Genomic DNA, 57,671 nt, shown 5'->3' with positions numbered 1-57,671 from the left:
CCTTCCATCTCCTGTTCGGTGAGTTTTTTACCACGGGGAATGGCTGCTTTAGCCGCAAAAGCGATGGCCAGCTTCTCCCGGGCTTCCAGCTTCACCTTTTGGCCCAGCTCCTGGTATTGGTGCAGCATCGAAATAAGCACCTCTTCCTCATTCCCGATTTCAATATCGGCAGGAACGCCGTTGATCATCGCTGTATTTCCACTGAGCAGCTGTACGGAAAAACCCATCCGCTGAATAATGGAATGAAGCTCTTTCAGTAACGTATAGTCGGATGCAGAAAGCTCCAAAGTCTGTGCAAATAACAGCTGCTGCGTACTTGGAAGTGCTTCTTCGGTGGCATTGATCGCCTTTTCAAAAATGATACGTTTATGGGCCAAATGCTGATCAATAACCGTAAGCCCGGTTCGGGTTTGAGTGAGGATGTATGTGTTATGCAACTGCCAGAACCCTTTCTCCTGCGTTACCTTCTTTTGCTCTTCTTCGGCAGGTTCAAAGTTTTCAGCTTCGGAGTAGTTGGGTCGTTGTGGTGAACCGCCTCCATACAATTTCTTTCCAAATTCATCCCCTCTCCCTCCAATATTGGAAGAGCGATTATTGATTCGGGATGGAATTTGAAATCCGCCTCCGCTTTGCCCGGAGGACTGAGGCTTGTTAAAACTGAAACCTGAATCAAATCCTTTCGAAGGATCATCACTCAAAAAAGCATCCTGATCCTGCTGAATATTGGGCACCTGGAAATGTTTATTCAAGGCCCGGTTCACAACCGACCGTGCAAGCTGAATCACACTACGCTCATCTTCAAACTTCACCTCCATTTTTGAAGGATGCACGTTCACATCTACTTTGGAAGGATCAATATCAAAGAAAAGAGCATAAAACGGGTATTCATTATTTCGGGTCCATGCGTCATACAAACTCAATATCACATGGGTAAGGTACCGGTGCTGAAAAGGTCGGCCGTTCACAAATAAGAACTGCTCTCCCCGGCTTTTTTTGGCCAGCTTGGGATCGGATGCAAACCCGTGAATCTTCACGTAGCTGGTTTCTTCCCCGAACTCAATCAGGCTGGCTTTGTAGGAACTGCCAAAAATCTGGGTAACCCGGTCTTTCAAGTCCTGAACCGGTAAATCATAAATGATATCGCCATCGGCTTCCACATAAAAAGCTACATCGGTGTTAGCCAGGGCAGCATACTGAATGGTCCTCAGGATATGCCGAAGCTCTGTGACGTCTGTTTTCAAAAACTGTCGTCGGGCCGGTACATTAAAAAAGAGATTGCGAACGGCAATGGTAGTTCCGTTATCAATGGCGGTGGGTTTGATTTCTCTTTCCTCTCCGCCCCAAACTTCAATCTCCCAGCCGTTTTCATCACCGGCTCGCTTGGTCTTAACGGTTACCTGGGATACCGATGCGATAGAAGCCATCGCTTCACCCCGAAAACCCAATGTGCGGATTTTAAAAAGATCATCAACCGAATTGATCTTTGAAGTAGCGTGACGTTCAAAACAAAGCGGGAGATCCTCTTTACTCATTCCGCACCCGTTATCAGAAACCTGGATCAGGGTCCGTCCGGCATTTTGGATAAGAATTTTAACCTGATCACCGCCGGCATCAATGGCGTTGTCGAGAAGTTCTTTAACTACAGAAGCCGGGCGTTGAATTACCTCTCCGGCCGCAATTTTATTACTTATTTCTGGGGGAAGCTGATGTATAATGGAATCGCTAATCCGGGTATCGCTCAATGGTTGTCTGTACGTATTTTAAAGTGAAATTAAATAAACAATAAGGGCAAGGCATGCCGCGTAAAAAACGACGCGGGTAAATTGTGCCGGTCTTCGTCTTGTATGGGTCTCAAATTTGATCCGCTTTCGGCGCTTTTCTTTTTCATCCTTTTCGGGATCGTAATAGCGAAACGGGTAATCAAATTTTTTGGGTTTAGGCCGGAAGCCGAACATCGGTCTGATCATAACAACACCTCAATTTTATTGGCTTTGGATGGCTAACGCTGGAGGTTACCAAATCTTATCTAATATACAGAATTTGACAGGTGAATATCGAACATTCCATCAGGAATAATGAATCTGGCTAAAGTGCTTGCCGGGTACTTCATTATTGAATGTTCAAAATTGAATGTTCGATATTCTTTCGAATGTTCTTTTGCCTCTAAAATTTGTAAACTCCCTGCCCCTTAATTTTTCTTCGGAAACCATTTTTTCGATCTTCACATTTAATTATTGAACATTAACCATTTACTTAAAAATGAGCACTGATAAAGCCAAGATTTTTTATACGATAACGGATGAAGGACCTTTCTTAGCTACCCATTCTTTCCTCCCTATTATTGAATCATTCACCAAGGCCGCCGGAGTTAATGTAGAGACCAAAGACATTTCTCTTGCCGGACGTATTCTTGCCAACTTCCCCGATTATTTGAAAGAAGATCAGCAGGTTACAGATGCACTTGCTGAGCTGGGCGATCTGGCCAAGAAACCGGAAGCAAATATCATCAAGCTTCCAAATATCAGTGCTTCTATTCCACAGTTGGTTGCAGCCATTAAGGAATTGCAGAACAAAGGGTATGACCTTCCCGACTACCCGGAAGAGCCTCAAACCGAAGAAGAAAAGAAAATTCAAAAACGCTACGATGTTGTGAAAGGCAGCGCGGTTAATCCGGTTCTTCGTGAAGGTAACTCCGACCGCCGGGCCCCCAAACCGGTTAAAGAATATGCCCGAAATAACCCGCATTCCATGGGTGAATGGAGTTCTGATTCCAAATCACATGTAGCTACCATGGATGATCATGATTTTGCTCATTCTGAAAAATCGGTCACCGTACCTGATGCCGATGATGTCCGAATCGAGTTTGTGGATACCGATGGTAATGTTCAGGTATTAAAAGAAAGCACGCCCCTTCAGCCCGGTGAAGTAATTGATGCTGCGGCTATGAGCAAAAAAGCCTTGGTTAATTTTCTTGAAAATGAAGTTAAAGATGCCAAAGAAAAAGGCGTGCTCTTTTCGCTGCATATGAAAGCGACCATGATGAAGGTTTCAGACCCGATAATTTTTGGTCATGCCGTGAAAGTGTATTTCAAAGAAGTATTCGAGAAACATGGTGAAACGCTCAAAAAATTAGGGGTAGATCCCAACAATGGCTTTGGAGACCTGGAAGCAAAGATCAAGGAACTGCCGGAAGACAAGCAGGCGGAGATCAGGCAAGACATTCAAGAATGCTATGAAAATGGACCGGATCTGGCTATGGTGAATTCCCACAAAGGAATTACCAATCTTCATGTTCCCAGCGATGTAATTATTGATGCCTCCATGCCGGCTATGATCCGAACCTCCGGACAGATGTGGAATAAAAACGATGAAACTCAGGATACCAAAGCTGTGATCCCGGAAAGCAGTTATGCCGGTATTTACCAGGAAGTAATCGATTTTTGTAAAGAGCACGGCGCTTTCGATCCAACTACCATGGGAAGTGTTCCTAATGTAGGATTAATGGCTAAGAAAGCTGAGGAGTACGGCTCTCACGACAAAACCTTTGAGATTCCGGGGAGTGGCTCTGTGCGAGTAGTCAATAAAGCAGGAGAAACCGTTGTAGAACATCCGGTTGAAGAAGGCGACATCTGGAGAATGTGCCAGACTAAAGATGCTCCTATCAAAGACTGGGTTGGACTGGCTGCTCGCAGAGCGCGTGAAACCGGATCTCCCGCCGTATTCTGGCTGGATGAAAACCGCGAGCATGATGCTGAGCTTATTAAAAAAGTGAATGCATATCTTCCTGAATTTGATACCGAAGGATTAGAGATTCATATCATGTCGCCGGTTAAAGCCATGCGTTTTACTCTGGAGCGTATTAAAGAAGGTAAAGACACCATTTCTGTAACCGGAAATGTGCTGCGAGATTACCTCACCGACCTCTTCCCCATTCTGGAAGTAGGAACCAGCGCCAAGATGCTTTCCATCGTTCCTCTTATGAACGGCGGTGGCTTATTTGAAACCGGTGCCGGTGGTTCTGCTCCTAAACATATTCAGCAGTTCCTGGATGAAGGTCACCTCCGCTGGGATTCTTTGGGGGAATTCCTGGCATTGGCCGTTTCCCTCGAGCACCTCGGCAAGACATTCGATAACGACCGTGCTTTGGTACTCTCCGAAACACTGGACGAAGCAAATACCCAGTACCTTCAAAACGACAAGTCACCTTCCCGTAAGGTGAATGAGCACGATAACCGAGGCAGCCACTTTTACTTGGCTATGTATTGGGCCCGGGCTTTGGCTAACCAGAGCAAAGATGCTGAGCTCGCAGAGCGTTTTAAAGCTGTAGCCGATAAACTTGAAGAGAATGAAGCTAAGATCAATGAAGAATTGATCGCTGCCCAGGGAAGTCCCGAAGAAATTGAAGGATATTACTGGCCAAATCGTGAAATCGTGTACGATCGAATGCGGCCCAGCGAAACCCTGAATTCAATTATTGAATCTGTTTAATTTCAAGCAAACTAAAGTGAAGAGCCCGGTTCTGAAAGGAGTCGGGCTTTTTTGTTTCATACCCGGGCAATGGAATTATGCTTTTAACTCATTTAAGTTTTCATTGATTAAAAGCGCTACCAATTTTTTGTTTGTATCTGATTTTTTTTACTTAAAGAGAAATTTATAAACAGGGTTTACTTTAAGGTTCAAATAAAATAGACTTCAGTATGAAATTTAATCAGATACATAGCAGTCAAAATCGGGCACTTCTAATGGCTATTAGCACCGCTATGTCTGTCATTATTCCTACAGTTACGATTACCATTACAACCCCTTAGGGGGTGCTTATCTACATATCGCCAGCTGGCATTATGCCTTTCTCAAACAGCCTTAAGTCATTAATCTTATTTAAAATCGATTATGTTTGTATTGAAATTTGGTGGAACCTCTGTAGCCACTTCAGAAAACCTAAAGAAAGTCCGTAATATCGTTAGTGAGCAGTCTGAATCACAAAAAGTAGTTGTAGTTGTATCTGCCTTGGGTGGTATTACTAATCAGTTACAGGAATGTGCGTTGCTGGCTTCCGAAGGGAAGGAATCGTACAAAGAAGTTCTCCAAAGCATTGAAAAACGCCATATTGAACTTTGCAATGAACTTCTGTCTGTAAAAGAGCGAAATAATACGCTTACGCGTACTAAACTTCTTTTGAACGATCTTGAAGATATTTATCGGGGTGTATTTTTGATTCGCGAGCTCTCCCCTCGTTCATTAGACCATATTTTGAGTTACGGAGAAGTACTTTCTGCAGCAATTATTTCTGATTACTTCAGGTCAACCGGGTTAGACACTCTTCTACTCGATTCTAAGAATTTTATTAAAACTGATAATCGGTTTGGCAAAGCAACCGTAGATGCAAAAACCACCTATACTAAAATTCAAAAGGAATTTGAATCAGCTGCTCAAATATCTGTATGTCCCGGATTTGTAGCGTCATCAAAAAATGATGGATTAATTACAACTTTAGGCCGCGGAGGTTCCGACTATACTGCCGCATTGATAGCTGCAGCCCTTGAAGCCAAAGAAATTCAAATCTGGACAGATGTAAGCGGAATGATGACTTCAGATCCCCGGCTGGTGCCAAACGCCCATCCCATTGAACACCTTTCCTATGAAGAAGCAATGGAATTATCTCACTTCGGGGCTAAAGTGATTTACCCGCCAACGATTCAACCCGTATTAGATGCAGATATTCCGGTTCATATCAAGAATACATTTCAATCAGACAATCCCGGAACACTTATCTCTAAAGATGGCCCTGAAAATGGACAGGTTGTAAAAGGAACTTCCTGCATTCAGGAAATTGCACTTTGCACGCTTACAGGAAGTGGTATGATTGCTGTACCAAATATTTCCTACCGCTTGTTTGGATCACTAAGCCGGCAAGAGGTAAACGTCATAATGATTACGCAGGCTTCCTCTGAGCACTCCATTACGGTAGGCATAGCATTGGATGATATCGATAAAGCACGACAAGCCATCTCGGAAGAGTTCTCCTATGAAATTGAGACTCACAAAATCAATCCGCTCGAAGTAGAAACCGGTTTGTCGATTATTGCTCTTGTTGGTTCACGAATGAAAAAGCAAGTAGGTGTGAGTGCGAAACTATTTGATACGCTCAGTCATAACGGAGTGAATATCAGAGCAATTGCACAGGGTTCTACAGAGCTCAACATTACGGTGGTTATTGACAAAAAAGATCTCAAAAAATCTCTTAACAGTATCCATGAGAGCTTTTTCCTATCCGACCGGCGAAAACTTCACCTATTTATGATTGGTGTAGGAAATGTTGGACAGGTATTTATAGAACAGGTTAAAGCACAACAAGAATACCTGGCTAAAAAGCATAACCTTGATGTATATATTGCGGGATTAGCTAATTCCCGACAGATGTACTTTCATGAAGAAGGGATCGACCTTGAAAACTGGCAAGATTTGATGGAAAACAACCATCAGAAAATGGATACAGAGAAATTTGTGGAAAAAATGAAGGACCTGAATCTCAGAAACTCTGTTTGTATCGATTCTACTGCTTCAGAAGACATCGCCAAACTATATAAAGATGTCCTCGAGAGCAGTATTTCTATTGTTACACCAAATAAGATAGCCTGCTCGTCCTCTTTCAATAATTTTAAAGAACTCACAGACTCTGCTATTAAGTACAAATCGAAGTTTTTATACGAGACTAATGTCGGAGCCGGACTTCCTGTCATTTCAACTCTTAACGACCTAATCAAAAGCGGTGATGAGGTTCATAAGATTCAGGCCGTTCTTTCCGGTACCTTAAATTTCATATTTAATAATTATGACGGTACGCAAAAATTCAGTGAGGTTGTACAGGCAGCCAAAGAAGCCGGTTTTACCGAGCCTGACCCACGTATTGATTTAAGTGGTGTAGATGTCATGCGAAAAATTCTGATTCTGGCCCGAGTCAGCGGTTATAAACTGGAGCTTGATGATATCGTTAATAATGGATTTGTTCCGGAAGAGTGCATGAACACAGATTCATTAGATGAATTCTATACTAAGCTTGATGAACATGATGAGGTATTTAAGGAGATCTACAAAAAAGCAGATAAACAAAATAAACGTCTTAAATATGTAGCTACCTTCGTAGACGGGAAGTCACAAACCGGACTCGAGGCTTTTGAAGCTGATCATCCTTTTTATAATTTGGGTGGCAAAGATAACATTGTGCTTTTCCACACCAATCGATATAGTGACCAACCACTGGTTGTAAAAGGTGCCGGTGCCGGTGCCGCTGTTACAGCTTCCGGTATTTTTGCCGATATCATGAAAATTGCATCTGCCTGATATGGATTCTATAAAAGTGTTTGCACCCGCAACCGTAGCAAATGTAGCCTGTGGTTTCGATGTGATGGGTTTTGCCTTACAGCATATTGGCGATGAACTCATTATAAATAAAACAGACCAGCCCGGACTAAATATCTCCGAAATACACGGTTCTGATTCTTTATCAAAGAATTCTGAGGAAAATGTAGTTACTGTCTCAGCTCAGGCCTTGTTAGATGCTCTTGAAGAAAAGCCAAGCTTCGGATTTGAGTTCGAACTTACAAAAAAAGTAAAACCTGGTAGCGGACTCGGATCCAGCGCTTCAAGTTCAGCTGCTGCTGTTTTTGGAATAAATGAATTACTGGGGAATCCATTTACCAAAAAAGAACTCGTGCCGTTTGCTATGGAAGGTGAACGACTGGCTTCTGGTATTCCCCATGCTGATAATGTTGCCCCTTCACTGCTTGGCGGGTTTGTTTTGATTAGAAGTTATAGCCCCCTGGATGTCGTAGAGCTTCAATACCCTGAGGATTTGGTAGCAACTGTTGTTCACCCTCAAATCGAAATTAAAACAGCAGACGCCAAGAAAATGCTCAGAAAGCAAATTGAGCTGAAAGATGCCATCACTCAGTGGGGAAATATAGGCGGACTCGTAAGCGGTCTGGCCAGGGCAGATTACGAACTCATTAGCAGGTCTTTGCACGACGTGATAGCTGAACCGATCCGTGGCATGCTAATCCCCTCTTTTAAAGAAGCCAAGGAAGAGGCTATAAATGCCGGGGCGCTCGGGTGCAGCATTTCGGGATCTGGTCCTTCAGTATTTTCTTTAAGCCGAGGGGAAAGAACAGCCAGAAAAGTAGCTACAAAGTTTGAGACCCTTTTTAAAAGCATAGGGTTGGAAAGTTATGTTCATGTATCACCAATTAACACGAAAGGTTCTGAGGTGCTGACATGAAGTACTATAGTACAAATGGTAAATCTTCTTTAGCCTCTTTTAAAGAGGCGATACTCAAAGGACTTCCGGATGACAATGGTTTATATATGCCTCAGGAAATCCCTGAACTCACCTCCTCTTTTTTTAGGGATATTGATAACTATTCCCTTCCTGAAATTGGATACAAAGTTATTCAGCCTTTTGTTGATGGTGAAATACCAGATTCCATCCTCAAATCCATAATCGAAGAAACGCTTAACTTTGAAATTCCTTTGGTTAAAGTTTTTGATGATATTTATTCTCTTGAACTTTTTCATGGCCCAACCTTTGCTTTTAAGGATGTAGGAGCTCGATTCCTTGCAAGAAGTTTAAGTTATTTCAGTAAGAAATCGGAGCAAAAATTAACGGTTTTGGTCGCGACCTCGGGGGATACCGGCAGTGCCGTTGCTCAGGGATTTTATGGCGTCCCTAACATTGATGTGGTCATACTTTTTCCATCAGGGAAAATTAGTTATTTCCAGGAACAGCAAATGACTACTCTTGGAAAAAACATTACAGCACTGGAAGTAAATGGCACCTTCGACGATTGCCAAAGAATGGTCAAACAAGCCTTTCTCGATAAAGAATTAATTGAAGAGATGAATCTTACTTCGGCAAATTCTATAAATATTGCCCGATTGCTGCCTCAGAGTATATACTACTTTTACGGAGTGGCTCAGATTCCAAAAGATAAAAGACAACAACTGGTAGTTTCAGTTCCAAGTGGTAACTACGGAAATTTGTCTGCCGGTTTGATCGCCAGGCAGTTGGGGCTGCCGATACAGCATTTTTTGGCTTGTTCAAATGCAAATGATACAGTCCCAAAGTATTTGGAAACAGCAGAATACAAGGCCCAGTCAAGTGTTCAAACCATTTCGAATGCTATGGATGTAGGTGATCCCAGTAATTTTCAGCGAATGTTGAACTTATATTCCGGTTCTCATGAAAATATGAAAAGTGACATCACAGGTTATTCTTATTCAGATAGAGAAACCCGGGAAGCTATCCATCAAGTTTTTAATAAGACAAGCTATGTGCTTGATCCCCATGGAGCCGTAGGGTTTTTAGGATTAAAGGAATACCTGACAAATAAAGCCGGCAAAGGTATCTTTCTGGAAACGGCGCACCCCTACAAATTCAAGGAAATAGTTGAAAAGGAAATCAATATAGAATTACCTCCCGTCCTTTCCTTTGACGAACTTCAAAAAAAATCTTCTTCATTTTCATCTAAATTCGAAGCTTTGAAAGCTTTTTTATTAGAGAAATGAGTCAAACCCCGAATTTCTTCTTCATTTCCGGAACCAAATATTTAAGCAGAACAAGAATAAATATAAAGACGGCCAACGCGGCCCAAACGGCATACTCTTCATAGGCTTCATAAAAGAGGAGCAACTCGTTACCAGCAAAAACGGAAAGCCACACAAAAGTGGGCGTCCACAACAGTGCGGTTAATCCAAAATATAGAAGGAATGTCCAGAATCCCGTTTTTAAGATGCCGGCACTCAGGTACACGGGAAACCGGCTTCCGGGAATAAAACGACTCAATACTAAAATTACAGGGCCTTTCTTTTCAAACCAGGCTTCGGCACTGTACACATTTTCTTTTTTTACCATCCATTTAAATGGCGGGATATTGAAAATACCATTCCCCATTAACCGACCGGCAAAATACAGGGTGAAATCTCCAATAAAAATTCCGGCTGTTGCGGCTATGGCGGCCGGCCAGAAATCAATGATTCCCTGTGCAGCCATCAGTCCGGCTCCTATACATGCAAGATCTTCACTCATAAATGTAGCCAGAATGATCGCTAACATATACAGTACTAAAAGCTTATTCTTCGAGTCAGCCTCAACGTCATCCAGGTAAGGCACCAGCTTCTGAAGGCTGTCCTTTTTTAGCTTTAAGGTATCAGAAAGCTGCCCGGTGGTATCAGGAGCCTCCAAATTTTGGGAAACAGAGTCATTGGCTTGCTTTGGAGTGCCTGAGACCGGAATGGATGTACCCACTACTAAGATCAGAAATATGCAGAAATGAATAAGCTTCACGAACAGAGTTTCCTCATGGAATTAAGAGAATGCAATGGGTTTGAATTCCCTGTTTTGGTCAAGGAATTCCTTTTCAGAAATAACGGGTACGAATTGTTTCTCAATATCACTTTTCAATTGTTCAGCCAATACTTTTCGATCGTTGCCCGTAATCTTATCAGGACCAAAATTAACAACGGCTGTAAAGGATTTTAGTTTCAGCAGGTTGAAGAAATGTACGAAGAACGGGGTATCATCCCACCAACAAATGGTTTCGTAAGCCGGGGCTTCTTCCCGTTCGGTTTTGTAAGAAACAGCAACGGTTGAAACAGGAAATTGCCTGGACGCAGGGTATTCCAGCAAAGAAGATCGGAACGGTAATATTTCGTAACCCGGGCTGGTGGTCCCTTCCGGAAAGATAATAATGCCCTGATTGGTATTTATGTTTTTAGAGATGAGTTTGTTGACCCTGGTTACATCCCGTTTTCTGTTTCTGTCAATAAATAAAATACCGCATGTTCTGATAATGAAACCGATTAGCGGCCAGGTTTTAACATCACTCTTTGCTACAAAAAGGCATCTTAACTGCGAGAATAGCACGAAAATGTCAATGTAACTCAGATGGTTGGAAACCAACAAAAAAGGCGGTTCAGGAGCTTTGTTTTTACTCTCTATTCTTATCCCTATGATCCAACAGCAAACTTTGCCCCAGCTTCTAAGCAGATACCCTCTGCATTTTTCATAGTTCAACCCAACAACCGCAGCAAAAAGACACAGCATAATCAGGGAATAAAAAAACAAGGTTGAAACCAGAAAGCTGAATAATTTTATAATAGCCCGTAGAAAATTCATGGGCAGAAATTAACAATTTCTTTCAGAAAAACAGGGCTTTTTGTCATGCTGATTTTGGTTAGTGGATATAGATATCAGTTTGGGTAGAAATCTAAACTCTACATCATCTAAATTGGTTTATAGAAGGAAGCTGAATCATATACCATATTATTTAACTGCTTCCCTGACGTATGAAGAGCTGCTGGCTGGATTAGGATTATTTTCAATTGCGTGCCAGCTTGAGCTGCTTTGATATTTACTTAATTGATATATATTTGTACCATTAAATATGTTGTACTACAAAGAATATAAATCATCTGAAAAGAGAGACTGGGTTGTGTTTGTGCACGGCGCTGGCGGAAGCTCATCTATCTGGTTCAGTCAGCTAAGGGATTTCAAGAAGCATTTTAACGTGCTTATGGTTGATCTTCGCGGACATGGAAAGTCAAAAGATCTGCTTCAGAAGTATTATGAAGAGAACTATTCATTTGAGTTTATAAGTCAGGACATTCTGGATGTGCTGGACCACCTCAACATTGAAAAGGCTCACTTTATAGGGGTCTCATTGGGAACTATTATCATCCGTACTATTGCCGAGATTGCACCTGATCGGGTTAAATCTTCTATTCTTTGTGGGGCCATCACCCGGCTTAATGTGCGCTCCAGGATTCTTGTCTTTGTCGGGCACATGTTCAAGCGGTTCATCCCCTACATGTGGTTATATAAACTATTTGCCTGGATTATTATGCCGAAAAAACATCACGCTAAATCCAGAAACCTGTTTATCAGAGAAGCGAAGAAATTATATCAGAAGGAATTTTTGCGATGGTTTAAGCTTACCAATGAGGTAAATCCGCTCCTTCGTTACTTCAAAGAAAAAGAGGTTGAATCCCCAATGTTATACGTGATGGGCAGTGAAGATTATATGTTTCTCCCTCCTGTTAAACAAATCGTGGAGAAGCACAAGAATTCTACCCTTAAGGTAATCGAAAATTGCGGGCACGTCTGTAACGTGGAGCGACCCGGAGCTTTTAACCGGGTCTCCATTCAGTACCTGAAGGCTCACTCCTGATTATTTTTATTCGCTGCTGCCGTTAACCCGCTCAGCATTTGGGTTGTTTCCGTTTCTCAGAGTAAACAACCATGCTTCACTGTTAAAGCTGTCCCTGATTTCAAGCGTTCGTTCAACAGCCGTACTGAAATCGGCAAATCCTTCGTAAGCTACGTAGTTAAATCGGGTTTCGGGGTTAAACAAGATTTGCGTGTTATAGCCTTCTTGTTCAAGAGTAGATTTAAAATTCTGTGCATTACCCGGAACAAGGAATGAACCGCCAATCACAAAGTATTTTAAATTGGAGATCTCTTCCTGCATGGTTTCTACTTCCTGCTCATTCTGTTGGTACTCCAGATATTCATCCAAATTGAATGCCTTCGGTACTACCACCATTAATTCAGGCTTGTCAACAGGCATGCTTAAATCTTTGGCAAGTTCCTGTTGCTCATCCGTAAGTGCATCCTCTTTTTCGGCATCTACCGGTTGTTCCTCAACAGTCATGGTATCCGGTTGGGTATCTTCCATGTCAGTTTCCGCAAGGGTTGAATCGTCCATAGCCGGTTGTTCTTCCTGCGGAGTTTCAGCTATTTCTTCATCCACCGGCATGTCAAAGGTCTCGGTGGTAAACACGCGGTCTAAATCGGTTCGCATACCATCACGGGTATTGTTCAGCACTTCGCGTTTAGTAAGCTTGCGATCTGAAATTCGTTCTGAAACCGGTTTAATCAGCTCAGCCTGTACAATGATAATCAGTTCATTCTCGGAATAATCTTTTGAGTTATATCCAAATAAATACCGCAGACCAAAAAACCAACCCGGTAAGTCTTTGAGAATTGGAACACCTCTTCGCACCGAAGACTCTTCCGTACGATACAATCCGGCAACATAGGTTGCTTCCCCATTCAGCAGGATAGCAGATGTAGTGGCTTCCTGTTTGTTTACAATGGTGCTAACTACATCGGGCTGTACGGTAGAACGCTCTACTTCCAGAGACAGATATATAAAAGAGGTGTCGCCCTGATTGATAATTTCGGGGGTTACGGTAAGGATGGTTCCTGTACTGATAAAGTTATCCGTAACGTTACCGGCTATATCACGCTGTTTAATAGAGAAATCCTGCCCTACCTGGATATTTCCCTCTTCGCCGTCCACCACTTTAATAGATGGAGTGGCTAAAACCTTACCGAGGTTATCTGCCTCAAAAGCACTGAATAATGCTTGTACACTGATACCGGGACCGACTTCGCCTAAATTGACAAGGGCGTTAAAGGCATTCTGAGAAACACTGGCCGCATTGTAGGAGTTAACGGATACAAACTGATCATTAAATTCTGTAGCCGGGATGCCTTGATTACCGTCTGTACCTACAAAATCTCCCAAATTAGCAGGCACATCGCTTGTAAGCGTAGACCAGTCAATACCAATTTCCTGAAGTGCTCTTTTATTCCCTTCAAAAAAGGTAGCATTAATTCGCACTTCCTGCGTTCGGGTTGTAGCCGTTGGAGGCTGGCCCTGAGAAGCATTAGAACCTCCTCCTGAAGCCTGAGTTGTAGTTCCCGTAGTGGGAGGTGCCGGGACATTTATTTCGTAAAAGTCTTCGTATTCTTCCAGCTCAAGGTTATTAAACCGCATGATGTATTGAAGAGCATCTTTCCAGTGCATGGCTGGCAACGTAACTCCAATGGTTCCGCTGTAGGCAGAATTGTCAACAATAAACCTGTTTTCAAATTCCTGGGCAAAGGTATTAATTATCTCAATAGCCTCGTTGTAGGTCGTACTTTTGTCGAAAGCTACGATCTCTTCCGGATTGGTGTATTCTTTTAGAGGATCGACTACCTGAGCATGTACAAGCTGCGGTTGTAGTAAACTTACCAAGCCGAAAAGGACTAATGACAAAAAACCTTTTGTGTAGATTGTTGCTTTCATGGGTTTCATCGCTCTATCTCCAAGGTAACCAATTCCGTGATGCCACCTTTGTTTAGATTAAAAGTAGCGGATTTATTTTTAAGGTCTATAGATTCTAATTCACCAAGGTACACTTCATCCCCTTTTCTAAGTGAATTTATGTTTCCTCCCTGATCTACGAGAAAAATTCGTGATGCAGTAAGGCCTATTAATCTGCTTTGCTCCACATTAATGAGATTATCATCATTGGGTGGAATCACTTCCTGTATAAGTGGATAAAATGGGTTAAATGTTGAAACACGTTCATCCATTGTTAGCTGACTGGTCAGGGTCAAACCATCCTGGATGGGTATGCGCTCGTAGTAGCTTTCTAAAATAAATGTAAATGTAATGTCATTAAGTTCTTCGGGATTAGAGCTGGGCGGTGTGAGCGTAATCTCAGAGACTTTATTCAACAGCTGGCTGTTCTCAATCTTATTCACAAAATTCACGAAATTAGTGTAAGAACCGTATCCGTTTATTTCTGCATTTACAATACCATATTGATCCTGAGCTGTGGAATCAACGAAAACAAAATCAAAAAACACTTTAGATGACGTACTGCTGTTACTTATATAGTTCAGGTAATCGTAAATATCATCGGGATTGGGCGACTTAAAAAGTGATTTATCTGCATTCTCAATAATAGAAAGCGCCTGTTGGTATCTCTGATTTAAAGCCGGAAAGGCATCACTGGTAGACTTCTTACTGTTAAAATCCTTTTGCTTTTCCGTTACCGAAGTCTGAAGCTCTTGCAATTCAGACATCTGGAAAAACTTGATATATGAGAAAGCAGCACCCACAAACAGCGTAAGTGTTACTAACAGAATGATGGTATTTCGGACCGCGTATGACAATTGACTATTAGTTCCCTTCTATTAATTCTTCAATTCCCTGCACACTTTGTGGTGTGTAGATGCTTTCATCCTCAAAAAACTCAGAAACAACGTACGTAAAGCTGTACACATCCTGTTCCCGGATTTGATCTGAGGTTACATTCAATAAGGTTGCATCCTCAAATACATCCGCCAACTCTGCAATACGCTCCCTGTAAACTGCATATCCGCTTAATTCGATATCACCGTTAGGAAGAGTTGTAGCTGCAGTCAGCCACACAGAGTTTACATCATCTACCCCGCTGTTAATTCGATCGAGATTCTTACTCCAGCGCAAAGTTCCCTGGTTCAGCTCACTCAATAACACAAGCTTAGCTTGAATTTGTTCTAAGTCTGAACTTATCTGGTTATACCTCTGAACAGTGGGCTCAAGCGATTGTATTTGGGAATTTAATGTGCTCACTTCATTTCTCAGGCGATCTATTTCGGCCGCGTTTTGAGTATAGAAGTGGTTGGAGATAATGGGAGTCAACAAAATCAATAACAATAGTAAAAACCCATGCCACTGCAGCTTGAAAATCTTCTGCCGATCTCTCACATAGTTAGGTAAGAAAGAGATGCTTGGAAATTTATCTTTTTGAAAGCCGGAAGCCGACCATGCAGCGCCTATAGCGGTAGTAAAAGCAGGAATGGAGGAAGGATTGATATCTTCGGCGTCAAAGAAATCATCAGAGAATTCAAACTCTGAAACGTTTACATCCTGAAAACGCTCTTCAAAGAACTCAATGGCATCATCTCCAAGCGAATTATTACAGATGATAAGACGATCCAGATTTGGGACCTCTCCGGTATCAAGCTGGAAAAGGATCTTACTGAAGATGGTGTTAAGGAATTTTGGGTTCTTAATCCCTTCTGTAATAATCGGTGACACAATCCAAAGCTGAGAGCCTTTTAAAAACAGGATTCTGCTGGTTTTTTCACCGAACTGAACCACACCGGTAATACTGTTTACTTCGAGCTCATAATTAGCTCGGATAAGCCCCAATAGAAGTATTTCGTCCGGTAAGATCTCATTAATGAACAATTTTCCGCGATACATATCACGGGTTCGGTTCATTAATTTCAGTAAATCCGGCTCATCATCAATGGAGGTAAGGAGTAGCGCTCCGTCATCTCGTACCGAATACGAATAATAATCTTCGGCTTTGGATACCCCGTGAAGGGCTTCGAGACGATCATCCACGATAATCTGAAGATCTTTCCTTTTAGTCTCGGAAAAGTCGACATCCTTAAGGATTTGGAAAATAGTCTGTCCGGCGGGGATACTTAAACCCACATCCACCCTTTTGGTGTCTGTAGCGCTTAAAAGGTTATATAATAGCAGCTCATTGGATGCCGCCGCTTCGGTTTCGTCAACCATATCGGTATCAACGATCTCATCAGAACCTTCTAAATCATCGAGGTTATCAAAATCAAGGTCATCGAGGTCATCCTCAAAAGCATCTAAATCCAACTCTTCGGTTTGATCTTCGTCATCTTCTTCCAGACCAAAAATTACATCTTCATCATCCAGGCTGTCATCAATGCTGTCAAAAACGTCAACGGTTTCTTCTTCTTTGGCAGCTTTAGCTTTGCCCTTCAGGCTCTCAACTAAACGTACTTTATCCAGACTGACTAAAGAAACTTGTTTGCCGGTAATTTTAATACGGGCAACCTTCAGAAACTCTTCGTCAACAACAATTCCGGTATATGTCTTATTAGATAACATATTCAGCCTTAGTAATTAACTTCACTTAGCAGTTGAACCATTTTAGTTTTGTTGTTGGCGTGATTTAAAGCATTCTCTTTAGAAATAATGCCATCAGTGTACAATCTCTTAAGGTCTTGTTCCATCGTATTCATCCCCTTTTCACTGCCTTCCATTAACATCTGGTAGATTTCGCTGATGTTATTATTTCGGATAGCCGCCCTTACCGAAGCGTTTACCATAAGCACTTCTTTAGCTAAAACACGTTTACCATCGAGGCTGGGAACCAGTTTCTGGCTGACTACACACGTCAAAACATCAGCAAGTCTCACCCGAACCCGGTTTTGCTCTTCTGTTGGTACCTCACCAAGAATACGCTCAATACTTTCCATAGCAGATGAGGTGTGAAGGGTTCCGAAAGTTTTGTGACCGGAGTCAGTGATTTCCAGGGCAGTCATAATAGTTTCGGGATCGCGAAGCTCACCAATTACAATAATATCCGGATCCTGACGGAGAGCCTGCACCGCACCTTCCTTAAAAGATTCAACATCCCGGCCTACTTCTCTGTGTCGAACTACCGATTTGATAGGCGTGTGTATCAATTCAACAGGAGAAGCAATGATCACAATATGAGAATCAACCGTACGATTGTTGGCGTCTATAATGGTATCCAGTGTAGATGACTTACCGGAACCCGTAATACCAGTAATAAGCGTTAAACCGTACTTATAGTACTTTAAACTGAGTGCTTTGGCTACTTCTGTATGCACGTTCAGGTTCTTGAATGGCCTGATGGTGTTATCAATTTTCCGCATGTTCAGCGCAAGATGCTCCAGGTCAAAATACATATCGGCACGAAAGCGCTGCTGTTTGCCGTTGCCAAGCTCTATTGAGTAAGAAAAGTCAAGATTCTTGTCTTCTATTAGCTTTTTTCTCTGGGATGGAAGAATAGCGTTATGCAATAATACATTGGTTTCATCCAAAGATAAGCTTACAGGTACTTTTGCGGGCTTTTTGTCACCATAAATGCGGTACCAAACCCTGCCATCACACCCCGGCCCACCTAAATCGATATCAGAAGCATCGTTCTTCAACATCCTTTTCAGGTAGCCGTCTAATATATCGGAAAGACTCTCCCGGTGATCGTCCCCGAGGTTATCAACCACATTTCCCAATTGGACGTGGCGATCTATTCCCCTGGAAGTTCGGGGTAATTGATCAATAACCGGCTGAACCAGTTCTGATAGCTTTTCGGATTTTTTGGTTGCCGCCTCCATAATAAAGCCAAATCAATTTGTTGATGACAAATAACAGGATACCTGTAAAGGCCTATTGTTACGAAAAAAATTAAAAAAAACTAACAATCCAAGCTTATGTGCTTGCGATTTATCAATTTGCCGTACAATAATGTTTACAGTGTTACCAATTGGTATCGTTCAGTAACCTCTTCTTTAAGTTGAGTAATTGAACGTTCATGTTACTTATTTTACGCTGCTGTATTTCGATGATATTTTTTGTAAAGATATTAAACAGCTTTTCGGGTTTTTTCCTGAAAAAATTAAGGGCTTCGTATCGCTCGTATCTTAGCACTACACAATCGCCCTCAGCTGTAACCTTAGCCATTCTATTATTTTTACTGAATAAGAAGGTTTCCCCTAAAAAATTCCCTTCCCCCAACGTAGCTAACTGTATGTTATCCTTCCAGATACATACTTTTCCTTCGGCTACTAAATAGGCTGAGTTAACATATTCCGACTCGTTCAAAATAATTTCATCAGATAGAAACCTTTCTTCCTTCCCTAACTGAAGGAACTCCAGAACGTCCTCATAATGGAAGTTTTTCAGAAGCAACGGAGGTTCTTTCAAAAACTTCTTTATGTAATCGGTCATTAATTCATCGCCGGAATTTGACATCTCGGTACTCATACTAAACCCCTGTAATGGTTACTACTGGCATAACAGCAATATGCATTAAGTTAATATTTAATTTCAAGTTTTCCGCTTATTAATCTTCAATAGTTGCAGCCACAATTTCTTCGATCGTGGAAACACCTTCTTTCACACGCTCCCGGCCAGACCCACGCAATGTAAGCATCCCTTGCGACATTGCCAGCTCTTTGATAGCTCCTTCATCAATATCGCCACCGGCATCCAGTATCATTTGCTTTATCTCTTTTGAGAAATAAAGCGCCTCGTGAATACCAGCACGGCCTTTAAAGCCGGTTTGATTACATTTTTCGCATCCTACCGCTTTGTAGAAGGTAGATTCTTCAATTTCTTTATCTGTGAAACCAATGCCCTTGGCTGTCTCCGGATGTGGAGTGAATTGTTCCTTACAATTACTGCACAACCGCCTGATCAAACGCTGGGCAACTACCAGGTTTACGGCATTTGCAATCAAAAACGGCTCAACCCCCATCTTGAACAGACGGGAAATCGCACTAGGCGCATCATTGGTGTGAAGGGTTGAAAAGGTTAAGTGACCGGTATTTGCCAGTTTAATAGCAATTTCAGCGGTCTTTAAATCCCTCATCTCTCCTACAAGTACAATATCAGGGTCATGTCGGAGAATACCCCTGATCGACTGATCAAAGGTCATATGATTACTAATCTTTAGCTGCCTCGCTCCTTCAATAATATACTCCACAGGTTCCTCTACGGTAAGTACATTCTTTGTCGGATCAATTACATAATACAAGGCGGCTACCAACGTGGTTGATTTACCACTACCGGTTGGTCCCGTGATAATTACGATACCGGAAGGTTTCTGGATCGATTTTATGAAATTTTCTTTCGCTTGCTTCTGTAAACCCAGTTTATCCAGGTCACGGATTACATTTCGATCATCCAAAACCCGTATTACAATAGATTCAAACTTCCGGTCGTATTGCTTACCAACAATGGGCATAATGGAAACCCGGTACCGAATCCCAACGCCATCAATTTGCCGCTGAATAAATCCATCCTGAGAGGCATCCCGCTCAAAGCGATCAACATTACGGGTTTTATCTTTAATAACGGCTGAAATAGCTTCCGGCTTCACATTCTTCTGCTGGTACCAAAGCTGTAACTTACCATCCACACGGAACCGGATATCCGTGGTGGTTGGTGAACTCGGCACAATGTGCATATCACTCACTCCCTGGCGAACTGATTCTACCAACATCCCTTCCACCAAGGAATTGAGCATACTCTGATTGATCTCGGCATCAATCTCTTCTTCGTCAATTTCTTCCTGATTCTTATCTAAATCAGGTTCTTCATAATCAATTTCTTCGAGCAGGTCCAGGAACTCATTTTTTTGCTCGTAAACTTTTGACAGGATGTCTTCAATCGACTCGTATTTACAATAGACTAATTCCGTCTGCTTGAAATTAATCTTATTGAGTACGCTTTGAATGTTAGGATCAGATGGATCAGCCGCAGCAATTACAATGGAATTCTTGGTTTTCTGATACGGAAGTGCCTTATGGTGTACCAGTTCATCTACAATCTCTTTAGGGAGATCTTCCAGGTTTTCTTTGATATGATCAAGAACTTCTCCCGGAATTTCATCCACATCCTTCAAAACCTCACGGAATGCATAGATATTGGCAATTTCCTTCATGATCAGGTGCCTGTTCAGTCCCAGATCCTGTGAAAGAATTTGCCCCAGCCTTCGGTTACTCTCTTTGGGTTCTTCCGAGAGAATCGACAAGCCTTTTTGCAACTGCTCCTTAGTGATAATACCCTTGTTTACAAGGATATCCCCAATATGTCTGCGTATATTTATTTTTCCCATTTAAAACTCTTAGACACCTGAATTCGGCTGAATTACGGCTGATTCGGAAGAAACAACAGTAATAGCAATCAGCGCAACCATGATAAACATATTGATAAATAGGTTAATCATATCAATTACCGACTGCATCTTATAGGTGGTTTGAATTTCGTAGTACTCGGCCAGCTGTTTGGCATTTTCCCTTAAAGCACCCGATTCAGCACCCAGCCTGAATCTACTTAAAGCTGTATTTGTAAAAACACCGGTAGCCTCCATCGATTCGATAAGTCCGGCACCATCCTTCAACATTTTTCGTATCGCGACTTCTTTAATCTGCTTTTCCATGTATTTGTTCCTGCATGCTTCAGAAGCCACCTTAATAACTTCGATGTTTTGCCCTGAACCACTGTATAGAGTGTAAAATACTCGGGCAAAAATCTCAATACTTGTTTTGTGCAACAAATCACCCAAAACGGGCAAATGTATAATGTATTTATCTTTGAATAACTGCCCCTTTGGTGTACGGACAAAATAGATAAATCCTCCAATAGGTATAACGAACGATAGCACAATTAATACCCAGTTATCCCGGAGCCAGTAACTCATTTCGAGAGTAGCGGCCGTCATTGGAGGAAGTGCAATATCCATTTCCAGGAACATTTCGGCCGTTGCAGGGAAAATATAACCCACATAAAACAGCACCACCCCTATTACAGCCAATACCGTAACTGCAGGCATCATGAGGGCGCGGCGCATATTCTTCTTAAATTCAGCGTCCCGCTCCATGAACTTGGCTGTACTTTCAAATACAAGGGCCATATTACCTGATGTTGAGGCAACACTTAACATATAAGCTGCAAACTTGCCGAAAACGTCTTCATGCTTTCCATACACCTCAGAACCTTCTTTACCATCCTTCAGGTCTTTCTGGATGGTTTTAATCACCTCTTTCATCCGCTTGTTCTGGGTATCTTCGTACAGCAGGTTCAGAATCTCATCATAAGGGAGTTGCTGCTGCAGCAAATCAGAAGATAGCCGGATGAAGGTAACAACTTCCTGCTGGGGTACTCCGCCTTTAAAGTCAAAAAGCTTTTTATTGATGCTTTTAACTTTATAACCAAGCTTAACGAGCGCTTTTTCTAACTCTTCTTTACTGTAGGCTTCCTGCTCACCCGTAACCACCGGTTTGCCCGGTCGCTGTACTTTATACATAAACATCACTTTCTCGTCCACCGATTGAATCTTCAATCCGTTAGTCTTCGAAAGCCTGTCTACTTTAAGTTGAGCTTCTTTTTTATTGTCAGCTTCAAATTCAGTTTGAACTACTTTACCTTTTTGCGAAATCGCTTTTAGCCTGAATTGTCCCATAATGCTAAAAATTACCCTTCTCGGTTCTTAAGACGATGCGTCTGTTTTTAATATAATTTCAAAATTCCAGTATTTCTTAATTCTACTACGAAAACTATGCTCTACCGGGTTGCTACTAAATGATGATATATATCCTAATTTGTTACAATAAACTACTTTTTTTTTAGAAATAAGAATATTGTTCTTAAATGAATATTTGAATTTTTTAAAGTGATATTGTGATCATCGGCTCGCCACTCAAAAACATAAATGGAAGGTTTAAAAACAATGAGAAGACGTAAAAAATTATTTACTGTTTTTTATAAGTCTGCACTCTATCTTGGTCGAAAGAATTAAGAATGACGAAGAAGCAAGACGGCAATCCCTATCTTATTATTTTTGCCCTCTGGCTACTTGTATTTGCAGCAAGTAGTCAGGTCATGATCATTTCTCCCATCCTTCCCCGTATCAGTGAACAATTGGGAACTCCATTTGAAATATTAGGCAACCTCGTTACCGTTTATGCGGTAATGGTCGGTCTTTTTGCCATTATTATGGGGCCACTTTCCGACAAAATCGGACGCCGAAAAATCTTATTGATTGGAACCGGAGGCATCTCCTTCTTCTTATTTCTTCACGGATTGGTAGATTCATTTGTTGGACTCCTGATCGTTCGGGCTTTAGCCGGAATGGCCGGTGGAGTACTGAGCGGGGCTGCTGTTGCTTATGTTGGAGATTATTTTCCCTACGAAAAGAGAGGCTGGGCCAATGGCTGGATTATGAGCGGTATCGCTATGGGACAAATTTTGGGGATTCCCATCGGAACACTCCTCGCCGATTTTTTTGGCTTCCGGATTCCTTTTGTTCTCTTTGGTTGCATCATGGCTCTAACCTTCATTCTTATCCTGTTTAAAGTTCCACAACCTAATGTAGAACTATCAAAAGACAGAGTTACCTTTAAGGGGTCGATCTCAAAATATTACGAGTTACTCAAGCGGAGTGAAGTCCGGGCTGTTGCTTTTGCTTATGTGGTGATGTTTTTGAGTATCTCAGTGTACGTGGTTTACCTGCCCACCTGGCTGGAAAACTCTTTCGGAGTAGACGGCAAGGCTATTGCTACCCTTTTCTTTGTGGGGGGTGTGGCAAATGTGATTACCGGTCCTATTGCCGGTAAAATATCAGATCGCATCGGACGCAAGAAGATCATCATCATTTCCTGCCTGGGTCTTTCTGTGGTGATGGGTATTACCACCTATGTAGTATCTGAATTTTGGGTAGCCTACCTCATCTTTTTTGCTGCCATGGTTCTCATTGCGATGAGGATCAGCCCATTTCAGGCTTTGTCAACACAACTGATAAAATCCGACAACAGAGGGTCATTAATGAGTTTGTTGGTAGCCATCGGTCAGGTAGGATACGGGGTTGGCGGCTCTATAGCAGGCCCGTTTTATGTGCAACAGGGGTATGTAAGCAATACACTGATGGGCACTGCAATGATCCTTCTGATGGCCTATGTAGTGTGGAAATACGTGCCCGAACCTGAACTAAATCCCGAAAAAGCAGAACCGGCAAACGCTTAAGGTTTTGATTCCGTGTGGTTACGGGGCACCTTCCCTCCTCTTTCTCATTTATAACGTATTTCTAACTTGAAATGAATTTTATTGTAACTTAGTATCCCCTTAGTTCTCTATAAAAGAAAAAACTATGCGTAAAATATCTCTACTTCTTTGCACGGCTTTATTCGTAACCCTTCTGATCAACTCTTGTAAATCATCCGATGATGAAGGGGTCATCATTCAGGGACAGGTCACTCACGAACAAACACGTGAACCTGTTATGGATGCTTTGGTCCAGATTACTGATCCCGGGGAGTTTAGTAATACCTTTACCCGAACCGACAGTACAGGCCAATATTCTCTGGGGGCTCTGGAAATTTTAGAAATTACAGACCTTAGCATTACAGCTTCTGCACCAAATTTCACCGAAGTAAACAGAACTTTAAAAGTGACTCCAAAAGATCAAATCACCGGGTTTAATTTTGAATTACCCGCGGATCAAAGTGGAGATGGTGATGATGGTGACGATGATGGACCTTCCGGCCCCTCTGGTGGTGCTGCTGCAATTCAATTAGCAGAACTTAGCTCAGAAACGATTAATATTGCTGCTACAGGCGCAAATACAAGCAGTACCATTACCTTTGAAGTGCAGGATTCTTCCGGCAACAGTATAGATCTTGTTAACGCTATTGATGTAGAGTTTTCTATTGTTTCTGGTCCGGGCGGTGGAGAAGAAATCGCACCTTTAACGGTAACCACAGATGCCCAGGGTAAAGCCAGTGCTACTTTAAAAAGTGGTAATACCGCTGGAGTAGTTAAAGTACAGGCAAGAATTGAACGAACCGTTCAAAAGTTCTCCCCCTTAGCCAGTGTATCAAATAAAAACTTGAGCTCAAGTACAAATTCTCTTGATGATTTAAATAATACCACCCCTTCCATGGACAACAATAAGGTTGCCAGGAAGGTAATCAGTGAGCAAGTAGTCATTACTTCCGAACCCGTAGCAATTACTATTCATGGTGGATTTCCTGATGCAAATTATTTTTCAATTTCCACTTCCAGTTTAAACTATGAGTATGTACAGGGGCTTCAGGTACCGATCTCTGTGCTTGTTGGTGATGAATTCAGTAACCCCGTTACTCCCGGAACTGCGGTATATTTTAATGCCACAAATGGAGTTATTGCCGGATCAGCGGAAGGTCATACTGACGAGGAAGGTAAAGCCACAGTGAACCTGAATCCCGATGGAACAGGAAGTACAACTGTTACAGCTACAACGGTGGATAAAAATGATCAGGAGATTCAACAAAGCCTTGGTTTATTATTTTCAAGTTCTAAAGCAAATATAGTAGCTACTGATGAAATTTCTTTAAATCCCGGAGAGAGTACCAGCATTGACTATACTGTGACTGACAGAAATGGTAACCCTATGGCTGCGGGTACTTCTATTCAGGTATCAACAGAAGGTTCTATTACTCTAAGTGGAACAACTTCTACTACATTAGGTGATGAACTTAGTGGGGGTAACGGAATCACTTCTTTCAGTTTTAATGCCTCTGTTGGAGAAGATTTTAGCGGAACACAAAATATTTCAATAGATGTAACCTCACCATCCGGGGTAACAAGTACAGATAATATAGTAATCAGCTCTACAGGTGGAGTAGTTGCAGGTGACCCTGAAGCTCCGGCTTCAATGGAACTGGTCTCATTGGCGAACGAAACTATTAACATTGCTGAATCCGGTGGATTAACAAACACCGCTTTTACTTTTCAAGTACAAGATTCAGCCGGTCGATCTTTAAATTCTGAAAGTGCCGTAGATGTATCTTTCTCCATACTTTCTAACCCCGGGGGAGCAAGCATTACCCCAACAACTGCAAGAACAGATGCCCAAGGGCGTGTAACCTCTAACCTTAATGCTGGAAATACCGCCGGTGTGGTCCAAATTCAGGCGCAAGTGGATGGAACCAGCATTCTTTCAAAACCGGTAGCTGTAACTATCCATGGAGGTTTTCCAACAGCAAGCAACTTTTCTTTATCATCTTCAAACTTTAATTATGAGTTATCAGATGAGCTTAGAGTGCCTGTTAATGCATTATTAGGGGATGAGTTCAGTAACCCTGTTAAACCTGGGACTGCTGTTTATTTTGAGACGGATAACGGAGTAATTACCGGCTCTTCTGAAAATCATACCAATGATGATGGAGAGGCAAGTGTAAGTCTTAATCCCGCAGACTATGGAACAGGAACGGTAACAGCGACTACTGTTGATAAAGATAACACAGAAATACCGGCAACCATTGATTTCTTATTTACTACTTCGAAAGCTGACATAACCACTGATTTCAATGATACTGAGATTGTATTAGCTGCCGGTGATAATCAAACTGTTGATTTTACCGTTACCGATAAAAACGGAAACCCCATGGCTGCAGGTACCTCCGTCAATGTTACAAGCGAGACTAATGCATTATCCTTAAGCGGTAATACCTCCCAAACTATCGAAGATGCGCTAACGGGAGGTAACGGAATCACTGATTTTTCCTTTAATATTAATGCAAATCAAAGTTTTGATGGTAGTGCTAATGTAGTCATTAAAGTAACCTCTCCTACCGGTGTAATTACAAACAGAGCTTTAGTTGTAGCCACTACCGGTGGCGTTGTTGCAGGTGACCCCGAAGAACCTGCTTCGATGGAATTGATTAGCCTGAGTAATGAAACCATTAATATTGCAGAGTCAGGTGGAACAACGAATTCAACCTTTACTTTCCAAGTTCAGGATTCAGCAGGACGTGCATTAAATTCACAAAGTGCTGTTGACGTCCAATTCTCTATTTTATCTAACCCCGGTGGGGCGAGCATTACTCCTACAACTGTTACAACAGATGCTCAGGGAAGGGCCACTTCTAACCTAAATGCCGGAAATACGGCCGGTGTAGTACAAATTCAAGCGCAAGTGGTTGGCACGTCTATTATATCGAAGCCTGTTTCTGTAACCATTCATGGCGGATTTCCTGATGCCAATCATTTCACATTAGAACCTCTAACCGTAACTAACATAGAAGGTTTTGATAGAAATGGCGCTGCTATTACCTATAAGGTCAGAGCCGGTGATGAGTTCAGTAACCCTGTAAAACCCGGAACTGCGGTTTACTTTGAAACTACCGGAGGTGTCATTGATGGTTCGGGAAATGGGCATACTGATGAAACGGGCTATACCGAAGTCACTCTTTATGCCGGAAACCCTCGACCCGGCAACGGCCAGGGATTGGTAACTGCCAAAACTACCGATGCTGATGGAAATGAGATTTCTCAAACTTCCCCTTTCATCTTCTCAACCTCCAAAGCCAATATCACACCGGATATCACGGAGCTGGAATTAGGTCCTGATGAAAGTTTCGATATAGGTTATGAAGTTATCGACCTGAATGGTAATCCTATGCCGGCAGGTACTACAATAGAGGTTGTTACCGGTGGTAATGGTGGTGTTAATTTAACGGGAGTTACATCTTATACAATGCCCAATGAACTTACAGCAGGACAAGGTACAACCGAATTCAGCTTCACAGCTACCGCTGCAAGTAATTTCAGTAAATCTGAAACCATCTATATTACAGCTACTTCCCCATCCGGTACTGTTACTACAAACAGTGAGTTAACTATTTATGGAACAGGCGGTGGCGTTTCAGGAACACCAAGTGCTCCGGCTGCCATTGTTCTTGAAAACGTACAGAGAAATACTATTAACATTAAGGAAACCGGTGGTATTGTAAACTCATCTCTAACATTTCAGGTTCAGGATTCAGCGGGACGGCCATTAGATTTAGACGGCCCTGTTGATGTAGAGTTTGAAATCATTCAAGGTCCCGGTGGCGGTGAAGGTGTATTACCGGCTGTAGCAACCACTAACTCAACAGGCAGAGTAACAACTAACGTATTTAGTGGTAATACTGCCGGAGTTCTGCAAATTCAAGCAAGGATTGAACCTCCTTTTGCTCCATCAACTATTCGCTCAAATCCTGTTGCTATTACCATTCATGGTGGATTTCCTGACTTAGCGCACTTTAGTATTGCCCCTACTACCAAAAATATTGAAGGCTTCAATATTAATGGAACAACCACAACATTAGAAGTTATTGTAGGTGATAAGTTTAGCAATCCTGTAAAACCCGGAACCGCTGTTTACTTTGAAACTACAGGAGGTGTTATTGAAGGCTCAGCAGTAGATCATACCAATGAATTAGGAAGAGCTTCTGTAACGCTACAATCCGGTAATCCGAGAGGTCCGCTAAATGATGGTGACTTAACAGTTACTGCAAGAACAATAGATGAAAACAGCCAGTTTATTACTCAAACTGCCCCTCTTGTATTCTCTACTTCAGCAGCTAATATCAGTACACCGGATGCTATGCCTTTTGATACATTGGCTCCAGGTGGTGGTGCTACGTTTGATTATGTTGTACAAGACCTCAACGGCAACCCAATGCCTGCAGGTACCGAAATTCAAATTGATGGTGGCGATGGAATTGAAGTTACTGGTGATGCTAACTTTACGCTTGGCGACCATATTAATCCGGGGCCGGGTGCAACTCAATTCCAGTTCTCAATACGTGATACGGACGAAGACAGCAGTGCTCCCGCTGACATCACTCTACAGATAAGAGTAATTACTCCTTCTGGAAACGTAACTACCTTTAGTGGAATCTATGGCGTTAGAAGACTGGAGAATAATGGAGGAACTCCCGTTAACACTAATTAATCTTACTCTAACTTTTTAAATTCAAAAGTCCGCCTTACCCAAGGCGGACTTTTTTTGTTTTAAGCCTTTCTTACAATCGTTCTAACCGCTACCTTTGGAGCTCATCAATAATCAGGTACAGTTTTCGAATATGGACGCAAAGAATACTTTTGAATACAACAGTGTGAACTATAAAGAGTTTCTAAAAAAATTCAGAGACCTCGGCGATTCTGAGCATACACTGATTGTTTATGCAGGACCTTTTACCACCAATCGCGAAGCTGCTCTTGATGAACTTAAAAGAGAAATTATAGGTGAAGCAGTAATCATTGATTTGGCTGAAATCGTAACACCTTATGAAGAAGAAAGTTATACCAACATCGGTAACTGTATTTCTTCTATTGATGAAAAAGCGCCTCTTGTCATCTTTAAGAATGCAGAACAGCTTAATGGCGTCTATACCGGATTCACCGGATCTGCTGTCAAGTATGCTTCCCCACAGGAAAAATATTTTCTCAGAAAGGTACATAAGATTAAAGCACCTGTAGTTCTTGAATTCAAAGAGTTTGATCAACTGGATCGTATGGTAGTCAGAAAAGCAGACTCGGTTGTTCTTTTCAAAGCTCCCTCCTCTTTAATTGAGAAATTAGCCTGGAAGGTGCAAAACGTGCATGTGCACGGATCCCACTTTCTTTCCCCTCGTCCACATTAGTCTATGTCCGAAATACAGCCAGAAACTTCCCCAAATTCAATATGGGTTGACATAAAAGCCTCTCTGGCTGGAACCGAGCTCGACTTTACTAAAGGGAATATTAGCAGAGCTATATTAATTCTGTCCATCCCCATGGTGCTGGAGATGATGATGGAATCCATTTTCGCCGTTGTCGATATTTTCTTTGTCTCCAAGCTTGGCGCAGATGCTGTCGCAGCCGTTGGCATCACCGAATCTGTTCTCACCCTTGTGTATGCCATCGCCATTGGCTTCAGCATGGCTACCACCGCTATCATATCCCGCCGAATTGGTGAAAAGAATAAAGATGATGCTGCAAAATCAGCCGTTCAGGCTATTTTTGTTTGCCTGATTATTTCTGCTCCCATTTCCTTAACAGGGATATTCTATGCTGAAGAAATTTTGCAGCTCATGGGAGCGAATGAGAATATAGCCACCCACCTTTCATCCTACACAGCCATTATGTTAGGTGGAAACTTGGTGATTATGTTCCTGTTTGTGATCAACTCTATTTTCCGTGGAGCCGGTGATGCCGCCATAGCAATGAGAGTGCTTTGGATTGCCAATGGAATCAATATTGTATTAGACCCACTGCTAATTTTTGGGTATGGCCCTTTTCCGGAACTGGGAATAGCCGGTGCTGCTGTAGCAACAACCATAGGACGAGGAATAGGTGTATGTTACCAGTTCTATCGCCTCTTTGATGGCAAAGGACGAATTATCATCCTAAGAAGGCATATCTCCATCCAAACAGAAATCCTTAAAAGGATGATTCGCGTTTCAATTGGCGGTATAGGGCAGTTCTTGATTGCCACCGCCAGTTGGGTTGGCCTGGTGCGAATCATTGCTGAATTTGGAAGTATTGCTTTGGCCGGATATACCATTGCCATTCGTATACTAATATTTTCTATCCTGCCTTCCTGGGGCATGAGTAACGCAGCAGCAACCCTTGTGGGACAAAATCTGGGAGCGAATCAACCCGAAAGAGCAGAGAAATCAACCTGGATATCGGCTATCATCAATATGATATTTTTGAGCTTGGTCGGGGTTTGCTTCCTGATATTTTCCGAAAACCTGGTGAGCATTTTCACTGATGATGCCGCCATTATTGCCGTTGGTTCAAAATGCCTGCGTATTATGAGTTATGGATATCTGGCGTATGCTTTCGGGATGGTGATTATTCAGGCCTTTAACGGTGCCGGTGATACCAAAACTCCCACGCTCATCAACCTTATTTGCTTCTGGCTTATCGAAATCCCGCTTGCTTACTTCCTCGCTATAACGCTTGAATGGAACGAAGAAGGCGTTTTTTACTCTATAGTAGTTGCGGAATCACTATTGGGCGTAATAGGCTTTATATTGTTCCGACGCGGAAATTGGAAAAAAACCAAAGTATAGAATGAAAGTTAGTGTAAAAATGGAAACGGCCGGACGAAGAGGAAAGCAGGTTTCCGTTATTCGAGGAATCACGCATAACCCTCAGGTAATCGAAGATTTAGAGAAGAAATTAAAAACCCAGCTGGGCACCGGTGGTACTATAAAGGGCAAGACCATTGAAATCCAGGGAGATCATGTCGATCGAATCAAAAAAATCCTGGAAAAAGAAGGCTACGAGGTGAGATAGGTTTTAGTGGCAAGGTGTTAGGTGTTAGGCTCATTCCTAACACCTAAAGCCTATCGCCTAAAACCTATTACCCCCTTACAATTTTACTTTGCTCTCCTGGCGTGGATCCAGATCGTATAGAGAAGAAGCTGTGGCCTGAATGGTCTTATACCACTCGTTCCCGAATTTATCATTGATGGTGTAGAAGTCTGCAAAATCCGGCTTACGGATGGTCATTTTCCACTCCTGAGTCTTAGACTTAAAAGTCGGGTCTACATGAAGAAGCTCGTGGTAGAGCATCATCTCCTTCGTTTCATTATCGAGCATATCCCACAACTCCCCGGATATTTCTATCAGGTAGTCATTGCCGGAATAATGTTTTACTTCGCGGCTGGCTTTCATGCACTTGGCCGCCCGCTGTTTGGAAAGATTCGGGTAAACAAGAAAATAGCCGATTTCAGCGGGGCCAAATTCGAGTTTATGCTTTTCAATAACTTTCTTGGCAATGGCCTCCACTTCCGGAGATTCCATCAATTGCTTGGTTGAATGAATAGTCGCTTCAGCTTGTAAAAAATCGTTCTCTGGCATGAATAGTTTAAATATCTAAAATTAATGTTATGATTTAGGAATCATGACGGATGTAGCTACAATAGAATACTCTTTTTGAGGGCCTTTGATAGCCTCCGCATCTTCTCCTGCATCTTCAGCATAGTGCTTAGCCTGTTCTTCAGAAAGCTCTTTGACGGTAAAAGTGCCTACTAACGTAACGGTTTTGCCCTGAGAATCTGTAGGAATGAAAAATCCATAATCCTTAAAGGTGATCCGCGCAGAGTAACCGTCCTGATTAGCCACAAAAAAGCAGCCTTTCTTTTGGCAAACTTTAGCAACTTCTGTTTCTATCGTTACTTCCTTTCCCGATAGTTCTTTTTCAGATTCAATTAGCGAAACAAGCGATGTTGCCTCATTCCATTGTTCTATTTCCGAACCAAATACTTCATATGTTTCTGTTTCCTGAACCGGCTCAGAAAGTCGGATTACCTCTGCATCCTGGGCAAGCAGCGAAGTGGACAGTAACATCAAAATTACAGGTGCAAATATCTTTTTCATTTTCACTTTCTTTGGTTTTTAAGGAGCCCAAACATACAAAGTTTAGCACCAATATTGCACACGGAACATCTATTTAATTCAAGTCTTTCTGTTCTGTTTCACAATAATAAATCTTTCGACCGCCGGTCTCCACAACCTGTATTTCCTTGCCGCATTTATAGCATGGTTTTCCTGCTCTTCCATACGCATAGTGCCGGTATTGCTTTCGGGAAGCTCCCTCCTCTTTCAGCGCCTTCACCAAATCATCGGGGGTTGTGAGTCCGCCGGTTTTGTAGGATCTGCGCGAAAGTTCCAGTGAATGTTTTGCCAATGCTTCTATTTGATCTTCACTACAATCTCTGGCTCTAAATTGCGGATCAACGCGTGAACAAAATAAGATTTCGCTTCTCAAATAATTTCCAAGACCGCTTAAGAAACCCTGATCTAATAGCAACGTTGATAGTTTACGGTTCTTAAACGAACTGCTTTGGTACCGCTGCAATACTTCATCATACGTAGTTTCAGGGTGCACCACATCCGGACCAAGTTTCTTTATATAGGGATGGGCCTCCACTTCTTCATCCTCAATCATTTCAATTTCGGAGGCAGAGTATAAAAAGGCCGATGAATCAGCAGTATGAATCGCTACTCTCAGCGACCGGTTGGTATCGGGCTCACTCCCATCTTTCCCAATCATCCACTTTCCATATAGCTGATTGTGAGAATATAGATTCAGGTTGTTCTCAAAAGAAGTAACAATGGCTTTTCCTCTTGGGGTGATGGAATCTACTCTTAAGCCCTGCAGCTTTGGCTCAAATGGTTTAAGCTCTTCAAAAGCAAAAAACACCTCTTCGATTTCCTTACCTGCAATGGCTTCACTGATTTTATCTGCTGCTCTCCAAATTTCCGGTCCTTCTGGCATGATTTCGTTTTTAGTCGTTAGTCGTTAGTCGTTAGTCGTTAGTCGTTAGTCGTTGGTCGTTGGTCCTTAGTACTGGTGGTTGTCACGTAAAAAGTTTGGTTAATGACTTGGAAGTCCATACAATCCACAGCAAAAAACCGTTCATGAAATCTTTTTTGGCCATTACATCAGGATTTGCCGGATTCCTCTTTTTTGAAGGGTTTGCCCGGCTTATCATCACCTTTTATCATCGCATAGATTTCCAATTTTATGGTATTTCCCACTTGCCATCCACCGTTTGGATTGTAGTGATTTTGCTTTCTGTGATTACAAGTACCTGGCTTGTTTCTATGCTTGTCCTCACGGTAATCAATAAAAACACCCTTCGTAATGCTCTGATTTTTGGCGTTATTTTGATTGGGTGGAGAGCCATGGAATTTTATAATTCTTATCAATCCGAACCATTATGGTATTTTGGAATTGTTATACTACTGCATGTATTAGGTATATTCTTAGCCTATCAATTATATACAAAACAGAATGAGATTACCGATCCTTCTTAGCGTTCTTTTACTGACAAACAGTTGCTCCAAAAAAGCTGACGTACAACTTCAGGAAATACCGTCTGTAGCCGGAGATAACAGCTCCCTTCCCTCTTTATACACTGATAATACCGGCACCGTTTTTATGAGCTGGGTTGAAGAAAAAGAACAACTTGCTGAGTTAAAATACGCCACATTAGTGAACAGTACCTGGTCTGAGGCTTCTGTTATTTCAGCTGATTCTACCTGGTTTCTAAACTGGGCAGATTATCCTTCCATTATTGGAAAAGATGGACAACCGATGGCAGCTCACTGGCTTAATAAAAAACCCGGTGGAACGTATGCCTACGATGTTAACATCTCTGCTTACAATAGTGAATGGACGGATAAAATCATCCCTCACCAGGATGAAACTGCAACCGAGCACGGTTTCCTGAGCATGCTTCCTGCTTCTGATTCCACCTTCATGGCGGTATGGTTAGATGGCCGCAAAACTGCCGGACGAGATCATCATGAATATGCAGATCTCAGCAAGGCCATGACCCTACGTGGAGCCATTATTGACAGAAAGGGTCAAATCATAGAGAAATTCCTCATTGATGATTCTGTATGTGATTGTTGCAACACCTCCTTAGCTAAAACGGAGAGCGGGTTTATTGTGAACTACCGTAACCGAACGGAAGATGAAGTTCGTGATATTTACTCCTCTGTTTTCAGGGATGGAAGCTGGAGCGAACCCAAGGTTGTGTACAAAGATAATTGGGAAATAGCCGCTTGTCCCGTTAACGGGCCCGCTATCGATGCTCAAAATAGAATCGTTGCCACAAGTTGGTTCACAGGTGCAAATGGACAGGCAAAAGTACAACTCGGCATTTCCAATGATTATGGAATAACTTATGATGCCGTGATTTCCGTTGATGACCAGGACGCTATAGGAAGAACGGATATCTTAATGAATGATGACAAAATCTGGGTTAGCTGGCTTTCTTCAGTTGATGATTCCGGACAGCTAAACCTCGCCTCTTATTCCCTGAACGGAGAACCATTGAAACAATATTCCATTCCAAATATCTCAGGAAAAAGAAGTACAGGATTTCCACAGATAACTACATCAGATCGTGGTATTCTTATAGCTTTTACCGATGTTTCTGAAGAACAAAAAAGAATCCGAATGTTTGAATTGAAATAACCATCGTTACCCATTCTATGAATCTGAAAGCTACCATACTTCCTGTCGTTATTCTACTGATGCTTACCGGTTGTGAACCATCAAAATCTCCCACTCCCAATGCAGATAATAGTTTCCAGACCATCTTAACCGACAGCACACTCAACCAATGGAGTGGAAAGGATGGATATTGGCGGTTTGAGGAGGGAGTCTTAATTGGTGAGATCACCCCTGATAATATCCTGATTGAGAATACTTTTTTTATTTGGGAAGGTAACACCGGTCATGACTTTGAGCTAAAGGTGGACTTCAGGATTTCACAAAAAGGAAACAGTGGAATTAACTACCGAAGCGAACCCATGGAAGGAAAAGAATTTATGCTTCGTGGTTATCAGGCTGACTTTGATGGTTCACATAAATATACCGGGAACGTGCATGAAGAAAGAGGCCGAGCTACCTTAGCAAAGCGTGGAGAAATTGTGCTCCTAATGAACAGTACTTCTTCTGAAATTTTAGCAAGAACCGGAGCGCAGGAATCATTGATATCAAAAATTGATACCACTGAAAACGCCTGGAACCAATATCATATCATAGCCCGGGGGAATTCCATTATTCATCTAATAAACGGTCAGATTATGACTATCCTGATGGATGATGGAGCATCAAAGTCTGTCGGCAACAAGTTAGGGTTTCAGCTTCACCTGGGACCTCCAATGAAAGTTGAGTTCCGGGATATCCAATTGAAGAAATTATAAGCACTATTAGTACTTTAGCTAAGTAAATCATCAAGAATTTTACCCTTTTATTAACTCTGCATGCATATCATTAACCAACGAAATCGCAGTTTTTACCTCACGATCATTTCAACCGCACTTTTATTTGTTACAGGCTGCACTTCATCCTCAGATCAGCAAACTGAACAGGCTCAGCCGGAGGTAAACCAACAAGACCTGGCCAGTTCTGATATTCAAACATTACCCGGCTTCGAAGCACAGCTGCTGTATGAAGTTCCAAGAGGCAGCTATGGCACCTGGATTGCCCTCACCGTTGATAGCCAGGGCCGTTTGATAGCTTCCGATCAAAGTAATAAAGGTATGTACCGGGTTACCATAAATGAGACGGAGGGGAATCCTGAGGTTGAAATTGAAGAGGTTACCATTCCCCTGTCGGGGGTAAATGGCTTTGCCTGGAAGAATCAGGACTTGTACGCCAATGTTGGCGGCAAAGGTATATTCAAAATGAGTAATGAACGTGGTGATGATCAGTTTGATGTGCTGGAATTTCTTGGTGGACCGGCCAAACTGGCTGAGCATGGAAACCACAGCGTTATTAATACCGCTACAGATAATGACTTATACGTGATCAACGGGAATTACACGCCGGAGCCCGAATTAAGCTCCAGCCGTTTGCAGAAATGGGATGAGGATTTATTGCTTCCGCGGATGTGGGATATCAGAGGAAATGCCCGCGGTATTTATGCGCCCGGTGGCTACATAGCTAAAATTAACCCTGATGCTTCTCAATGGGAAATGTTCAGTATCGGATATAGGAATCCTTATGATGCAGCCGTAAACCCCCACGGCGAGTTGTTCACGTTTGATTCCGATATGGAATGGGATTTAGGCATGCCATGGTACCGCCCAACGAGGCTTATTCACGTTACAAGTGGCAGTGACTATGGCTGGCGAAGCGGCAGCGGGAAATGGAAAGAGTATTATGAAGATAGCCTTCCCCCCACATTAAATACCGGTCGAGGTTCTCCCACCGGAATTTTGTTTGGTACAGGGGCAAAATTTCCGGCTAAATACCAGCATGCTTTGTTTGCACTCGATTGGTTGTACGGAACTATATACGCCTTCCACCTCACTCCTGATGGTGCCACTTATCAAGCCGAGGCAGAGGAATTTCTATCCGGTAATGCACTTCCTTTAACCGATGCCGTTATTGGTAAAGATGGAGCATTGTATTTCATCATTGGCGGAAGGTCGAATGACACCAAATTATACCGGTTAGTTTATACCGGTGATGAAGCAACGGACCCTGCTCCCTACCCTGATAATACCGAGGCTAAACAAGCTCGCCAGATTCGTAAAAATCTGGAACAATTTCATGGTAAAACAAACCCTAAAGCTATTCAGGAAGCGTGGCCTCACCTTGATTCTGATGATCAGTTTATACGCTATGCAGCGCGTGTTGCGGTAGAATCTCAACCCGTGAATTTATGGGCTAACAAAGCTCTGAATGAAGATAAGCCCCGGGCTAAGATAAATGGGTTGATTGCCTTGGCAAGATCTAACTCTCAAATATACAGAGAAGACGCCATCAACTCGTTGATGGAAACAAACCTCGACTCCTTCAGCCCAGACCAGAAATTAGGATACTTACGGGCATTGTCGTTGGTTTTCATGCGTCTTGGAGACCCGGGTGAAACACAAAAAGAGTTAATAACGGATAAACTGCAGCAACATCTGCCCTCTGAAGATACCCGACTCAATACAGAGCTAATACGTTTGCTGGTTTACCTGGAAGACTCAAGAGTGATTGATAAAGCCCTGGCTTTAATACAGAACCCAAAGCCCCGAGATTCCAAACCCAACTGGTTAGGCGTTGTTGATCATCCGGACGGCACCATTGAGAAAATGCAGCAGAATCCTCCGCCGGTACGGGAAATCGAATATCTGTTTATGCTTCGAAACCTTAAAAACGGGTGGACCACTGAGCAGCGAAGGGAATATTTCACCTACATCAATGAAGCTTCCGGAAAAATGGGTGGTTCAAGCTATACCGGATATTTAAGGAAGATCAGAGATGATGCATTGAGCAACGCCTCGGAAGAAGAGCACGATGCCGTAGCAGATATTACGGGCGTAAGTTTAATAACAGAACCTGATTTTGAAGTACAACCTCCAAAAGGCCCCGGGCGGGACTGGACGGTAAACGAAGCTATCGTAGCTGTATCCGATCACCTCACCGATCGGAACTTCGAGAATGGCAGGAATGCTTTTTTTGCCACCAGTTGTGCCTCCTGTCACCGATTTAACGGCTATGGCGGAAATATTGGACCGGATTTAAGCACCATAGGCCTTAGATCGTCTGTTTCTGTTTTACTGGAAGATATTATCAACCCAAATTCACTTATTTCAGATCAATATAGCAGCTCAGAAGTGAAGCTGAAGAGCGGAGAATTGATCCTTGGACTGGTTGTGGAAGAAACAGATACTCTTAAAATATATCCGAGAGACCCGGACCAATCGGCAATTTCGGTGAGTAAGAATCAGGTTCAATCTATCGAACCATCGAGCATTTCTCAGATGCCGGCAAATTTACTGAACCCGTTAAATGAAGATGAGCTAAGGGATTTAATTGCTTACCTGAGGTCAGGAGGTAATCCTGACAGTAAATTGTTTAAGAAATGATGGAGTAATTAAGGGATTATCTCTGAATCCAAACAGTAGAATCCGCATAAACGATAACCTCTAATACCATATCGGTATTTGCGGGTCTTCCTACTAATCTAAAAGAGGTATAGGTTCTATCAGATATGGTATAAGTACCATGTCCATTTACGCTTTCAAGGTAAAGGTCTTTAAGGGTTACTTCTTCAAAAGAGTTTTGGCCACCTCCCTGTATCGCAGGGCGTTCATAATATGCAACAGATCTTCCTATCGCTTCATACATACCTTGTAGCGTAGCAGACCTGTTAGGGTTAAGCTCTCCCTTCGAGAATGTATTGTAGGCTACAGAAACAGTTATCGCTACAAGTACAGTAACTAATATGACAAGCAGTAGTTCTCTTTTTCCCATTTTGACCTCCGAATAAAATAAGAGTGGAGTAAAAAAAATGGCTCCCTTTCAGGAGCCATTTTAAACTTTATGATATAGATACGAATCTATTAGTCATTTTCAACCCAAGTAATACCACCTGGTCCAATATCAGCTTGAAGCGGTCCGTTTCCGGTAGCAGAGCTAACAGAAGAAGTAACCGGTCCATCAATACGGCTTGCAGGATATGCGGTAATTTGGAAAGTAGTGTCAGTAGCTCCAGGTGCAGAGAAAGTATATACACCGTTAGCGTTAACTGCTGTTAAACCGCCGTTAGCGATTTCGTCAGCTGGGAAAGCAACTGTATTGAAGGTAATACCTTCCCAGTCACCGCCACCGCCGCCAAGCATTTCAGGCTTCATAAAGTAGCCCTGAGCTGAGGAAGCGAATGTTGCAATATCCTGACGAACTGCGTCAAGGTTAGCTGAATCAGCAGCTGATCCGAATGTGTTAATAGCCACAACCGTCGCAATACCTACGATGATTGTTACGAGAATTACAAGAAGTAATTGTTGTTGACCCATGATGATCTCCTATTGTAGTGTTGTTTTGTGTTTGTTAAACTGTTTTCAATTTATCTGATACAAATTTTAGTAATAACTGCATCAAAGTAAATTAGAAATTATTTAGTGTTGTTTGGTTTTTTCTTGATCACAAGAGTGATCTCTTTTTCAATTGTTACAAAACTTAATTAAAAAATTTTAATATTCGCAGAAAAAGTTATCGTATTGGATCTTTTTCTGCAATGCCTAATCGGACACGAATCAATCTACGAAATAAAAATCAGGTTGGATGTAGATTAAGGAAGTTTTAATACTTTTGATACCCGATTTTTTATCTCGCAACTCTTCCAGCCTTAAACCCCTTTGCCTGAATAAGGATCATTGCCTTAACCCTGGAGGGTTATTAGAACATTCGATCATTCAGGCACCACTAAGTTTGAGGCCGGAAGTGAGTCATGGAAATAATTACATCGGAGCCACCTCTCCTCCCTGGGGCATCATAGTAATTTCTTCGACAACGCTTCTCATGCTCAATTCTGAAAGAGATACAATGAGCCTTCCAACGTCTTCAGGGGCAATAAGCTTTTTGGGATCGATATCTACTTCATGCCAGGATGTTGAGTATGTTTGACCAAGATTAATGGCCGTAACAGCTACATTTGTGCCCGTCAATTCTTTTCTGAGAGAGCGTGTGTAGCCCAATAAGGCATGTTTGGACATAGAGTATGCCCCACTGTCTTTTAAACCCTTCAAAGCTCCCACAGAGCTTATATTTACAATTAATCCCCTTTCCTTGTTCTTCAGTTCAGGAAGTACAGCTTTTGTGAGGTTAAATGCACCGGCTGCATTTACTTGAAACTGGGATACAAACTCTTCATAGGATGTATCCTCCAATTTTTTAAACAAGAAAGAACCGGCATTGTTAATCAAAATGCCCGGATTGAGCTTCCCAAAATCGATCTCCCCTATCTTGTCCTCATTAGTGATATCCAGGGAAAGAGTTTCAACCTTGGAAGCTCCTTCCGATATACATTCCTCTTTGGCTTCGGCTAATTCTTGTTCATTCCGGGCAATTAAGACAAGGGAGTGATTTGTTTTTCGGGCAAACACCCTGGCAATAGAAAGGCCGATCCCTTTACTGCCCCCTGTTATTATTACCGATTGGTTGCTGAATGACATGGTACTGTTATGGTACTTTTAAAAATTTATGCGTCTGAAGACTGATACCCCATTCCGGATTTTCCTTCACATAGTCCACAATCAGATCTATGGATTTTGGAGTTTCCCACTCAGGCTGGAGCAGCAACCTTGTTCCTGCCGGGCATTTTTCAGCGTTCTCTTCTGCCCACTTGAGATCTTTATTGGTAAGTACAACCACTTTTAACTCATCCACATAGGCAAATACTTCTTCAGTGGGTTTTTTGAAGCGTTTGGGAGACAGGGTGATCCAATCCAACTGCCCGGATAAGGGGGATGAGCCACTGGTTTCAATATGAACCTGCAATCCGGCCGACTTCAACCCAAGGGTAAGCGGTAATAAATCATGCAAAAGAGGTTCTCCTCCGGTAATCACAACAAATGGCGCTCCGCTTTCTTTAGCGGCATCTACCAACTCACCAACCGTTAACTTAGGGTGTCCTTCCTCTTCCCAGCTATCTTTAACGTCACACCACCAGCAATTCACATCACAACCTGCCGTACGAATAAAGTATGACGCTCGGCCCGTGTGGGCTCCTTCTCCCTGAATGGTATAAAAATGTTCCATCACCGGATATTCCACTTCCAGGAAGTCTTTATCATCAGTTAGCAACTTGGTATGATTTTCGGTTTTAAACATCTTTATCGGTGTATTCTACCCAGCTTGTTTCTGTTTCCCAAACCGTAACTGTTAACTCAATTTCTCCGGGAATCCGGCTTTTGGTTTCTTTGTGGATGAATTCAGCAATCCGCTCTGCCGTCGTATTTTCGGGCATCAGTTCATTTAAAAAACCATGATCAAACCCACCCTTTTCTGAGTCTTTGGCTGCCCACTTCAGTTCTTTGAAGTCGCATACCATATCCGGGGTTTCCAAATATTGGGAAGGATTCAGCTTATTGGATTTAGCCGTCATCTTCACTTTGTAAGAATGCCCATGCATTCTACCGCACTTCCCATCATATCCTTCAATAAAATGGGCAGCATCAAATTTAAATTCTGTATGTAGCGTCCAGGTTGGCATTATATAGTCTGTAATTTTGATATCATTAATTAGAGATATCATTCAATAAAAAAAGCCACGTTGTGGCGTGGCTCAAAATTACGGGTTTTTCAGTAAAATTACTTGGTTCGCTTTATGGTACATCCAAGCGAGCGGGTTTCCTTTGTACTGATTTCATTTCCGCTTATAAGCTGATTAATAGCATCTGCGGCGTACGTTGCCTCCACTGCATTGGCATCATCAGCATTATCATCTATAGCCCCATGATATACCAGCGTTAAATTCTCATCAAAAAGAAAGACCTCAGGTGTGCGTGTTGCCCCAAAGGCATCGGCAATCACGTGATTCTCATCCAGTGCATACGGAAATTCATAATCCTGCTTCTGAGCGCGTTTTTTCATGTCTTCCATCGATTCTCCCCGGTTTCGGATACGCTCGTTTGGGTTCAGAGCGATCATCCCAATATCGTTAGCCTCAGCAAGTTCGGCCAGTCCATTATACCGGTCTTCCCATTTAGCTACCCATGGACAGGTATTACAAGAAAACACCACAAGAAGCCCCTTATCTCCGGCTACACCGGCCAATGTCAGTGTTCTTCCCGAAGTATCTTCCACTTCCTGATTTATCTGAGGGGCTTTATCACCAATTTCGAGGCTATTGGTTGATTGAGTTTGAGCAAAGGCGGTTAAAACCAACACGGCCGAAAATCCCGCAACAAATTTCATCAATTTTTTCATGGCTTAGTCCTCATTTATGACATTAAGTAGTTCTGATTCAAAAGTCTCCAGTTCAGCTTTTCCTTCCCAAGAAGCCGTTACTTTTCCCTGTTTATTATACACAATGGTAAAAGGAAGTGCACCCGTCCAATCGTTAGAAATCGTTGTTATGAATTCATTGTCTTTGCCGACTTTAAAATAGGTTTCAAAATCCACGCCTTGTTCCTTCAGGAATTTTTCAGCCTCATCGCGGGCTTCCCTGAAATCGCCGGATACGAAAATCAGTTTAAAATCTCCCTCATATTTCTCATTAAGCTCCATCAGGTAGGGAAATTCTTCGATGCAGGGAGCACACCACGTTGCCCAGAAATTCATCAAAACCGGCATCTCACCTTTGTACTCCTCCACCTTTGCCATAATCTGATCAGCCGTAGCATCTACAAGAATCTCATCACCTGAAAAACACAGGCTCACCAGTAACAGGGTAATACTGCTTGTTACAGTCTTCATGCTTTCTCAGATAATTCCATGGGATTCCAAAAGTGGCGTTCGATATCAACGGTGTAATCTTCTTTAAACTGAACGCCCTCCTGTTGCAGTCGCTCTTTCATGGTATCGCCTTCAAAATGAGCACGACCGGTAAGCTGACCCAATCTGTTTAATACCCGATGTGCCGGTAATTCATACCCCAAATCATAGCTCCGGTAGTTATTCATTGCATAACCAACCATCCTTGCTCCGGACTCAACCCCAAGATATCGGGCAATCGCTCCGTAAGAAGTCACTTTGCCCTGAGGTATCCGGGCTACCACTTCATACACACGTTCGTAAAAGTCAGAGGCTTTATCCGAGCTCACGACAATAACTTTCTTATTTCTTCCAGGGAATCTGTTTCACCGTTTTTCCGCACGGCAATTTTAACGGCTTCAATTCCCAGTGTTTTATATAAAGAAAGCAGTTCGGGGGCATTTTTCAAACTCTCCACGTGCTGTTTTACCGTTTTTAAATCCCCTCGCGCAATGGGGCCGGTTAAAGCTTCGGTTACCCCCAGCTCTTTTACATTCCGAAGGGTGTTTTCCATCAGCGGGGTAATGGCTTTCAGGGCCGTATCTTCCGGTACGCCTCCCAATGCAGAAATCTTTGTTACCAGTTCAGCCAACACTACCAGGTAATTAGAAGCAACCACGGCCGAAGCATGAAGCAACGGCTTTGCTTTCGGTTCAACCTCAAAAACATGAGCATTCAGGCTATCTGCCAGATCCTCAAGCCAACGAATAGCCGCCCCATCCCCTTCAACATCAAACCACGTGTTTTCGAAAGAGGATGTTTTTGGGGTGATGGCTTTCATGGGGTGAAATGAAGCGATGGAAGCCCCTTTCTTACTAAAAGGTGATAATATCTTAGAGGCATGTACGCCTGAGCAGTGAACCACACTTTTGTCTTCCAAATCAGTACATCGTTCAGATAACTGTGTAGCCACGCTGTCAATCGCATCATCAGAAACAGTCAGAAAAGTTAGTTCCCCGAGTTTATTTTCATTATTTGGAAGCCCCTTGCTGAAATAGGTATCCGGAAAATTCCTTATTAATTCCGGGTCTATTTCTGAACGGTTAAAAACCGATATAACCTCATAACCTGATTTCGTCAGCACATTCAGTAATGCTGTTCCCACGCTTCCCAGTCCAATTATGGTAATGCGGGGTTTCTTCATGATCAGGCCATTTGAGGTTCGGTACGCTTGGCATATCCACAGATGTTAGTGGCAGATTCGATATGATCCAGAAACTCAACATCATAACCCCAGGAGCGGGCCACCAGGATTCCACTCATAAATGCACGGGCTCCTTTCACGGTCTTCTCATTACTGTTCAGGTAATGCATCAAGCCTGATTCTTTGTTGTTAACGACCAATGAACGCAGTTTTTCAAGCTCTTCAGGGCTCGAGGCCGGGACATCACAACAATAAACGATAAGGGCGTTTCGGTTGAGCAGCAGTTCATCCAGGGTATAAGCGAGTTCACGGATGATCGCCGGATCATAATCGCCAATTTGTAAGCTGACCACTTCGAAATCCGAGAAGCAAGACTGCAAAATCGGAAGCTGGGTGTACAGGCTCATTTCTTTGCTGTAGCCTTCATCTGCGATAAAAAAGTCGTCCTCTTCATCACAAAATTCATTTCTCAGAAAATCATTAACAGGCACTTCCCCAAACCGGGTTTCAAACACTTTGTTGGAAGGCATGGCCAATTTTTTTTGCAAATGCCCGGTATAAGATTCGATGACAACCACCGTATCGAAGGTTTGATTAACGACGGTTTTATAGGTAGTGCAAAGTTCCCCGAAGTTATGCGCACCGATGTTATTTGGGACAAAAAGCATCCGAACATGCTCGGCATTGGTGTTTAAGTGCTTCGCATTTTTAACGTGTTCCTGGATCTGATGCTGCGTAAGGCTCTGTACATCCATAATTGTGTGCTGATGATATTTCGTTTGTATAAACAAAAAAGCCCGGAGATACCTTCCCTCTTATAGGAAGAAACGATATTTCCGAGCTTTTAGTCAAATATGTTTGCTTTGATAAGCTAATGCTATCTGATGATTTGTTACCCTGAAACTACAAATTTCAAATAATTTATCATTGTTAAATCTTACAGAAAAGCGGTTTTTTTGATTCTTTAATATAGTGAGGTCGTTCAGGTTGGTTCTCAACCCGGTACCCAGGCATTTAACAGCAGCTTCTTTTACGGTCCATAATTTCACCGGTTCTTCAGAGGCCAATGCATCCTGCTCTTCATCGTTCAATATTCTTTTTACTACTGCCGGATTAATTTCCCGATCTGCAAGTTCAACATCCAGGCCAATATTTTTTGAGAGCGAAAGAGCACAGTACACTTTTTGAGGTGAATGTGAAAAGCTCACATAGATAAGCTCATTGTGATGTTGAGCATACGGCTTCCCCATTTCTTCTTTTACCAGGTCAACTTCGTCCGGTGCAATGTTTAAACTATGAAGCAAATATCTGAACAGGTGACGAGCCGCCAGATATTCAGCTTTCCTGTTCGCACTCGCAAACCCCTGATACTCTTCCAACTCTTCCTTATTAAGGATGTTTGTGGAATCCGAAGCGCTAATTTCAGCTTCCCCGAGCAGTACATCATCCGGCCAAAAATCGATGTGTTTCGTCTCTAATCTTTTCATGAAGCAAGTATAAGAATTTTTAGATGAAGGAGACGATATTCAGGCGAGCATTGATGAGCAAAAAAATGGCGGAGAGGGAGGGATTTCCCGCAGGACTGTTTCCGTTTTCTAAATCCGGGTTAAAAGCGGGACAGGCTTCTCATCCCTCTTCTTTATTAAAATAACGCTGGGTGAATGGCTAGCAGTTTGTATAGTACTTAATGCGGAGAGGGAGGGATTCGAACCCTCGGTACCCCGGAAGGGGCACACTCGCTTTCCAGGCGAGCCCGTTCGACCGCTCTGGCACCTCTCCGTTTGAAAATAGATGAAAAGCCTTATCGAAGGGCGCCTAAGATAGAAGTATTTATACCCTATATCAACGTATTTAGAAGCCAATATTAAAACTATTTTCAACATAGGTTTTAACAGGCCTTCCATCGTCTTTAGCCGGCGTAAAACGCCACTTGGCTGCCGCCTGCAGTACGGCTTCCATTATCCCATACCCTATTTGGTTTACCACTTCATAATTTCCTTCTCTATCATACACTCGAATTTCCGAGATATAATAGTCTTCCACCTGCCCTTTTGTGCCTACCAAAAAAGTAACCTTAACACGGGCTTTGATATTCGCTCTCTGGGCTGCATCCGGAACGGTAGGTTCTACTATCCGAACCAAACCGGCCGGCTGTTCGGGGCTGCCCACAAACTCCCCTTCACCCTGAGCTTCAGAAAACCCCTCCTCCCCGTCCGCTTCATATTTTGAGAGCAGATCTTCAAAGTCAGGAAAATCAATTTCTTCCTCTATCACTTCATCGTTGGGAACAGGAACAGGAACGCGGGGTCTTGGAGGGGCAGCCGGTGCTGAAGTCTGTTTAGTGATGATCGAATTCTCCACGTAAATGACTTCATCTGTGAAGGTGTCTACATATTCTTTAGGCGGACCTTCCGGGATGGGCCAAAACTTTAACAGACAAATAATCAGTAATTCCGCACATATCAGCGATAACATGAAACGGTGTTCATGCTCAAGCTCACCATAATAGATGTCGCGAAATTTGTCGATCAAGTGGGTTTGAGTTCTGTTAACTGTTGTTGCATAAGCAATCTGGTGTGGTCTTTTAGTTCCCTCATATCTTCAAAATCAGAAGGATCAAGGGCATCCAGCACTTTGAGCTTAAACCGAACATTTGGTTTTAAATTCTTTGAACCGGATGGCATAGCCTCAAAACCACCATCAATTACCATGGGCTGTAACTTAAAATCATATTCTTTGGCAAGAAGAAACGGCCCATTCTTGAACGGTTTAAGTTCCCCATCCATTGTGCGGGTTCCTTCCGGAAATATCATCACCGGTATCAGGTCTTTCAGTGGCTCAACCAAATTATCAAGTTTCTTAAGGGCGGTTTTGCTGGAACGGTTTATCGTGAGGTGTCCCGTAAGCCAAACCAGCCAGCCCATAACCGGAATATAGGTGAGGCTTTTTTTGGAAACCCATTTCATTTTCCAGGGCAAATGATAGATAAAGGCCATATCCAGAAAGCTCTGGTGGTTGGAAACAAAAATAGTAGGCTCGGACCGATTGTATTTTTCGGTTCCCTCAAACTCCATTTTCCAGGCCGGACTGGCTTTCATCATGCATCTGGCCATTAACGAAAGCGTGAAGTTCGGGGCCTTCCTGTATTTATCGAATGGAAATGTGAGGATAAAAACGGCCAGAATGATGATAAAGAAAACAAGGAACAGCAGCGTAAAATAACTGAATACCCAAATGCTAAATAGCCGTCTCATCATTCTTCACTGATACCTAAAAGTGCTTTTCTAACAAATCCGTCGTTTTGTTTTAGCAACTTTTTGGCATCCTCTGCATTTAGATTCCCCAATGCCATCAGCAAGGCTGTTTTTACATGCCCATCTGCATCATTCAAAAGCGCTTCAGCGGTTTCATAATCAACTTCCGAGAAAATCATTAAGATGCGTTTGGCGCGCTCTTCCAATTTCTTGTTGGAAAGCATAAGGTCAACCATCACGTTCTCATAAATTTTCCCCTGCCTGATCATCGCCCCGGTTGTAATCATATTAAGCACCATCTTTTGAGCCGTTCCGCTTTTCATGCGGGTGCTTCCCATAATCACTTCAGGACCAACCGGTACGTCAATCAGGTAATCTACCTCCAGATCAATTTGTTCGGCCGGCACTGTGGTTACCAAGATGGTTTTACATCCGCGTTTGGCTGCTTCTTTAATGGCTCCGTGTACATAGGGAGTACGGCCACTTGCCGCAAGGCCACAAATTACATCAGGCGGTGCAACTTTGGCTTCTTCAACCGCTTCAGCACCGATTTCCTCTGAATCTTCCGCCCCTTCCTGGGCTACAAACATAGCGGCTTCTCCCCCGGCTATAAACCCTTCGACCTGCTCAGGAGGTGTGCCAAAAGTAGGCGGACATTCAGCTGCATCAAGAACCCCCAGCCTTCCGCTGGTACCGGCCCCGAAGTAAAGTAAACGGCCTCCCATCTGGAATGCATCGCTAACCAACTCTATGACATCAGCAATTACATCCAGCTTCTTTTCTACCTGAAGGGCCACTTTCTGGTCTTCAGCATTTATCAATCGGGCAATTTCGCCGGCTGAAGCCAAGTCAATTTCAAGTGTTGACGAATTTCTCTTCTCTGTAGCTAAGTTTTCGAGTTTCTTGAATAGCTTCTTCTTCTCTTCTGTAGAATTCAATGTCTTAGTTTCCTTTTCTGTTTTTCCACCAAAGGGCCGACTCTCCCGTTCCGTTCTCCAACAAAGCTTCGCTCTCCGGTTGTGATTGTTTTTTGAATTTCAATAATGATGCGGCAAGGGCTACATCCTTATCAGGTTGATCTTCCTGCATGTTTTCCGGCTTAAAGTGATCCTGCACAAAATGCGTATCATATTTTGCCTCAATAAAGGCCGGATGCTTAAGGGTAAATTCACAGAACGGAATGGTGGTTCTGCATCCTGCAATCTCGTATTCGTCCAGCGCACGGAGCATTCGTTTCCTTGCAATTTCCCTGTTCGGTCCATGCACACTCAACTTGGAAATCATAGGGTCATAGTTAATGGTAATTTGCTGCCCCTCTTCCACTCCGGCATCCACGCGAATGCCTGAGCCGGTAGGTACCCGGTGTTTCTTTAGAAGGCCGGTACTTGGCAGGAAGTTTTCGGTGGGATCTTCCGCGTAAATCCTGCACTCAATAGCATGCCCGTTTATAGCTAAATCTTCCTGTTTGATCGGAAGCTCTTTTCCTTCAGCTACCAATATTTGAAGGGCAACTAAATCTACTCCTGTAATCATTTCCGTAACCGGATGCTCTACCTGAAGGCGCGTATTCATTTCAAGAAAGTAGAAATTGAGGTGCTTATCTACCAGGAATTCAATGGTTCCGGCTCCCACATAATCCACGGCTTTGGCGGCGCCAATGGCAGCTTCGGCCATATCAGCCCTAAGTTCATCAGTCAATAGCGCACATGGAGCTTCTTCTATTACCTTTTGGTGACGACGCTGAACCGAGCATTCTCGATCGTACACATGGAGCACGTTTCCGTGAGTGTCGGCCATAATCTGGAACTCAACATGACGAGGTTCCTCGAGATATTTCTCTATGTAGATACGGTCGTCACCAAAAGCATTTCGGGCTTCTGATTTTGCAGCTTTGATACTCGCTTCAAACTCTTCTTTCTTATGAACGATGCGCATCCCTTTTCCACCACCACCGGCGGCAGCTTTAACCAGGATCGGGTAGCCGATGTCGTCGGCTACGCTTCGGGCTTCCTCAATGTCTTTCAATTCACTTTTAAGTCCCGGAGGCGTAGGAATTCCGGCTTGGGTAACCAATTCCCGGGCTTCGGTTTTGTCGCCCATCAGGCGGATAGCTTTGGGCTCAGGACCTATAAAAATGATATTTTCTTTTTTACAGCGTTCGGCAAAACCCGCGTTTTCACTCAAAAACCCATACCCGGGGTGCACTGCATCGGCACCGGTCTGCTTCACAGCGTCAATAATCTTATCAATCACCAGGTAACTTTCTGAAGAAGCAGCTTCCCCGATAAATACCGCTTCATCTGCGTGAAGCACATGTGGCGAATGAGCATCGGGGCGAGAATAAACCGCCACCGTTTGGATTCCAAGTTCTTTACAGGTGTGAATTACCCGTAGTGCAATTTCTCCACGATTAGCTATCAGTACTTTTTTTATATCCGCCATAAAATCCTGTTTACTTTTTGTCTAATGATAGGACTTTACGGAAAGATTCTCCAAGCAAAAAGCAGATTTTAACCGGCCGTATTCAAATCAATAAAAGCCTTGGGTAAAATGGAGAGTTTTTCGGTGTAATTGAGGTAGGCGCGATGATCAAACACATTGTAATCGTTCTGCTCAATTTTGTCGAGGATGCGGCCATAGTTGTGACGGGCGAGATATACCGGCAACCGGCTGTCGCTTGAGAGCAGAGCAATTCCTTTGTCGGCCTTAGCATAGTATTCCCGGGCCCGATTAATCTGAAATTCCATCAGGCTTTTGAATTTTTCATCGAGCGTATAAGAGAAGAGTTCATCTTCCTTTATCCCAAATTCGTCAAGCTCATTTTGCGGAATATATATGCGGCCGCGACGTAAGTCTTCCCCAATATCACGTAAAATATTGGTCAGCTGCATGGCAATACCGAGATCAACTGCATAATCCAAAGCCTTATCGTCCACATAACCGAAAACTTCGCTGGTCATCAATCCAACTACCGATGCCACCTTGTAGGAGTAATCATATACTTCCTCAAAATCCTTGAATCGGCTTTTTACTAAATCTGTCTTCACCCCGTCCATCAGCAGAAAAGGGAGATCCATTGAAATTTGATATTTCTTGAGGGTATCAGAAAAGGCAGTGAGTATAGGATCATCTACAATCCTCCCGTCATACACATCGATCAGGCGCTGCTTAAACATCTCCAGCTTTTCATCTACCTGATCTACTGTAATCTTTTGGTCGTGAATTAAATCTTCTGCTTCGTCAACCAAATCATCGAGATACCGGCATAAGCCATAGATGGCAAAAATTCCCCGCTGCTTCTCATTTGGCAGAAAGCGTGTGGCCATATAAAAAGTCTTGGCATGCTTTTTTGTAATACCCCGGCAATGGGAATAGGCCCCCTTCAACTGATCGTCCTGCAGATCTTCAATCACAGATTTGTGGAATGAAGTTCGCTCGTACAGCGGGCGTATTACATAATATGGTATGCGGAAGATATTGGTAATCATAATAATTTCTTTCTCTTCTGCTAAAGCTTTTATTAGTCTGAAAAAGTTCCCGCCGTAATTAAATATTTATCTCTTCCCTGTTATGACATTTTGAAAAGAAGATGTTTATACTTCAGACTTCTATTTGTTTATATTGGGTTAATTCTATTCTATTATCTTTTAAGCTATACGAGTATATACTGCTAAATAATTGAGATGCAATGAATAAAAAAGTGACAATTTATGAGGTTGCCAAACGTGCGGAGGTCGCGATATCTACCGTTTCGAGGGTACTTAATGGTTCGGAGAATGTATCGAAAGTAACGAAAGAGAAAGTTGAGAAAGCCATTGATGACCTCAATTTTCGCCCTCAGGTTAATGCCCGGAAGCTTGCCAGTAAAGAACCGCAGATGCTTGCCATTGCCGTTCCTTCGTTTACAACACCATATTTTAACGAGGTTTTGAAAGGTGTTAAAGATGAGATCAAGAAAATGGACCTTGATATCATTATGTATAATACCGGTTCTAAAGATCCCGAAGAAGCCGTTCAAAACTTTTTTGACCGGGGTACCGCTGATGCCGTAATTCTTTTATCTATTGATGTGAGCGATAAGGTACATAAGCTTATTCAAGCTACCCGAACACCGGCTGTATTGGTGAATGCCTCCCATCCCTCCTACGATTATTTCATGCTAAACGACTATAAGGGTGGATACCTGGCCGGAGAACATCTGGTGAAGCAAGGCTTTGAAGAATTGGGCATGATTACCAGCGTGGTTGAGTCGAGAGCATCCTTACAACGTATTCAAGGTTTTAAAGACGCTCTGAAAAACTATAAGATGAAGATTGATCAATCCCTGTTCAAGAGCGGAGATTCAACCAAGCATGGCGGATTTACGGAAGAGTCCGGTTTCGAGGCCATCTACAAATTTGATAAACAGGGGAAGTTTCCGGACGCTATTTTCTGTTCGAATGATACACAAGCCGTGGGTGCTATTTATGCCCTATCAAAACTTGGGATGAAAGTTCCGGATGACGTCGCTATCATGGGGTACGACAACATCAAACTAAGTAAATACCTTGAACTGACGACCATTGACCAAAAAATGTATACCATTGGTGTTCAGGCGACCAAGCGGTTGGCAGAGATCATCAAGAAGCCGGGTGATGAGTTATATCAAACTACTATAAATCCGGTGCTTGTTAAGCGAGGTTCAACAGAAAATAAAAAGGCAAAATAAGTTGAGTTCTGATTTTACTACCCGGGAAGCCCTGGACCATTGCATCACCCAAACAGAAGTACCCGAACTTCCCGAGCCATATAAAGGCAAAGTTCGTGAAGTGTATCCTTTAGGAAATGAACGCCTTGGAATAGTGGTTACCGACCGAATTTCGGCTTTCGATTACATCATGAAACAGGCTATTCCTTTTAAAGGACAGATTCTAAACCAACTTGCGGCTTTTTCTTTTGAGAAGGTAAAGGATATTGTAGCCACTCATATCATTGACGTTCCACACCCTAATGTGACCATCGCCAAAAAATGCGAAACGGTTCCCATAGAAGTGGTCGTCCGCGGATATTTGACCGGACATGCATGGAGAGTATATAAATCCGGCGAGCGAACCCTTTGCGGAGTAAAAATGCCCGACGGACTGAAAGAGCACGACAAATTCCCTGCCCCCATCCTAACTCCGGCCACCAAAGCGCAGGAAGGCCATGATGAGGATATTTCCGAAGATGAAATCCTTTCCCGCAGAATTGTTGAACCAGATCTTTGGAATGAAATAAAGGAAGCAGCATTCCGACTGTTTGAGCGCGGAACCCAGGTAGCAGCCGAACAAGGGCTTATTCTTGTGGACACCAAATATGAATTCGGCCTTTATAACGGCGAACTGACATTGATTGACGAGGTGCATACCACCGATTCCTCCCGGTATTTTTATAAAGACGGGTATGAGGAACGTCAGGCTAAAGGCGAGCCTCAGAAACAGCTGTCTAAAGAGTTTTTACGTGAATGGTTGATGGAACATAATTTCCAGGGATTGGATGGACAAACCCTCCCCGATCTCCCTGATGAATTCCGCATGGAAGTTTATCATCGGTATGCCGAGCTGTTCGAAATGCTGACGGGTAGCAAATTTGAACCTCTACTGGAAAAAAACTTCAACCGCACTTTAGCTGAGATTCTGAAATGAAGCTACCTGTAAACCTTGCTGATAAGTTCAAGCTCTTTGATGAGTATTGGACACCCAAGATTGTCGGAGAGCTGAATGATCAGTATATCAAACTGGCCAAGCTGAAAGGCGAATTTGTATGGCACAGCCATGACCATGAAGACGAGTTATTCTATATAGTTAAGGGGCAGCTCAAGCTTAAATTCAGAGGGAATAAAGAAGTCATTCTCAAAGAAGGTGAAATGCACATTGTGCCGGCCGGGGTTGAACACTTTCCTGTTGCCGAACAAGAATGCTGGGTGATGTTGATGGAACCTAAATCAACTTTGCACACAGGCTCAACCAAAGCAGAAGGTTCCGTAGCTGTAGATGATCAAGAGTGGATTTAAACTATCTGATCGGCCATGGATGAGCAAATACATTTCCGCAGAATTCGGCCACGTATCCGCGTACAAACCACAATGAGTTCAGAGGACATCCATCGGCGAATCAGGACTTTATTGAATTCCGATAATGCTGCCTGCGAAGGGCAAACGACCAAAGATTTTGCCACTATTTATCCCCCTCAGAAAGAACAGCATTTTTGGTCACCACAGCTCACCATCACCGTGGAAGAAAACGAAGACGGTAATTTGGTGAGGGGATTATACGGCCCAAAACCATCGGTATGGACCATGTTTGTTTTCTTTTACTCGGCCATCGGCTTTGCCACTATGATTATTCTGATGGTGGGCCTTTCATTGTGGAGTTTGGGAAATCCGGCTACCATTCTGTGGCTGGTTCCGGTTTTACTTCTGTTGTTTTTAAGCTTGTACCTGGTTGCTTATTTCGGGCAAAAGCTGGGACACAAACAGATGGGTAACATTCATCGTTTTATTGAGGAATGTCTTGCCCAAAAAATTGAAGCAGATTAGTATTAGAACAACTCCTTAGCCACCTCATACACCGAGGTTGATTTCCCCTTGGAATATTTTAGCGCTAGGGTTGAAACCCATGCTTGTGTACTGGAATACATCGAAGCTATAATCACTATAACCCTCAGGAATTGGTTCTGATCCATAAGAAAAGAATAAAAGAAATCTGTAAAATCCCACGATCCCTGAATCTGTACTCAAAACAACTCCTTAGCCACCTCATACACCGAGATTGATTTCCCCATAGAGTAGTAATGAAGACTGGGAACACCAAACGCCATCAATTCCTTGGACTGCTGAATGGTCCACTCAATCCCAACCTGAACCACCTCTTCTTTAGTCTTACACTCTTCAATGGCTTTGGAAAGCTCCATGGGTAAATCCACATGAAATAGCTGAGGTAAAATGGTGAGCTGCTTTTTGGAAGTTATGGGCTTTAGCCCCGGAATAATTGGTAAGGTGATACCGGCTTCCCTGCATTTTTGCACAAAGTCGAAATAGCATTTGTTATCGAAGAACATTTGGGTAACAATGTAATCTCCACCGATATCCTGTTTGAGCTTCAGGTATTTTAAATCTGTTTGCATGTTTGGAGCCGCAAAATGCTTTTCAGGATAGCCGGCCACCCCGATGCAGAAATCCGAGGGCTTGGCATTTTCCAGCTCTTCATCCAGGTAAACCCCGTTGTTCAAATCCACTACCTGCTCTATCAATTCTGATGCATAGGCATGTCCGCCCGGCTCCGGTTTGAACTCCCGTTCGGGCTTGCGTGTATCACCCTGAATGAGCAGCACATTATCAATCCCCAGAAAATTCAGGTCGATGAGTGCATTCTCGGTGTCTTCTTTAGTAAAACCGCCACAGATGATATGCGGCACGGCATCAACCTTATAATGATTTTGAATGGCAGCACAAATCCCTACGGTACCCGGACGTTTACGCACCGTTTTCCGCTCCAGAAGCCCGTTTTCGCGCTTTTTATACACGAACTCCTCCCTATGATAGGTTACATCCACAAAAGGTGGGTTAAACTCCATCAACGGATCCATATGATCAAATAAGGACCGGATATTTTGCCCCTTAAGCGGTGGTAAAACTTCAAATGAGAACAGCGTATCACCGTTCGCTTTTTCAATGTGTTCAGTTACTTTCATTCTTTCGTAGGCTCGTAGTCTAAAATTGGAGAAAGCCACTTTTCGACTTCCTCTTTCGTAGATGATTTTCGTTCTGCGTAGTCAATAACCTGGTCTTCACCAATGTTTCCCACACGGAAATACCGGGAATCAGGATGTGAAAAGTAAATCCCGCTTACCGATGATGCCGGGTACATAGCAAATGATTCGGTGAGTTTGATTTCTGCATTCTTTTCTACCTGCAGCAAGTCAAATAAAATGCGTTTCTCGGTATGATCGGGACAGGCCGGATATCCCGGTGCCGGGCGAATTCCGGAATAAGCTTCAGCTATCAATTCGTCATTGCTGAAATTTTCCTCGTCCGAATATCCCCAAAATTCTTTCCGAACTCTTTCGTGCATACGTTCGGCAAAGGCTTCAGCGAGGCGGTCAGCCACGGCTTTCACCAATATCACATTATAATCGTCATTCACTTTTTTGTATTCCTCGATGATGGCTTCAATACCCAGCCCGGCCGTAACGGCAAAGAATCCGATGTAGTCAGGAATTCCTGTTTGTTCCGGTGCGATAAAATCCGACAGACAAGAATTTGATTGCCCCGTTCTCTTCTTGCTTTGCTGCCTTAAAAAGTGGAATACGCTTTTCTGCTCCGATCGATTCTCATCTTCATACAGCTTTATATCATCTCCGTAACTATTTGCAGGATAGAAGCCTATAACAGCTTTTGCTTGTAATAAATCTTCTTCCACAATACGATCGATGAGTACTTGAGCATCATCAAAAAGAGACTGTGCCTGCTCTCCTACTTCCTCATCTTCCAGAATATCCGGGTATTTTCCGGTGAGCATCCACGTTCGAAAAAAGGGAGACCAGTCAATATAATTTCTTAACTCTGAAATCGGGTAATCCTCAAATGTCTTAGTACCCAAGAATGAGGGTTTTGGAGGCTTATGGCCTTCCCAGTCAATTTCTACCTTATTGGTTTTTGCTTCTTCATAGCTGAGCAGTTCTTTTCGGTTTTGCCGGCTTTCATGCTGCTTCCGAAGCTCCTCATACTCTTTCTTCACCTCCAACCGAACGCCATTCCTTCTTTTTTTACTGATCACATCACCCGCAATCGAAACCGCCCTTGAAGCATCCAGCACATGAATAATGGAGCCATCATACTCAGGATCAATTTTCACGGCGGTATGAAGCCGGGAGGTTGTTGCTCCGCCAATGAGCAACGGCAGATCCATCTTTCTTTTCTTCATCTCCCGGGCTACATGGATCATTTCATCCAGGGAAGGCGTAATTAGTCCACTTAATCCAATAGCATCCACATTGTGCTTCTCGGCTTCATCCAGAATCTTATCAGCCGGAACCATCACCCCAAGGTCCACCACATTGTAGTTATTACAAGCCAAAACCACACTTACGATATTCTTACCAATGTCATGCACATCTCCCTTAACCGTGGCTAAAAGAACCTTGGGTTGCTCACTGGTATCTTTGTTTTTGGCTTTTTCTTCTTCCAGGTATGGCGTCAGATAGGCAACGGCCTGTTTCATCACGCGGGCACTTTTCACAACCTGCGGGAGAAACATCTTACCGGAACCAAACAGATCGCCTACTACATTCATACCATCCATAAGCGGACCTTCGATTACTTCCAACGGACTCCCATATTTCACACGAGCTTCCTCTGCATCCTCTTCCACATACTCATTAATCCCTTTAACCAGTGAATGACTCAATCGCTCTTCAACCGGCTTATTTCGCCATTCATCGCTTGTTTTCTTTTGGGTTGAAGTAGATTCACCTTTGTACTCCCCGGCAATATCAAGCAAACGTTCGGTGGCATCCTCCCTTCTGTCAAATAGGACGTCTTCCACTCGTTCAAGCAGATCCTTCGGAATGTCATCGTACACTTCAAGCTGAGTGGGATTCACAATCCCCATATCCATGCCGTGCTGTATCCCGTGATACAGAAAAGCGGAGTGAATAGCTTCACGAACCCAGTTATTCCCACGGAAAGAGAACGATACATTGCTGACCCCGCCTATTACATGAGCTCCGGGCAGGTTTTCACGAATCCACTTGGCAGCCATAAAAAAGTCGATGGCATTCCGGCGATGCTCCTCCATTCCTGTTGCAACCGGGAAGATATTCGGATCCAGAATAATGTCCGATTGATCAAACCCTACTTCTTCAGTCAGTAGTTTATATGCACGACCACAAATCTCCTTACGTCTGGGCAAGGTATCGGCCTGACCTTCTTCATCAAAAGCCATACAAATTACAGCCGCTCCAAATCGACGAATAATTTTTGCCCTGCGAATAAACTCCTCCTCGCCATCCTTAAGGCTGATAGAATTTACGACACCTTTCCCCTGTAGGCATTTGAGTCCGGCCAGGATAACTTCCCACTTTGAGGAATCCACCATAATCGGAATTCGGGCAATGTCGGGATCGGAGGCAATCAAATTCAGGAAGTGCGTCATTTCCTCGGCGCTATCGAGCATCCCTTCATCCATATTGACGTCCAGGATCTGTGCCCCGCCCTGCACCTGATCAAGGGCTACCTTCAGCGCATTATCATATTCTTTATTTTTTATGTAATTAAGAAAAGTCCTTGAACCCGTTACATTTGTGCGTTCCCCAATATTAACAAAATTGGAATCTTCTGTTATAATTAAAGGTTCGAGTCCGCTTAACTTTAGAGGTAATGATTGCATAATTAATCGCAGAGCGCGCTGAGTTGCGCAAAGATTAAAGGATTAACGGAAAGTTTACTAACTGATTGGTGCGTTGGGAGTATATTTCTGCCTGAATTCTCCATGTTTAATTGATATCCTTTGCGAACTTTGCACCTTTGCTATTAGCAATTCGAGGTTCATAATTCCGGGCCAGTTCTGCCATCTTTGAAATATGTGCTGGAGTAGTTCCACAACAACCCCCGAGGATATTCACCAAGTTATCTTCCAAATATTTCTCCACTTCCTGCCCCATCAGTTCCGGCCCCTGATCATATTCCCCGAACTCATTCGGAAGCCCCGCATTCGGGTAGGCACTAACATAAAAATCTGATTTTTCAGCCAAATTTTGGAGGTAAGGCTGTAGTTGCTTTGCCCCCAGGGCGCAATTGAATCCAACACTGAGAATTGGAGCGTGTGAAACAGAGATTAAGAACGCTTCTACCGTCTGTCCTGAAAGCGTTCGTCCCGAAGCATCGGTAATAGTTCCTGAAACCATGATGGGTAACTTATCTCCCCGCTCATCAAACAATTCCTGTATCGCAAAGAGAGCTGCTTTGGCATTCAGTGTGTCGAAAATAGTTTCTATAAGCAGTAAATCCGCTCCGCCATCCATCAGTCCTTTGGCTTGTTCTTTATAAGCCTCCGCCAGTTCATCGAAAGTAACAGCGCGATAGCCGGGATCGGTGACTTCAGGCGAAATAGAAGCCGTTTTATTGGTTGGTCCCATCGAACCGGCAACAAATCGTGGTTTATCCGGGTTCTGCCTGGAGAATTTGTCCGTGGCTTTCTTCGCGATTTCAGCCGACTTCCGGTTCAGTTCATACACGATGTGCTCCAGGTTGTAATCAGCCTGAGCGATGGTGGTTCCGCTGAAAGTGT

Annotated in this window: 50 protein-coding genes and 1 tRNA gene (2 of these 51 running past the window's edge); 18 read left to right on the top strand and 33 right to left on the bottom strand. The window is 43.0% G+C overall.

All coding sequences use genetic code 11. The features are described from left to right. Nucleotides 1-1,742 carry the 5' portion of a DNA mismatch repair endonuclease MutL gene (gene mutL, locus NM125_RS13980; RefSeq protein WP_255135587.1) on the bottom strand. The gene continues 106 nt to the left of window position 1, outside the view, so 1,742 of the gene's 1,848 nt are visible here — the first part of the coding sequence; it begins with the start codon at nucleotides 1,740-1,742; its stop codon lies off the left edge, out of view. 517 nt (nucleotides 1,743-2,259) lie between these two features. On the opposite strand from mutL, the gene NM125_RS13975 reads away from it, so the two are divergent. The 4 genes from NM125_RS13975 to thrC all read left to right on the top strand — a co-directional run bounded on the left by NM125_RS13975 (nucleotide 2,260) and on the right by thrC (nucleotide 9,561). Then, nucleotides 2,260-4,488, top strand: a complete 2,229-nt coding sequence (locus NM125_RS13975; RefSeq protein WP_255135586.1) for an NADP-dependent isocitrate dehydrogenase — start codon at nucleotides 2,260-2,262, stop codon at nucleotides 4,486-4,488. A gap of 402 nt (nucleotides 4,489-4,890) precedes the next feature. Further along, nucleotides 4,891-7,341 carry a bifunctional aspartate kinase/homoserine dehydrogenase I gene (thrA, locus tag NM125_RS13970; protein ID WP_255135585.1) on the top strand — a complete coding sequence of 817 codons (2,451 nt, stop codon included), beginning with the start codon at nucleotides 4,891-4,893 and terminating at the stop codon, nucleotides 7,339-7,341. Between the two features lies 1 nt (nucleotide 7,342). After that, nucleotides 7,343-8,275, top strand: coding sequence for a homoserine kinase (locus NM125_RS13965; RefSeq protein ID WP_255135584.1), 933 nt, complete (start codon nucleotides 7,343-7,345; stop codon nucleotides 8,273-8,275). Continuing rightward, nucleotides 8,272-9,561 (top strand): threonine synthase, encoded by a 1,290-nt coding sequence (gene thrC, locus NM125_RS13960; protein WP_255135583.1) that lies wholly within the window; start codon nucleotides 8,272-8,274, stop codon nucleotides 9,559-9,561. Before NM125_RS13965 ends, thrC begins: the two co-directional genes overlap by 4 nt. Nucleotide 9,562: 1 nt before the next feature. Here the strand turns inward: thrC and NM125_RS16010 are convergent, their stop codons facing one another. After that, on the bottom strand, nucleotides 9,563-10,339 hold the full coding sequence (locus NM125_RS16010) for a DedA family protein (RefSeq protein ID WP_255135582.1): 777 nt from the start codon (nucleotides 10,337-10,339) through the stop codon (nucleotides 9,563-9,565). Nucleotides 10,340-10,360: 21 nt separating this feature from the next. Beyond that, complete coding sequence (locus tag NM125_RS13950; protein ID WP_255135581.1) at nucleotides 10,361-11,170, bottom strand: lysophospholipid acyltransferase family protein; 810 nt, start codon at nucleotides 11,168-11,170, stop codon at nucleotides 10,361-10,363. 268 nt (nucleotides 11,171-11,438) lie between these two features. Here NM125_RS13950 and NM125_RS13945 point away from each other — a divergent pair, with 268 nt between their 5' ends. Further along, nucleotides 11,439-12,221 (top strand): alpha/beta fold hydrolase, encoded by a 783-nt coding sequence (locus tag NM125_RS13945; RefSeq protein WP_255135580.1) that lies wholly within the window; start codon nucleotides 11,439-11,441, stop codon nucleotides 12,219-12,221. Nucleotides 12,222-12,227: 6 nt separating this feature from the next. Here NM125_RS13945 and NM125_RS13940 read toward each other — a convergent pair whose 3' ends face one another. From NM125_RS13940 to NM125_RS13910, 7 genes are all read right to left on the bottom strand, one after another. Then, on the bottom strand, nucleotides 12,228-14,099 hold the full coding sequence (locus NM125_RS13940; RefSeq protein ID WP_255135579.1) for a type II secretion system protein GspD: 1,872 nt from the start codon (nucleotides 14,097-14,099) through the stop codon (nucleotides 12,228-12,230). A 35-nt stretch (nucleotides 14,100-14,134) separates the two neighbouring features. Continuing rightward, nucleotides 14,135-15,004, bottom strand: a complete 870-nt coding sequence (locus tag NM125_RS13935; protein WP_255135578.1) for a type 4a pilus biogenesis protein PilO — start codon at nucleotides 15,002-15,004, stop codon at nucleotides 14,135-14,137. Nucleotides 15,005-15,011: 7 nt separating this feature from the next. After that, nucleotides 15,012-16,751, bottom strand: coding sequence for a PilN domain-containing protein (locus tag NM125_RS13930; protein WP_255135576.1), 1,740 nt, complete (start codon nucleotides 16,749-16,751; stop codon nucleotides 15,012-15,014). An 8-nt stretch (nucleotides 16,752-16,759) separates the two neighbouring features. Continuing rightward, complete coding sequence (locus NM125_RS13925; protein WP_255135575.1) at nucleotides 16,760-18,007, bottom strand: type IV pilus twitching motility protein PilT; 1,248 nt, start codon at nucleotides 18,005-18,007, stop codon at nucleotides 16,760-16,762. A gap of 142 nt (nucleotides 18,008-18,149) precedes the next feature. Next, on the bottom strand, nucleotides 18,150-18,656 hold the full coding sequence (locus NM125_RS13920; RefSeq protein WP_255135574.1) for a Crp/Fnr family transcriptional regulator: 507 nt from the start codon (nucleotides 18,654-18,656) through the stop codon (nucleotides 18,150-18,152). A 79-nt stretch (nucleotides 18,657-18,735) separates the two neighbouring features. Next, the gene (locus tag NM125_RS13915; RefSeq protein ID WP_255135573.1) at nucleotides 18,736-20,511 is read right to left on the bottom strand and encodes a GspE/PulE family protein; all 1,776 of its coding nucleotides are present in this window, start codon (nucleotides 20,509-20,511) and stop codon (nucleotides 18,736-18,738) included. Nucleotides 20,512-20,520: 9 nt separating this feature from the next. Next, on the bottom strand, nucleotides 20,521-21,858 hold the full coding sequence (locus tag NM125_RS13910) for a type II secretion system F family protein (protein WP_255135572.1): 1,338 nt from the start codon (nucleotides 21,856-21,858) through the stop codon (nucleotides 20,521-20,523). Between the two features lie 338 nt (nucleotides 21,859-22,196). Between NM125_RS13910 and NM125_RS13905 the strand changes: the two genes are divergently transcribed. The 5 genes from NM125_RS13905 (at nucleotide 22,197) to NM125_RS13885 (ending at nucleotide 30,485) form a co-directional block, all read left to right on the top strand. Next, entirely contained in the window at nucleotides 22,197-23,417 is a 1,221-nt protein-coding gene (locus NM125_RS13905; protein WP_255135571.1) for an MFS transporter, read from the top strand. A 124-nt stretch (nucleotides 23,418-23,541) separates the two neighbouring features. Continuing rightward, entirely contained in the window at nucleotides 23,542-28,152 is a 4,611-nt protein-coding gene (locus tag NM125_RS13900) for an invasin domain 3-containing protein (RefSeq protein WP_255135570.1), read from the top strand. 130 nt (nucleotides 28,153-28,282) lie between these two features. Next, the gene (locus tag NM125_RS13895; protein WP_255135569.1) at nucleotides 28,283-28,843 is read left to right on the top strand and encodes a hypothetical protein; all 561 of its coding nucleotides are present in this window, start codon (nucleotides 28,283-28,285) and stop codon (nucleotides 28,841-28,843) included. Between the two features lie 3 nt (nucleotides 28,844-28,846). Then, complete coding sequence (locus NM125_RS13890; RefSeq protein WP_255135568.1) at nucleotides 28,847-30,259, top strand: MATE family efflux transporter; 1,413 nt, start codon at nucleotides 28,847-28,849, stop codon at nucleotides 30,257-30,259. A 1-nt stretch (nucleotide 30,260) separates the two neighbouring features. Beyond that, nucleotides 30,261-30,485, top strand: coding sequence for a translation initiation factor (locus NM125_RS13885; RefSeq protein ID WP_255135567.1), 225 nt, complete (start codon nucleotides 30,261-30,263; stop codon nucleotides 30,483-30,485). A gap of 75 nt (nucleotides 30,486-30,560) precedes the next feature. On the opposite strand, the gene NM125_RS13880 is transcribed toward NM125_RS13885, so the two are convergent. The 3 genes from NM125_RS13880 to nei form a co-directional block, all read right to left on the bottom strand. Further along, complete coding sequence (locus NM125_RS13880; protein WP_255135566.1) at nucleotides 30,561-31,052, bottom strand: putative metallopeptidase; 492 nt, start codon at nucleotides 31,050-31,052, stop codon at nucleotides 30,561-30,563. Nucleotides 31,053-31,079: 27 nt separating this feature from the next. Next, on the bottom strand, nucleotides 31,080-31,571 hold the full coding sequence (locus NM125_RS13875; RefSeq protein ID WP_255135565.1) for a DUF4920 domain-containing protein: 492 nt from the start codon (nucleotides 31,569-31,571) through the stop codon (nucleotides 31,080-31,082). A 73-nt stretch (nucleotides 31,572-31,644) separates the two neighbouring features. After that, entirely contained in the window at nucleotides 31,645-32,472 is an 828-nt protein-coding gene (gene nei / locus NM125_RS13870) for an endonuclease VIII (RefSeq protein WP_255135564.1), read from the bottom strand. Between the two features lie 143 nt (nucleotides 32,473-32,615). Between nei and NM125_RS13865 the strand changes: the two genes are divergently transcribed. Genes NM125_RS13865 through NM125_RS13850 form a run of 4 tightly spaced genes read left to right on the top strand, consistent with a single transcriptional unit; the run spans nucleotide 32,616 to nucleotide 37,577 of the window. Next, nucleotides 32,616-33,014: a hypothetical protein gene (locus NM125_RS13865; RefSeq protein WP_255135563.1), complete on the top strand. Its 399-nt coding sequence runs from the start codon at nucleotides 32,616-32,618 to the stop codon at nucleotides 33,012-33,014. Further along, nucleotides 32,992-34,182 (top strand): hypothetical protein, encoded by a 1,191-nt coding sequence (locus tag NM125_RS13860; protein ID WP_255135562.1) that lies wholly within the window; start codon nucleotides 32,992-32,994, stop codon nucleotides 34,180-34,182. Before NM125_RS13865 ends, NM125_RS13860 begins: the two co-directional genes overlap by 23 nt. Nucleotides 34,183-34,199: 17 nt before the next feature. After that, nucleotides 34,200-34,916 carry a 3-keto-disaccharide hydrolase gene (locus NM125_RS13855; RefSeq protein ID WP_255135561.1) on the top strand — a complete coding sequence of 239 codons (717 nt, stop codon included), beginning with the start codon at nucleotides 34,200-34,202 and terminating at the stop codon, nucleotides 34,914-34,916. Nucleotides 34,917-34,976: 60 nt separating this feature from the next. Next, complete coding sequence (locus tag NM125_RS13850) at nucleotides 34,977-37,577, top strand: c-type cytochrome (RefSeq protein ID WP_255135560.1); 2,601 nt, start codon at nucleotides 34,977-34,979, stop codon at nucleotides 37,575-37,577. A 16-nt stretch (nucleotides 37,578-37,593) separates the two neighbouring features. On the opposite strand, the gene NM125_RS13845 is transcribed toward NM125_RS13850, so the two are convergent. The 17 genes from NM125_RS13845 to NM125_RS13765 form a co-directional block, all read right to left on the bottom strand. Beyond that, nucleotides 37,594-37,965: a hypothetical protein gene (locus NM125_RS13845; protein ID WP_255135559.1), complete on the bottom strand. Its 372-nt coding sequence runs from the start codon at nucleotides 37,963-37,965 to the stop codon at nucleotides 37,594-37,596. 89 nt (nucleotides 37,966-38,054) lie between these two features. Then, on the bottom strand, nucleotides 38,055-38,507 hold the full coding sequence (locus NM125_RS13840; RefSeq protein ID WP_255135558.1) for a hypothetical protein: 453 nt from the start codon (nucleotides 38,505-38,507) through the stop codon (nucleotides 38,055-38,057). A gap of 444 nt (nucleotides 38,508-38,951) precedes the next feature. Beyond that, complete coding sequence (locus NM125_RS13835) at nucleotides 38,952-39,665, bottom strand: SDR family NAD(P)-dependent oxidoreductase (RefSeq protein WP_255135557.1); 714 nt, start codon at nucleotides 39,663-39,665, stop codon at nucleotides 38,952-38,954. Nucleotides 39,666-39,672: 7 nt separating this feature from the next. After that, nucleotides 39,673-40,323: a 7-carboxy-7-deazaguanine synthase QueE gene (locus NM125_RS13830; protein ID WP_255135556.1), complete on the bottom strand. Its 651-nt coding sequence runs from the start codon at nucleotides 40,321-40,323 to the stop codon at nucleotides 39,673-39,675. Further along, a complete protein-coding gene (locus tag NM125_RS13825) occupies nucleotides 40,316-40,705 on the bottom strand; it encodes a 6-pyruvoyl trahydropterin synthase family protein (RefSeq protein WP_349294203.1) in 390 nt (129 codons plus the stop codon). The genes NM125_RS13830 and NM125_RS13825 overlap by 8 nt, the downstream gene beginning before the upstream one ends. Before the next feature lie 98 nt (nucleotides 40,706-40,803). Next, entirely contained in the window at nucleotides 40,804-41,421 is a 618-nt protein-coding gene (locus NM125_RS13820; protein ID WP_255135554.1) for a thioredoxin family protein, read from the bottom strand. Nucleotides 41,422-41,424: 3 nt separating this feature from the next. Next, nucleotides 41,425-41,910, bottom strand: coding sequence for a TlpA family protein disulfide reductase (locus tag NM125_RS13815; protein ID WP_255135553.1), 486 nt, complete (start codon nucleotides 41,908-41,910; stop codon nucleotides 41,425-41,427). Beyond that, nucleotides 41,907-42,257 carry an MGMT family protein gene (locus NM125_RS13810; protein ID WP_255135552.1) on the bottom strand — a complete coding sequence of 117 codons (351 nt, stop codon included), beginning with the start codon at nucleotides 42,255-42,257 and terminating at the stop codon, nucleotides 41,907-41,909. The genes NM125_RS13815 and NM125_RS13810 overlap by 4 nt, the downstream gene beginning before the upstream one ends. Continuing rightward, nucleotides 42,254-43,111, bottom strand: coding sequence for a Rossmann-like and DUF2520 domain-containing protein (locus tag NM125_RS13805; RefSeq protein WP_255135551.1), 858 nt, complete (start codon nucleotides 43,109-43,111; stop codon nucleotides 42,254-42,256). The genes NM125_RS13810 and NM125_RS13805 overlap by 4 nt, the downstream gene beginning before the upstream one ends. 2 nt (nucleotides 43,112-43,113) lie before the next feature. Beyond that, complete coding sequence (gene amrB, locus NM125_RS13800; protein ID WP_255135550.1) at nucleotides 43,114-43,866, bottom strand: AmmeMemoRadiSam system protein B; 753 nt, start codon at nucleotides 43,864-43,866, stop codon at nucleotides 43,114-43,116. A 93-nt stretch (nucleotides 43,867-43,959) separates the two neighbouring features. Then, nucleotides 43,960-44,598, bottom strand: a complete 639-nt coding sequence (locus NM125_RS13795) for a 4'-phosphopantetheinyl transferase family protein (RefSeq protein WP_255135549.1) — start codon at nucleotides 44,596-44,598, stop codon at nucleotides 43,960-43,962. 203 nt (nucleotides 44,599-44,801) lie between these two features. Continuing rightward, a tRNA-Ser gene (locus tag NM125_RS13790) sits at nucleotides 44,802-44,890 on the bottom strand. 72 nt (nucleotides 44,891-44,962) lie between these two features. Then, on the bottom strand, nucleotides 44,963-45,643 hold the full coding sequence (locus NM125_RS13785; RefSeq protein ID WP_255135548.1) for an energy transducer TonB: 681 nt from the start codon (nucleotides 45,641-45,643) through the stop codon (nucleotides 44,963-44,965). Then, complete coding sequence (locus NM125_RS13780) at nucleotides 45,640-46,368, bottom strand: lysophospholipid acyltransferase family protein (protein WP_255135547.1); 729 nt, start codon at nucleotides 46,366-46,368, stop codon at nucleotides 45,640-45,642. Before NM125_RS13780 ends, NM125_RS13785 begins: the two co-directional genes overlap by 4 nt. Continuing rightward, the gene (murQ, locus tag NM125_RS13775) at nucleotides 46,365-47,303 is read right to left on the bottom strand and encodes an N-acetylmuramic acid 6-phosphate etherase (protein WP_255135546.1); all 939 of its coding nucleotides are present in this window, start codon (nucleotides 47,301-47,303) and stop codon (nucleotides 46,365-46,367) included. Before murQ ends, NM125_RS13780 begins: the two co-directional genes overlap by 4 nt. Before the next feature lie 4 nt (nucleotides 47,304-47,307). Continuing rightward, nucleotides 47,308-48,807 (bottom strand): acetyl-CoA carboxylase biotin carboxylase subunit, encoded by a 1,500-nt coding sequence (gene accC, locus NM125_RS13770; protein WP_255135545.1) that lies wholly within the window; start codon nucleotides 48,805-48,807, stop codon nucleotides 47,308-47,310. A 68-nt stretch (nucleotides 48,808-48,875) separates the two neighbouring features. Then, complete coding sequence (locus NM125_RS13765) at nucleotides 48,876-49,853, bottom strand: phytoene/squalene synthase family protein (RefSeq protein WP_255135544.1); 978 nt, start codon at nucleotides 49,851-49,853, stop codon at nucleotides 48,876-48,878. A 200-nt stretch (nucleotides 49,854-50,053) separates the two neighbouring features. Here NM125_RS13765 and NM125_RS13760 point away from each other — a divergent pair, with 200 nt between their 5' ends. Genes NM125_RS13760 through NM125_RS13745 form a run of 4 tightly spaced genes read left to right on the top strand, consistent with a single transcriptional unit; the run spans nucleotide 50,054 to nucleotide 52,921 of the window. Next, nucleotides 50,054-51,073, top strand: coding sequence for a LacI family DNA-binding transcriptional regulator (locus NM125_RS13760; protein ID WP_255135543.1), 1,020 nt, complete (start codon nucleotides 50,054-50,056; stop codon nucleotides 51,071-51,073). Nucleotide 51,074: 1 nt separating this feature from the next. Then, on the top strand, nucleotides 51,075-52,028 hold the full coding sequence (locus tag NM125_RS13755; protein WP_255135542.1) for a phosphoribosylaminoimidazolesuccinocarboxamide synthase: 954 nt from the start codon (nucleotides 51,075-51,077) through the stop codon (nucleotides 52,026-52,028). Then, nucleotides 52,025-52,396, top strand: a complete 372-nt coding sequence (locus NM125_RS13750) for a cupin domain-containing protein (protein WP_255135541.1) — start codon at nucleotides 52,025-52,027, stop codon at nucleotides 52,394-52,396. Before NM125_RS13755 ends, NM125_RS13750 begins: the two co-directional genes overlap by 4 nt. 15 nt (nucleotides 52,397-52,411) lie before the next feature. Next, nucleotides 52,412-52,921: a hypothetical protein gene (locus NM125_RS13745; RefSeq protein WP_255135540.1), complete on the top strand. Its 510-nt coding sequence runs from the start codon at nucleotides 52,412-52,414 to the stop codon at nucleotides 52,919-52,921. 197 nt (nucleotides 52,922-53,118) lie between these two features. Here the strand turns inward: NM125_RS13745 and NM125_RS13740 are convergent, their stop codons facing one another. From NM125_RS13740 to NM125_RS13730, 3 genes are all read right to left on the bottom strand, one after another. Next, nucleotides 53,119-54,075 (bottom strand): methylenetetrahydrofolate reductase, encoded by a 957-nt coding sequence (locus tag NM125_RS13740; protein ID WP_255135539.1) that lies wholly within the window; start codon nucleotides 54,073-54,075, stop codon nucleotides 53,119-53,121. Continuing rightward, nucleotides 54,072-56,771, bottom strand: coding sequence for a methionine synthase (gene metH / locus NM125_RS13735; protein ID WP_255135538.1), 2,700 nt, complete (start codon nucleotides 56,769-56,771; stop codon nucleotides 54,072-54,074). The genes NM125_RS13740 and metH overlap by 4 nt, the downstream gene beginning before the upstream one ends. A gap of 106 nt (nucleotides 56,772-56,877) precedes the next feature. Continuing rightward, nucleotides 56,878-57,671: the 3' portion of a homocysteine S-methyltransferase family protein gene (locus tag NM125_RS13730; RefSeq protein ID WP_432419289.1), read on the bottom strand. The gene runs 178 nt beyond the window's last position; 794 of the gene's 972 nt are visible here — the last part of the coding sequence; the start codon falls outside the window, past its right edge; its stop codon occupies nucleotides 56,878-56,880.

It is taken from the genome of Gracilimonas sediminicola, from assembly GCF_024320785.1.
Taxonomy (GTDB): domain Bacteria; phylum Bacteroidota; class Rhodothermia; order Balneolales; family Balneolaceae; genus Gracilimonas; species Gracilimonas sediminicola.
This window is presented reverse-complemented; position numbering and strand designations above follow the sequence as displayed.

Bases quoted from the DNA above. Each gene is read 5' to 3' on its own strand.
- NM125_RS13975 (WP_255135586.1), top strand. From the start codon at position 2,260: ATGAGCACTGATAAAGCCAAGATTTTTTATACGATAACGGATGAAGGA.
- thrA (WP_255135585.1), top strand. From the start codon at position 4,891: ATGTTTGTATTGAAATTTGGTGGAACCTCTGTAGCCACTTCAGAAAAC.
- NM125_RS13965 (WP_255135584.1), top strand. From the start codon at position 7,343: ATGGATTCTATAAAAGTGTTTGCACCCGCAACCGTAGCAAATGTAGCC.
- thrC (WP_255135583.1), top strand. From the start codon at position 8,272: ATGAAGTACTATAGTACAAATGGTAAATCTTCTTTAGCCTCTTTTAAA.
- NM125_RS13950 (WP_255135581.1), bottom strand. From the start codon at position 11,170: ATGAATTTTCTACGGGCTATTATAAAATTATTCAGCTTTCTGGTTTCA.
- NM125_RS13945 (WP_255135580.1), top strand. From the start codon at position 11,439: ATGTTGTACTACAAAGAATATAAATCATCTGAAAAGAGAGACTGGGTT.
- NM125_RS13930 (WP_255135576.1), bottom strand. From the start codon at position 16,751: ATGTTATCTAATAAGACATATACCGGAATTGTTGTTGACGAAGAGTTT.
- NM125_RS13925 (WP_255135575.1), bottom strand. From the start codon at position 18,007: ATGGAGGCGGCAACCAAAAAATCCGAAAAGCTATCAGAACTGGTTCAG.
- NM125_RS13920 (WP_255135574.1), bottom strand. From the start codon at position 18,656: ATGAGTACCGAGATGTCAAATTCCGGCGATGAATTAATGACCGATTAC.
- NM125_RS13915 (WP_255135573.1), bottom strand. From the start codon at position 20,511: ATGGGAAAAATAAATATACGCAGACATATTGGGGATATCCTTGTAAAC.
- NM125_RS13910 (WP_255135572.1), bottom strand. From the start codon at position 21,858: ATGGGACAATTCAGGCTAAAAGCGATTTCGCAAAAAGGTAAAGTAGTT.
- NM125_RS13905 (WP_255135571.1), top strand. From the start codon at position 22,197: ATGACGAAGAAGCAAGACGGCAATCCCTATCTTATTATTTTTGCCCTC.
- NM125_RS13900 (WP_255135570.1), top strand. From the start codon at position 23,542: ATGCGTAAAATATCTCTACTTCTTTGCACGGCTTTATTCGTAACCCTT.
- NM125_RS13895 (WP_255135569.1), top strand. From the start codon at position 28,283: ATGGACGCAAAGAATACTTTTGAATACAACAGTGTGAACTATAAAGAG.
- NM125_RS13890 (WP_255135568.1), top strand. From the start codon at position 28,847: ATGTCCGAAATACAGCCAGAAACTTCCCCAAATTCAATATGGGTTGAC.
- NM125_RS13885 (WP_255135567.1), top strand. From the start codon at position 30,261: ATGAAAGTTAGTGTAAAAATGGAAACGGCCGGACGAAGAGGAAAGCAG.
- NM125_RS13880 (WP_255135566.1), bottom strand. From the start codon at position 31,052: ATGCCAGAGAACGATTTTTTACAAGCTGAAGCGACTATTCATTCAACC.
- NM125_RS13875 (WP_255135565.1), bottom strand. From the start codon at position 31,571: ATGAAAAAGATATTTGCACCTGTAATTTTGATGTTACTGTCCACTTCG.
- nei (WP_255135564.1), bottom strand. From the start codon at position 32,472: ATGCCAGAAGGACCGGAAATTTGGAGAGCAGCAGATAAAATCAGTGAA.
- NM125_RS13865 (WP_255135563.1), top strand. From the start codon at position 32,616: ATGAAATCTTTTTTGGCCATTACATCAGGATTTGCCGGATTCCTCTTT.
- NM125_RS13860 (WP_255135562.1), top strand. From the start codon at position 32,992: ATGAGATTACCGATCCTTCTTAGCGTTCTTTTACTGACAAACAGTTGC.
- NM125_RS13855 (WP_255135561.1), top strand. From the start codon at position 34,200: ATGAATCTGAAAGCTACCATACTTCCTGTCGTTATTCTACTGATGCTT.
- NM125_RS13850 (WP_255135560.1), top strand. From the start codon at position 34,977: ATGCATATCATTAACCAACGAAATCGCAGTTTTTACCTCACGATCATT.
- NM125_RS13845 (WP_255135559.1), bottom strand. From the start codon at position 37,965: ATGGGAAAAAGAGAACTACTGCTTGTCATATTAGTTACTGTACTTGTA.
- NM125_RS13840 (WP_255135558.1), bottom strand. From the start codon at position 38,507: ATGGGTCAACAACAATTACTTCTTGTAATTCTCGTAACAATCATCGTA.
- NM125_RS13835 (WP_255135557.1), bottom strand. From the start codon at position 39,665: ATGTCATTCAGCAACCAATCGGTAATAATAACAGGGGGCAGTAAAGGG.
- NM125_RS13830 (WP_255135556.1), bottom strand. From the start codon at position 40,323: ATGTTTAAAACCGAAAATCATACCAAGTTGCTAACTGATGATAAAGAC.
- NM125_RS13825 (WP_349294203.1), bottom strand. From the start codon at position 40,705: ATGCCAACCTGGACGCTACATACAGAATTTAAATTTGATGCTGCCCAT.
- NM125_RS13820 (WP_255135554.1), bottom strand. From the start codon at position 41,421: ATGAAAAAATTGATGAAATTTGTTGCGGGATTTTCGGCCGTGTTGGTT.
- NM125_RS13815 (WP_255135553.1), bottom strand. From the start codon at position 41,910: ATGAAGACTGTAACAAGCAGTATTACCCTGTTACTGGTGAGCCTGTGT.
- NM125_RS13805 (WP_255135551.1), bottom strand. From the start codon at position 43,111: ATGAAGAAACCCCGCATTACCATAATTGGACTGGGAAGCGTGGGAACA.
- amrB (WP_255135550.1), bottom strand. From the start codon at position 43,866: ATGGATGTACAGAGCCTTACGCAGCATCAGATCCAGGAACACGTTAAA.
- NM125_RS13795 (WP_255135549.1), bottom strand. From the start codon at position 44,598: ATGAAAAGATTAGAGACGAAACACATCGATTTTTGGCCGGATGATGTA.
- NM125_RS13780 (WP_255135547.1), bottom strand. From the start codon at position 46,368: ATGATGAGACGGCTATTTAGCATTTGGGTATTCAGTTATTTTACGCTG.
- accC (WP_255135545.1), bottom strand. From the start codon at position 48,807: ATGGCGGATATAAAAAAAGTACTGATAGCTAATCGTGGAGAAATTGCA.
- NM125_RS13765 (WP_255135544.1), bottom strand. From the start codon at position 49,853: ATGATTACCAATATCTTCCGCATACCATATTATGTAATACGCCCGCTG.
- NM125_RS13760 (WP_255135543.1), top strand. From the start codon at position 50,054: ATGAATAAAAAAGTGACAATTTATGAGGTTGCCAAACGTGCGGAGGTC.
- NM125_RS13750 (WP_255135541.1), top strand. From the start codon at position 52,025: ATGAAGCTACCTGTAAACCTTGCTGATAAGTTCAAGCTCTTTGATGAG.
- NM125_RS13745 (WP_255135540.1), top strand. From the start codon at position 52,412: ATGGATGAGCAAATACATTTCCGCAGAATTCGGCCACGTATCCGCGTA.
- NM125_RS13740 (WP_255135539.1), bottom strand. From the start codon at position 54,075: ATGAAAGTAACTGAACACATTGAAAAAGCGAACGGTGATACGCTGTTC.
- metH (WP_255135538.1), bottom strand. From the start codon at position 56,771: ATGCAATCATTACCTCTAAAGTTAAGCGGACTCGAACCTTTAATTATA.